Source organism: Agrobacterium sp. DKPNP3, assembly GCF_052686535.1.
In genome coordinates, this window is the sequence record NZ_JBQYSN010000030.1 from 1 (window position 1) to 48,579 (window position 48,579).

The 48,579-nt window shown below is 59.5% G+C and carries 43 protein-coding genes; 22 read left to right on the forward strand and 21 right to left on the reverse strand.

The window, feature by feature from the left end:
• The 4 genes from ACUTJJ_RS10730 to ACUTJJ_RS10745 form a co-directional block, all read left to right on the forward strand.
• Positions 1-2,112 (forward strand): glycine cleavage T C-terminal barrel domain-containing protein (locus ACUTJJ_RS10730; protein WP_445542113.1); only part of this gene is annotated, 2,112 nt, incomplete at its 5' end.
• Positions 2,113-2,126: 14 nt separating this feature from the next.
• Entirely contained in the window at positions 2,127-2,681 is a 555-nt protein-coding gene (locus ACUTJJ_RS10735) for a sarcosine oxidase subunit gamma (protein WP_209091372.1), read from the forward strand.
• 17 nt (positions 2,682-2,698) lie between these two features.
• On the forward strand, positions 2,699-3,967 hold the full coding sequence (gene glyA, locus ACUTJJ_RS10740; protein ID WP_445542114.1) for a serine hydroxymethyltransferase: 1,269 nt from the start codon (positions 2,699-2,701) through the stop codon (positions 3,965-3,967).
• 283 nt (positions 3,968-4,250) lie between these two features.
• A complete protein-coding gene (locus ACUTJJ_RS10745) occupies positions 4,251-4,625 on the forward strand; it encodes a VOC family protein (protein ID WP_209091374.1) in 375 nt (124 codons plus the stop codon).
• A 54-nt stretch (positions 4,626-4,679) separates the two neighbouring features.
• Here ACUTJJ_RS10745 and ACUTJJ_RS10750 read toward each other — a convergent pair whose 3' ends face one another.
• The 9 genes from ACUTJJ_RS10750 to ACUTJJ_RS10790 form a co-directional block, all read right to left on the reverse strand.
• Complete coding sequence (locus ACUTJJ_RS10750; protein WP_445542115.1) at positions 4,680-5,363, reverse strand: DUF296 domain-containing protein; 684 nt, start codon at positions 5,361-5,363, stop codon at positions 4,680-4,682.
• Positions 5,364-5,563: 200 nt separating this feature from the next.
• Positions 5,564-6,343, reverse strand: a complete 780-nt coding sequence (locus ACUTJJ_RS10755) for an SDR family NAD(P)-dependent oxidoreductase (RefSeq protein WP_445542116.1) — start codon at positions 6,341-6,343, stop codon at positions 5,564-5,566.
• A gap of 30 nt (positions 6,344-6,373) precedes the next feature.
• Positions 6,374-8,014 (reverse strand): acyl-CoA synthetase, encoded by a 1,641-nt coding sequence (locus tag ACUTJJ_RS10760; RefSeq protein ID WP_445542117.1) that lies wholly within the window; start codon positions 8,012-8,014, stop codon positions 6,374-6,376.
• Positions 8,011-9,180 (reverse strand): acetyl-CoA acetyltransferase, encoded by a 1,170-nt coding sequence (locus ACUTJJ_RS10765; RefSeq protein ID WP_445542118.1) that lies wholly within the window; start codon positions 9,178-9,180, stop codon positions 8,011-8,013. The genes ACUTJJ_RS10760 and ACUTJJ_RS10765 overlap by 4 nt, the downstream gene beginning before the upstream one ends.
• The gene (locus ACUTJJ_RS10770) at positions 9,177-10,037 is read right to left on the reverse strand and encodes an IclR family transcriptional regulator (RefSeq protein WP_063946922.1); all 861 of its coding nucleotides are present in this window, start codon (positions 10,035-10,037) and stop codon (positions 9,177-9,179) included. The genes ACUTJJ_RS10765 and ACUTJJ_RS10770 overlap by 4 nt, the downstream gene beginning before the upstream one ends.
• Position 10,038: 1 nt before the next feature.
• Entirely contained in the window at positions 10,039-10,842 is an 804-nt protein-coding gene (locus ACUTJJ_RS10775; RefSeq protein ID WP_445542119.1) for an SDR family NAD(P)-dependent oxidoreductase, read from the reverse strand.
• Between the two features lie 75 nt (positions 10,843-10,917).
• Positions 10,918-11,928 (reverse strand): TRAP transporter substrate-binding protein, encoded by a 1,011-nt coding sequence (locus ACUTJJ_RS10780; protein ID WP_445542120.1) that lies wholly within the window; start codon positions 11,926-11,928, stop codon positions 10,918-10,920.
• Positions 11,929-11,991: 63 nt separating this feature from the next.
• Positions 11,992-13,869, reverse strand: a complete 1,878-nt coding sequence (locus ACUTJJ_RS10785) for a TRAP transporter large permease subunit (protein WP_445542121.1) — start codon at positions 13,867-13,869, stop codon at positions 11,992-11,994.
• 502 nt (positions 13,870-14,371) lie between these two features.
• Complete coding sequence (locus ACUTJJ_RS10790; RefSeq protein ID WP_445542122.1) at positions 14,372-15,598, reverse strand: MFS transporter; 1,227 nt, start codon at positions 15,596-15,598, stop codon at positions 14,372-14,374.
• A 121-nt stretch (positions 15,599-15,719) separates the two neighbouring features.
• Here ACUTJJ_RS10790 and ACUTJJ_RS10795 point away from each other — a divergent pair, with 121 nt between their 5' ends.
• The 9 genes from ACUTJJ_RS10795 (at position 15,720) to ACUTJJ_RS10835 (ending at position 25,669) form a co-directional block, all read left to right on the forward strand.
• Positions 15,720-16,313 carry a TetR/AcrR family transcriptional regulator gene (locus tag ACUTJJ_RS10795; protein WP_404494627.1) on the forward strand — a complete coding sequence of 198 codons (594 nt, stop codon included), beginning with the start codon at positions 15,720-15,722 and terminating at the stop codon, positions 16,311-16,313.
• Between the two features lie 246 nt (positions 16,314-16,559).
• Positions 16,560-17,612 (forward strand): NAD(P)-dependent alcohol dehydrogenase, encoded by a 1,053-nt coding sequence (locus ACUTJJ_RS10800; protein WP_445542123.1) that lies wholly within the window; start codon positions 16,560-16,562, stop codon positions 17,610-17,612.
• Positions 17,613-17,981: 369 nt separating this feature from the next.
• Positions 17,982-18,866, forward strand: coding sequence for a helix-turn-helix domain-containing protein (locus ACUTJJ_RS10805; RefSeq protein WP_445542140.1), 885 nt, complete (start codon positions 17,982-17,984; stop codon positions 18,864-18,866).
• Between the two features lie 97 nt (positions 18,867-18,963).
• Positions 18,964-19,875, forward strand: a complete 912-nt coding sequence (locus ACUTJJ_RS10810) for an ABC transporter substrate-binding protein (RefSeq protein ID WP_003522008.1) — start codon at positions 18,964-18,966, stop codon at positions 19,873-19,875.
• A gap of 71 nt (positions 19,876-19,946) precedes the next feature.
• Entirely contained in the window at positions 19,947-21,449 is a 1,503-nt protein-coding gene (locus tag ACUTJJ_RS10815; protein ID WP_063946928.1) for a sugar ABC transporter ATP-binding protein, read from the forward strand.
• On the forward strand, positions 21,439-22,416 hold the full coding sequence (locus ACUTJJ_RS10820; protein ID WP_063946929.1) for an ABC transporter permease: 978 nt from the start codon (positions 21,439-21,441) through the stop codon (positions 22,414-22,416). The genes ACUTJJ_RS10815 and ACUTJJ_RS10820 overlap by 11 nt, the downstream gene beginning before the upstream one ends.
• A gap of 39 nt (positions 22,417-22,455) precedes the next feature.
• Complete coding sequence (locus tag ACUTJJ_RS10825) at positions 22,456-23,187, forward strand: SDR family oxidoreductase (protein ID WP_004438213.1); 732 nt, start codon at positions 22,456-22,458, stop codon at positions 23,185-23,187.
• 88 nt (positions 23,188-23,275) lie between these two features.
• On the forward strand, positions 23,276-24,886 hold the full coding sequence (locus ACUTJJ_RS10830; RefSeq protein WP_445542124.1) for an FGGY-family carbohydrate kinase: 1,611 nt from the start codon (positions 23,276-23,278) through the stop codon (positions 24,884-24,886).
• A 57-nt stretch (positions 24,887-24,943) separates the two neighbouring features.
• On the forward strand, positions 24,944-25,669 hold the full coding sequence (locus ACUTJJ_RS10835; RefSeq protein WP_063946931.1) for an SDR family oxidoreductase: 726 nt from the start codon (positions 24,944-24,946) through the stop codon (positions 25,667-25,669).
• A 133-nt stretch (positions 25,670-25,802) separates the two neighbouring features.
• Here the strand turns inward: ACUTJJ_RS10835 and proP are convergent, their stop codons facing one another.
• The 4 genes from proP to ACUTJJ_RS10855 all read right to left on the reverse strand — a co-directional run bounded on the left by proP (position 25,803) and on the right by ACUTJJ_RS10855 (position 30,161).
• Complete coding sequence (gene proP, locus ACUTJJ_RS10840; RefSeq protein WP_445542125.1) at positions 25,803-27,323, reverse strand: glycine betaine/L-proline transporter ProP; 1,521 nt, start codon at positions 27,321-27,323, stop codon at positions 25,803-25,805.
• Positions 27,324-27,494: 171 nt separating this feature from the next.
• On the reverse strand, positions 27,495-27,791 hold the full coding sequence (locus tag ACUTJJ_RS10845) for a PRC-barrel domain-containing protein (protein WP_445542126.1): 297 nt from the start codon (positions 27,789-27,791) through the stop codon (positions 27,495-27,497).
• 131 nt (positions 27,792-27,922) lie between these two features.
• Positions 27,923-29,884, reverse strand: a complete 1,962-nt coding sequence (locus tag ACUTJJ_RS10850) for a putative bifunctional diguanylate cyclase/phosphodiesterase (RefSeq protein ID WP_445542127.1) — start codon at positions 29,882-29,884, stop codon at positions 27,923-27,925.
• Positions 29,820-30,161, reverse strand: coding sequence for a hypothetical protein (locus ACUTJJ_RS10855; protein WP_445542128.1), 342 nt, complete (start codon positions 30,159-30,161; stop codon positions 29,820-29,822). The genes ACUTJJ_RS10850 and ACUTJJ_RS10855 overlap by 65 nt, the downstream gene beginning before the upstream one ends.
• A 46-nt stretch (positions 30,162-30,207) precedes the next feature.
• On the opposite strand from ACUTJJ_RS10855, the gene ACUTJJ_RS10860 reads away from it, so the two are divergent.
• Positions 30,208-30,879, forward strand: a complete 672-nt coding sequence (locus tag ACUTJJ_RS10860) for a transglutaminase-like cysteine peptidase (RefSeq protein WP_445542129.1) — start codon at positions 30,208-30,210, stop codon at positions 30,877-30,879.
• A gap of 58 nt (positions 30,880-30,937) precedes the next feature.
• Here the strand turns inward: ACUTJJ_RS10860 and ACUTJJ_RS10865 are convergent, their stop codons facing one another.
• The 6 genes from ACUTJJ_RS10865 to ACUTJJ_RS10890 form a co-directional block, all read right to left on the reverse strand.
• Positions 30,938-32,023 (reverse strand): ABC transporter ATP-binding protein, encoded by a 1,086-nt coding sequence (locus tag ACUTJJ_RS10865; protein WP_445542130.1) that lies wholly within the window; start codon positions 32,021-32,023, stop codon positions 30,938-30,940.
• Positions 32,020-32,847 (reverse strand): carbohydrate ABC transporter permease, encoded by an 828-nt coding sequence (locus tag ACUTJJ_RS10870; protein ID WP_445542131.1) that lies wholly within the window; start codon positions 32,845-32,847, stop codon positions 32,020-32,022. Before ACUTJJ_RS10870 ends, ACUTJJ_RS10865 begins: the two co-directional genes overlap by 4 nt.
• Positions 32,844-33,746, reverse strand: coding sequence for a carbohydrate ABC transporter permease (locus ACUTJJ_RS10875; RefSeq protein WP_209091396.1), 903 nt, complete (start codon positions 33,744-33,746; stop codon positions 32,844-32,846). The genes ACUTJJ_RS10870 and ACUTJJ_RS10875 overlap by 4 nt, the downstream gene beginning before the upstream one ends.
• Before the next feature lie 113 nt (positions 33,747-33,859).
• Complete coding sequence (locus tag ACUTJJ_RS10880) at positions 33,860-35,092, reverse strand: ABC transporter substrate-binding protein (RefSeq protein ID WP_063946939.1); 1,233 nt, start codon at positions 35,090-35,092, stop codon at positions 33,860-33,862.
• A 62-nt stretch (positions 35,093-35,154) separates the two neighbouring features.
• A complete protein-coding gene (locus ACUTJJ_RS10885) occupies positions 35,155-36,057 on the reverse strand; it encodes a sugar phosphate isomerase/epimerase family protein (RefSeq protein WP_445542132.1) in 903 nt (300 codons plus the stop codon).
• A gap of 10 nt (positions 36,058-36,067) precedes the next feature.
• Positions 36,068-37,102 carry a Gfo/Idh/MocA family protein gene (locus ACUTJJ_RS10890; RefSeq protein WP_445542133.1) on the reverse strand — a complete coding sequence of 345 codons (1,035 nt, stop codon included), beginning with the start codon at positions 37,100-37,102 and terminating at the stop codon, positions 36,068-36,070.
• A 139-nt stretch (positions 37,103-37,241) separates the two neighbouring features.
• Here ACUTJJ_RS10890 and ACUTJJ_RS10895 point away from each other — a divergent pair, with 139 nt between their 5' ends.
• A complete protein-coding gene (locus ACUTJJ_RS10895) occupies positions 37,242-38,276 on the forward strand; it encodes a LacI family DNA-binding transcriptional regulator (RefSeq protein WP_209091402.1) in 1,035 nt (344 codons plus the stop codon).
• Positions 38,277-38,488: 212 nt separating this feature from the next.
• Here ACUTJJ_RS10895 and ACUTJJ_RS10900 read toward each other — a convergent pair whose 3' ends face one another.
• Positions 38,489-40,402, reverse strand: coding sequence for a PhoX family protein (locus ACUTJJ_RS10900; protein ID WP_445542134.1), 1,914 nt, complete (start codon positions 40,400-40,402; stop codon positions 38,489-38,491).
• Between the two features lie 341 nt (positions 40,403-40,743).
• Positions 40,744-41,931: an acyl-CoA dehydrogenase gene (locus ACUTJJ_RS10905; protein ID WP_445542135.1), complete on the reverse strand. Its 1,188-nt coding sequence runs from the start codon at positions 41,929-41,931 to the stop codon at positions 40,744-40,746.
• Between the two features lie 96 nt (positions 41,932-42,027).
• On the opposite strand from ACUTJJ_RS10905, the gene ACUTJJ_RS10910 reads away from it, so the two are divergent.
• The 7 genes from ACUTJJ_RS10910 to ACUTJJ_RS10940 all read left to right on the forward strand — a co-directional run.
• Positions 42,028-42,948, forward strand: coding sequence for a LysR family transcriptional regulator (locus ACUTJJ_RS10910; protein ID WP_209091408.1), 921 nt, complete (start codon positions 42,028-42,030; stop codon positions 42,946-42,948).
• Between the two features lie 133 nt (positions 42,949-43,081).
• Complete coding sequence (locus ACUTJJ_RS10915) at positions 43,082-44,143, forward strand: LacI family DNA-binding transcriptional regulator (RefSeq protein ID WP_445542136.1); 1,062 nt, start codon at positions 43,082-43,084, stop codon at positions 44,141-44,143.
• Complete coding sequence (locus ACUTJJ_RS10920; RefSeq protein ID WP_445542137.1) at positions 44,140-45,162, forward strand: ABC transporter substrate-binding protein; 1,023 nt, start codon at positions 44,140-44,142, stop codon at positions 45,160-45,162. Before ACUTJJ_RS10915 ends, ACUTJJ_RS10920 begins: the two co-directional genes overlap by 4 nt.
• 161 nt (positions 45,163-45,323) lie before the next feature.
• Positions 45,324-46,151 carry an ABC transporter permease gene (locus ACUTJJ_RS10925; RefSeq protein ID WP_209091413.1) on the forward strand — a complete coding sequence of 276 codons (828 nt, stop codon included), beginning with the start codon at positions 45,324-45,326 and terminating at the stop codon, positions 46,149-46,151.
• A complete protein-coding gene (locus ACUTJJ_RS10930) occupies positions 46,148-46,927 on the forward strand; it encodes an ABC transporter permease (RefSeq protein WP_006315562.1) in 780 nt (259 codons plus the stop codon). Before ACUTJJ_RS10925 ends, ACUTJJ_RS10930 begins: the two co-directional genes overlap by 4 nt.
• A complete protein-coding gene (locus ACUTJJ_RS10935) occupies positions 46,920-47,945 on the forward strand; it encodes an ABC transporter ATP-binding protein (RefSeq protein WP_445542138.1) in 1,026 nt (341 codons plus the stop codon). Before ACUTJJ_RS10930 ends, ACUTJJ_RS10935 begins: the two co-directional genes overlap by 8 nt.
• Before the next feature lie 2 nt (positions 47,946-47,947).
• On the forward strand, positions 47,948-48,579 hold a 632-nt coding region (locus ACUTJJ_RS10940), incomplete at its 3' end, for a nucleoside hydrolase (protein ID WP_445542139.1).

Below are 48,579 nucleotides of genomic sequence, written 5' to 3' on the forward strand. Positions count from 1 at the left end.
CCGCTGATTTTTCACGGCAACGACCGGCCGGGCGTGATGCTGGCGGGCGCTGCCCAGACCTATCTCAACCGCTACGGCGTCAAGGCCGGCAATCGCCCGGTGGTGGTGACGAGCCATGACAGCGCTTGGTATGCGGCTTTCGATCTTCACGGTGCCGGCGCCCGCGTTCAGGCGATTGTCGATACCCGCGACAAAGTGCGCGAGGACCTGGTGAACGAGGCGCGCGCGCTCGGCATTCCGGTCAGGCTGTCGCATACCGTCACGGCGACGTCGGGACGGCTGCGCGTCAAGTCGGTCCGCGTCAATCCGGTGAATGGCTCGACAGTCGCTGCGGGACAAGAGATTGCCTGCGACGCCGTGCTGATGTCGGGCGGCTGGACGCCGTCTCTGCATCTCTTCTCCCACACGCAGGGCAAGCTCGCCTGGGATAATGAGCGGACCACTTTCCTGCCCGCCATGACGAACGAGGATTGCGTGATCGCCGGCGCCGGGCGCGGGCTGTGGGGCATCGAGGCCGCGCTAAAGGACGGCGCGGAGCGCGGTCGCGAAATCGTCGCGGCGCTTGGCAAGACCACCAATGCCTCCAGCCAGGCGGTGGAACACGATCGTCCCGGCAGCGGTGTCTCCCACACGGAACTGCCGAGCGACCGCGACGCCGGCAAGGCCAAGGCCTTCGTTGATTACCAGAACGACGTGACGGCCAAGGACTTGCGGCTTGCCGTGCGCGAGGGCATGCGCTCCATCGAGCATGTGAAACGCTATACGACCAACGGCATGGCGACCGATCAGGGCAAGATGTCCAACATCAACGGCCTGAACATCGCGGCACAGGCTCTGGGCAAGCGCCAGCCGGACGTGGGTCTCACCACCTTCCGTCCGCCCTATACGCCGACGACCTTCGGCGCTTTTGCGGGTTACCACCGTGGCGCGCATTTCGAGGTGACACGCAAGACGCAGATCGACGGTTGGGCCGAGGCCCATGGCGCGGTCTATGAGCCGGTCGGGCAATGGCGTCGCGCCTGGTATTTTCCGAAGCCCGGCGAAGACATGGACGCGGCGGTCGGCCGCGAATGCCGGGCGGTGCGCCAGAGCCTCGGTATTTTCGACGCCTCGACGCTCGGCAAGATCGAGGTGGTCGGTCCCGATGCGGTCGAGTTCATGAACCGCATGTATACCAATCCCTGGACGAAGCTCGCGCCCGGCCGCTGCCGCTACGGCCTGCTGCTCGGCGACGACGGCTTCATCCGCGACGACGGCGTCATTGGCCGCATGACCGAGGACCGTTTCCACGTCACCACCACGACAGGCGGCGCCGCCCGCGTACTGAACATGATGGAGGATTATCTCCAGACCGAATGGCCCGATCTCAAGGTCTGGCTGACCTCGACCACCGAACAATGGTCCACCATCGCTCTCAACGGTCCGAATGCGGCCAAGCTGCTTTCGCCGCTGGTGGAAGGCGTCGAGCTGACGGAAGAGACCTTCCCGCATATGTCCTGCGTGGAATGCACGGTCGCCGGCATGCCGGCGCGGCTGTTCCGCGTCAGCTTCACCGGCGAGATCGGCTTCGAGATCAACGTGCCGGCACCTCTCGGCCGCAAGCTGTGGGAAATCCTCTGGGAGGCCGGCCGGCAATATGACATCACGCCTTACGGCACGGAGACCATGCACGTTCTTCGCGCCGAAAAGGGCTATATCATCGTCGGGCAGGATACCGACGGCACGGTCACGCCCTATGACGCTGCGATGGGATGGGCGGTCGGCAAATCAAAGCCCGATTTCGTCGGCAAGCGCGGCCTTGCCCGTCCCGATCTCGTCGCCAAGGGCCGCCGCCATCTCGTCGGCCTTCTGACGGAAGATCGCTCCAAGCTGGAGGAGGGCGCGCAGATCGTCTTCGATCCCAAACAGCCGATCCCGATGAAAATGGTGGGGCATGTGACCTCGTCCTATCATTCGGACGCCGTTGGCCAGCCGATCGCGCTCGCCCTTGTCGAAGGCGGGCATGAGCGGATGGGCGAGACCGTCTATATTCCGATGCTGGACCGTACGATCGCCGCGAAAATCACCGGGATGGTCTTTGTCGATCCCGAAAACACCCGCCTGAAAATCTGAAGTTGGAGATGACAATGAACATGCGCGTTTCCTCCCCCGTTCCAGGCGTACTGGCCGAGAGCAAAGCCGCCAAGGTCAGCGTCTTGGCCGCGCCGGCGCGGTTGTCGCTCAGGGCGCGCGGCGATCTGGCCCCGCTTAACGCCGCCCTTGGCTTGACCTTGCCCGAGCGGATCGGCGCCCGCGCCGCTTCCGGCGAAACCGAAACGCTGCGGCTTGGCCCGGATGAATGGACCATCCTTGCGCCGATCACCGAAACCGGCCGGCTGATCGCCGCCTGCGCCGGCATTTACGCCAGCCATCCGCACAGTCTCGTCGATATTTCCGGGCGCGAGGTGACGCTGCTGATCGAGGGGCCGCAGGCTGCCGAACTGCTGACGCTCGGCTGCGCCCGCGACATCGAGACCATTGCCGTCGGCGAGGGCCGCCGGACGATCTTCGACGGCGTGACCGTGGTGCTGTGGCGCGATGCGGAAAATCGCTTCCGCATGGATGTCTGGAACAGCTTCGTGTCGCATCTCGGCCATTTGCTTGAAACTGGCTGCAAGGAACTTGCCGCCGATATCGCCTGATCCTGGAGGAGAAAACCATGCTCAACCGCTTGCCACACGATACCGTTTCGGACACGGTGATCGCCGAGGCCATCGCCGAGGAACTCGACCGCCAGAAGACGCAGATCGAGCTGATCGCCTCGGAGAACATCGTGTCCGCCGATGTTCTGGCCGCTCAAGGCTCGGTTCTGACCAACAAATATGCCGAGGGCTATCCCGGCAAGCGTTATTATGGCGGCTGCGAATTCGTCGACAAGGTCGAACAGGTCGCCATCGACCGGCTGAAGCAGCTCTTCGGCGCGGAATTCGCCAATGTGCAGCCGCATTCCGGCGCGCAGGCCAATCAGGCCGTGTTCCTGGCGCTGCTGCAGCCGGGCGACCGCATCATGGGGCTTTCGCTCGCCCATGGCGGCCACCTCACCCACGGCTCGCCGGTAACGATGTCCGGCAAGTGGTTCGATGTCGTTTCTTATGAGGTTAACCCCGAAACCCACCTGATCGACATGGACAAGGTGCGCGAGAAAGCGCTGGAAACGAAGCCGAAGTTGATCATAGCGGGCGCCTCCGCCTATCCGCGCCAGATCGATTTTGCAGGTTTCCGCAAGATCGCCGATGAAGTCGGCGCCTATCTGATGGTCGACATGGCCCATTATGCCGGGTTGATCGCCGGCGGCAAATATCCGAACCCGGTGCCGCACGCCCATGTCGTCACCTCGACCACCCACAAGACCCTGCGCGGCCCACGCGGCGGCGTGATCCTGACCAATGACGCCGATCTTGCCAAGAAGCTGAACTCGGCCGTTTTCCCCGGCAATCAGGGCGGCCCGTTGATGCATGTCATCGCCGCCAAGGCGGTTGCCTTCGGCGAGGCGCTGCGGCCCGAATTTTCCGACTACGCCGGTCGGGTGATCGCCAATGCGCAGGCACTGGCCAAGGTCCTGAAGGATGGCGGCCTCGGCATCGTCTCTGGCGGCACGGATAGCCACATGGTGCTGGTCGATCTGCGCCCGAAAGGCGTGACCGGCAAAGTGGCCGAGATCGCCCTGGAGCGAGCGGGGTTGACCTGCAACAAGAACGCCATTCCGAACGATCCGGAAAAGCCTTTCATCACGTCCGGCATCCGCCTCGGCAGCTCGGCCGGCACGACGCGCGGCTTCGGTGTGGCTGAATTCGAAAAAATCGGCATGATGATTCTGCGCGTCATCGATGCGCTGGCCGTGAATGCGGAAGGTGACATCGCAGTCGAGGCCGACGTGCGGGCAGAGGTTGCCGCCCTTTGCGACGCTTTTCCGATTTATGTTTCGTGATCGGGCGCACCAGTCTGCGTAGAGTCAGGCTGGTGCGTTAGTCCCAAAGTGGGATCGGCGCTTTTTGAACGATAAGGTATTTGCTCTGCCTTGCACTTTCGGGCATCTGGCAGGGCATGTCGCTTACCGGCGTTAGTTGCTGCGTGTGGGCCACGGCAAGACTTAATCGCTTCTGATTGTGAAACTGTAACAAAGTGCTTGGCACATCGCCTGTCGGCCCTTTAATTGTCAATCGCCCGTTATACGGCAGGCAACACCAGTTTCCATCCGTGAGGAGATAAACATGTTCACCCATGTTATGATTGGCAGCAACGACCTCCAGCGCTCCAAAAATTTCTACGATGCCACCTTTGTTGCCCTCGGCGGCAAGGCCGGTCAGGTGGATGCGAGAGGGCGGCTGATCTACCTCCACGAAGGCGGGCGGCTTATGATCACGACCCCGATTGATGGAAAACCGGCAACCGCAGCCAATGGAGGAACGATCGGCATCGCGGTGACAACTCCTGACCATGTGCTTGCATGGCATGCAGCCGGCGTCGCACATGGCGGCACGTCGATTGAAACCCCGCCGGCGGAACGGCCGAACGGCGCGTTTGTCGCCTATCTCCGCGATCCTGATGGAAACAAGTTGACGGCCAGGACAGCGTCAACGCGATAAGCCGGCGCGCACCGTGACCTGCGGGCGGCTGTAAACAAACCGGCTTAACGCAGATCAAACTCGCTGCCTTTCGGTCAGGAGCAGTTCAAAGGTGACGCAGACCGGATTTTTGCCGCGGACGAGCCGCCCACCACTGATGTGTTTGGTGAGGTCCACCATTGCGATATCCAGCATTGCCTGCTGTCCTCCGCCGACGGAGGGATCTATAGAGCCATTACGGATAAGTATTTCGCTGGCAAAAGCGGTCAGGCTCGTCCCGTCCTCGTAATCCGCACCGATCAGGCTGCCGATGCCGTTGATATCGACCTCGTGCAGACCGAACTGGGAAGAAGCCGCTTCAAGGGCCATGCAGATATCTGTGTTTGGCCGTACGGTACATAAGATTGCCCGCAGTCCTGACGTGGTGCGACAACGCGGTCTGGCAACGGGTGTAAAAAGTGGAAAGTTGGTTTCCTCGTCCTTTTGCACATCGAGGATTGCGCCATCGAGGGCAAGTGCCTCAAGCGCGGTTTCGTGGGCGAATTGTGCTTCCAAAGGCAATAGATGTCCCATGGAAACAATTCCCTCGGCGGATTGCCATGAACCGTGGCAGTGCAGGAACGGCGCACCGTCTCGCCGGCCCATATGCAGGCCCGCGTCATTGATTATTCCTCCGGGCATGGAAAAGGTTTCGCTGTACCAAGCGGCATGGGCACCATCGGGTGAGGCGGCGGGCATGACGTAGTTCAACTGCTTCATTGGCACGTTTTTTAGCCAGACATAACCGCCTTCGAAACCCTGTTCCTCAAAGGCTTCGGCAATTGCCTGATTGACGGATATTCCAGGCTTCGCCGTCAGAGTGACGGAATGGGCATGGCATCCAATGGCACGAAACCGCTCGGCCGTTGCGGGTCCGGGATGGACGATGCGACGGGGGAGCTCCACCGTGTCCATCCCAGTCATACGGCGAGCCCGGCCGTTATGAAGCCGCCATCGACAGCAAGCACCTGTCCGTTGACATAGCTTGCATCATCCGACACGAGGAACGCGACGGCGGAGGCAATTTCGTCCGTCCGGCCATAGCGGTGCATGGGAACGCGGCTATGCCATTGGGTGCGGACGTTTTCCGTATGAACGGCCTGGGTGAGGGGGGTGTCGACGGGTCCGGGCGCAATCGCGTTAACGCGAATGCCGGATTGGCCCAGCTCGTTTGCCATGACCATCGTCAGAAGATTGACGCCGCCTTTCGATGCGCCATAGGCGCTGCGACCGCGATTGCCGCACATGCCGGAGACGGAGCTGATATTGACGATGGAGCCGCCAAGCTCTCGTTCCAGCCAATATCGCGCCGCGGTTCGCGCCACTGCGAAGCTGCCGACGAGATTGACGTCGATAATACGTCGGAATTCCTCGACGCTGGTGTCGACGGAGAGCTTGTCGATGCCGATGCCGGCGCTATTGACGACGGCGACCAGATCGAATGACCGACTTGACATGCCTGCGGTCAAAGCAGCGAAAGCCTGTTCAATCGAAGCCTCCTCCGCTACATTGCAGACGATGCCACGCGAGGGCTCCAAACCCAGCTTTTCACAGGCCGCATCCAGAGCGTCGCGCTTGAGGTCCAGCAGCCATGGCTGCCATCCGCGCGCCATCAGAAGCTGCGCGGTAGAGAGGCCTATACCGGATGCACCGCCGGTAATTGCAACCGCCCCCTTTATCCCTGTCGTCTGCTGCGTCATACCGTCTCCTCCCGGTTGAATGTCGTGCTGTCAGCCTGTCCGCTTTTCGTCGAAGACCGGCAGTTGGCCACGCTTTTCCAGTTCTTCGCGGATCATCTTCTTGGTAATCTTGCCATAGGCGGATTTTGGCATGGCCTCCCAGAAAACCACGGTCTTTGGTAGCTTGTAACGGGCCATCTTGCCCTCGAGATAGGCCTTGAGGTCGATGCCGCCGATATCGGCACCGTCCCGCGCAACACAGACGGCAAGGCCCACCTCGCCCCACACCGCATCCGGCACGCCTAGAACTGCGGTTTCACTGATATCGGGATGCATGAGGATTTTTTCTTCGATTTCCCGTGGGTAGATGTTCGAGCCGCCGGAAATATACATGTCGGAGGCGCGACCAGTAATGTAAACGAAGCCGTTTTCATCACGGTGGCCAAGGTCGCCGGTGCGGAACCAGCCATTGCGGAAGGCCTTCGCATTCGCCTCCGGGTTTTCGTAATAACCGGCGAAGACAGCGGGACCGATAACGCAAATCTCGCCGGTTTCGCCCGCGCCAACCTCCTCGCCCGCGTCGTTCTGGATTTGCACTTCCATGCCGGTACGGTCGAATCCGCAGGTGCCGATGCGCGCTTGCGGACCGTCTTCGGCGCTATGGAAGGAAGGAGGCAGCACGGTGATGTTTCCGGTGACCTCACCCAGCCCGAAATATTGCACCAGCACCGGGCCGAGCTTGGCGAGTGCCCGTTTCTGATCAGCGCGATACATCGGGGCGCCGGCATAGATGACGTAGCGCAGCGAGGAATGATCGTATTGATCGACGGACGGGTCCTCGATCAGCATTTTGAGAATGGTCGGCACCGTGAAGGCATTGGTGACACGCCACTTCTCGATCAGTGCCCATACCGCCGCAACATCGAGTTTTTCCGACGCCGGTAGGACGGTTTTCACGCCGTGCGCCACCTGCACCAATTGATGGACACCCGCGCCGTGGGAAAGCGGGGCGACGACGATGGAGGCGTCATCCGGCCCGGTAGCGGGCATCAGATCGCAAAGGTGGTTGGTGATGACGAAAGCCATCTGGCCATGCGTCAAAACAGCGGCTTTGGGACGGCCAGTAGTGCCTGACGTGAAGAAGAACCAGCAGGGATCGTCGCGATCCACAGCCTGGCTCTTCACCCTCATCCCCTGGTGGCGATCAACGATGGCATCATAATCTTCGCCGAACTCCGCTTGTCCGATAGCGATCGTGAAGTCGATGGCCGCCGCCGCACGGCTCGCTTGTGCATGGTCAGGAAAGGCGCTGGCGCAGATCATGCCGCGTGCACCACTCGCCTTTGCCAGATAGGCGACCTCATCAGGTGACTGGCGGTAATTGGTCGGCACCCACACAGCACCCACCCGAAAGCAAGCGAACATGGATTCGAACATCTGATTGTTGTTGGAGGACTGCACCAGAATGCGGTCTCCCTTCGCGACGCCGAATTCATGGATTAGCGCATGGGCCATGGCATCAACCCGGGCTTCCATCTGAGCCCAGGTCCACGTCTTTTCGCCCCAGACGAACCCGATGTGGTGAGGGTTCCGCCGCACCGCCTGTGTCAGGAAATGCGAAAGGTTCATCACCCGGGTCGTTGAAGGCGCGACCCCGCCCGCAGGATGCTGCACGGCGTTCGGTGTCGTCATTTCACGCGCTCCATGATCGAGACATAATTGGCAACCGCAGTGCCACCCATGTTGAATACGCCGGCCAGGGAGGCGCCGGGGATCTGCATCTCGCCAGCCTCGCCCACCAACTGCATGGCTGCCATGACATGCATCGAGACGCCTGTTGCGCCGACAGGATGACCCTTGGATTTCAGACCTCCCGATGGATTGATCGGCAAGCGCCCGGTTTTCAGCGCCGTTCCCTCACGCACGACCCGATGGCCTTCGCCGGGTTTCGCCAATCCCATCGCCTCGTATTCGATAAGCTCTGCTATGGTGAAGCAGTCGTGCGTTTCGACGAAGGAAAGATCGTCGAGGGTTGCCCCTGCGAGGTCGAGCGAGCCCGCCCAGGCGCGTCGCGCACCTTCGAAAGCCAGCGGGTCTCGGCGGCTGAGCGCCATGATATCGTTGACATGTTTGCGCCCCCTGAAACCTATCGCGCGGTTCAGCGTGGCAGCCGTTTCCTCGTCGGCGAGAACGATGGCGGCGGCTCCATCTGATATTAGCGAGCAGTCGGTGCGGCGCAAAGGCGCTGCGACGTAGGGGTTTTTGTCCGACACGGTGTTGCAGAAGTCGAACCCGAAATCCTTGCGCATATGGGCGTAAGGATTGACCGCGCCGTTCGCATGGTTTTTGGCGGCGATCATCGCGAGCTCTTCCGAGCGGTCGCCGTAACGCTGGAAATACGCCTGGGCAATGCGTCCGAACTGGCCGGCGAAGCCGCCGGAAATATTGGCCTCTTCTGCACGGTAGCAGGCGGAAAGCAATATTTCGCCGACCTCGGCAGTAGGAAGCGCCGTCATCTTTTCGGCGCCGACGACAAGCGCAACGCGACCGCGCCCGGCTTCGATGAAGTCCATGGCGCTATAAAGGGCGGCCGACCCGGTCGAGCAGGCGTTTTCGAACCGCGCTGCCGGCGTATAGGCGAGCCGCTCATCACCCATCGCCACAAGCGCACCCTGAAAGTCCTGTTTTGAGAAGCCGTTATTCATGACGCCAACAAAAATGCCGTCGATATCGCCGGCATCGACGCCGGCGTGTTCGATGGCGGGCGCCACGACCGAAGCCATCAACTGTTCGGTATTTTCGAGGGCCGACTTGCCGAAAGGCGAATGCGCCCAGCCGACGATCTGTGCTTTGCTCATTTGCTCGTTCTCCGTATCTGACGTTTCGTGTCGCCTTCACCGCGCGTTCGGGCGCGGCTGGCCATCATTTCTGCGATGCGTGTTTCGATGCGGGTAACTTCATCGCGTAGCAGCGTTGCGAGTTCGGGTTGGCGCTCCGGCCGCATGCGGCTGTCAACGGCGGCGATGCTCAATGCGCCAGCCACCGCGCCATCGGGCGTGCGGATGGCGACCCCGATACCCCAGGAATTTGAGAGGATCAGGCCCGGATTAAGCGAGTAGCCATTCGCCCTCGTGGTTTCGACGTCGCGGCGAAGGCCCTCGAGGGTGATCCCGGGATAATTGGCGGCAATCAGCCCGCTATTGGCCGCGATAACGCTTTCTACCTCGGCATCGGAAAGCGCCGCCAGCATGGCGAGTGAACCGGCGCCAATGCCGAGCGGATGTTCGAAGCCGGCCTGAAGCGCATGGGTGCGCACCGGCCAGGTGCCTTCTTCCCGGTAAAGGCAAAGCGCAAATGTATCCCGACGCACGGAAAGGAAGCTCGAATCCTCCGTGCGGCGCGAGATCCGCGTCAGCCCGTCCTGCGCCATCTGCAGCAGGCCGAAACGGCGCGATGACAGGCTGCCCAGCACGTAGGCTTCCTCGCCCAGATAATAACGCCTCGTTTCTTCGTCCTGTTCGACGAGGCCGGCGCGGATCAACGCCAGCAACAGGCGGCGGGCTGTCGGCTTGTTGAGACCGCTCTCGGTAACGATGACTGAAAGTGCTGCGCCGCGTTCCGCGTGCCTGCCGACCAGGGAGAGCAGCGCCAGGGCCCGATCCACCGCGCGCGCGCCCGTCAGATCACTTTCAACCGGGATGATTGTCGTCCCCATATCAGGAAAAAGCTCCCACAGCACAACTTTGCCCGCCGTCGACCGGCAGACAGATACCTGTAATGAATTTAGCTTCGTCGGACGCCAGAAATACGGCCGCTCTGGCAATATCGAAAGCGTCTCCCATTCGTCCCACAGGCACGGCCGCATTGCGTGCTGCCACCATATCTTCGACGGAGGAATATTGGCTGCTGATCTGCTTGTAGATAAGCGGCGTATCGATCATGCCCGGAAGAATGCAATTGGCGCGGATACCCTGCCTGGCGTATTGCATCGCAAGCGCCACAGTCGCCTGGTTCACGGCGGCCTTCATGGCGTAGTAGGCGAAATAGGGATAGCCGGTCCAGCGAATGGAAGCGAGCGAGGAGATATTGACGATGGCGCCGCCACCCTGCTCAAGCATGACCGGCAACACAGCTTTGGCGGTGCGGTAAACCGAGCCGATATTTAGATCGACAGAGGCGCGAAAGCGCTCCTCGTCCAGCTCGACGGGACCGCCCATATGCGTGACGCCGACATTGTTGTGCAGAATATCAATGCCGCCAAAGGTTTCGCAGGTGCGGGAGACGCTGGCTGAGACCGACTGGAGATTTGTGACATCGGCAGAAATTGCAATCGCCTCGAAGCCCTCATTGCGGATAGTTTCAGCGGTTTCTTCGGCGGCTTCGGCGGAAAGATCGACACAGGCCACACGTGCGCCTTCATGGGCAAACTGCACGGCTGCAGCCTTGCCATTACCGAACCCTGGACCTGATGATCCTGCGCCGAATACCAGCGCGCGTTTTCCCGTCAGGCGACCTGTCAAAACAGTCTCCATTCCACTCGTCAGACATAGGAGGCTGGCCCTGCCAAGGGCAGGACCAGTTGCTTTCAAGCTGTGTCAGGTCAGGCTTGCGCCGACAGCCTTTTCAAGAATGGCCCAGGCTTCATCGCCATATTTGCCTTTCCACTCGGAATAGAAGCCCGCGTCTTTCAGGGCGGCGCGGAAGAGCGTCGCATCCGTGTCGTTGAAGGTCATCCCCTTGGAAATCAGGTCTTCCTTCACGGAAGCATTCAGCTTCGCCACGTCGGCACGCTCGTCCTTGCCTGATTGGTTGAGGTTCTTGGCAACGATGGTGCGCAGGTCATCCGGCAGACGCTCCCAGGCGCGCTTGTTGGCCAGGAACCAGAAGCCGTCCCACATATGGTTCGTGACCGAGCAGAACTTCTGTACTTCGAACAGCTTGGCTGTGGAAATGATCGCCAGCGGATTTTCCTGACCATCGACGACGCCGGTCTGCAGCGCGGTATAGACCTCCGCGAAGTTGATCGAGGCAGGGGCCGACTTGAAGGCCTTGAACATCGAGGTCCAGAGTGGGCTCACCGGCACGCGGATCTTGAAGCTTTCGAGATCGGCCGGCGTGGCGATGGGCTTGGAAGCGCTGGTGATCTGGCGGAAACCGTTATCCCAGATCGTATCCATCGCAACGAGATTCTGCTTCGCGATTTCGCCGCGGACATATCTGCCGAGATCGCCATCCATCGCCGCCCAGACGGAATCGTAGTTCGGGAAGGCAAAACCGATGCCGCTGATGGAGGCGTTCGGCACCAGCGTCGACAGGATCAGAGGCGACAGCGTGAAGAATTCAACGCCGCCCGAGCGCACCTGGCTTAGAACGTCCGTATCGGCGCCCAGCTGGCTGCTGGGGAAAATACTGATGTTGACCTGTCCGTCGGTTTCCTTGGCGATGCGGTCGGATGCCTCCTTGGCGCGGATGTTCATCGGATGCGCGGCGGGCAGGTTGTTGGCATATTTGTAGTTATACTGCGCCGCACGGGCGCGTGACACGAAGGCCGTCGCCAGAACGGCGGATCCGGCACCGGCGAGAATAGTACGTCTGTTGATATTCAATGCTTTTTCCTCCCAAAATAAAGCAGTGGTTTCGTATGGATCGCGAGCAGGCTCGCAATCAAGTCAAAGCAGAATGGTCGACAGGCCCGGAATGGCCGCGATGAGCAGCAGGCCGACAACCATCGCCGCAAGGTACGGCCAGATGGCGGCCATTGCCTCGTCCGGTGAGACGTTGCCGATCTTGCAGGCGATATAGAAGCCGATGCCGATCGGCGGCGCCATCAGGCCGATATTCATGGCAACCACCACCACCATCGAATAATGGATGTCGTTGATGCCGAGTGTACGGGCAATCGGGAACATGATCGGCGCGAGCAGGACGATTGCGGGAAGCCCTTCGAGCACACAGCCGAGGATCATGAAAATCAGGATAGACACCACCATGTAAGTCATCCAGCCGCCCGGAAGATCGGTGATCATCGCGGTCAGCTGGAACGCGAAGCCGCTCTGGGTCAGCCCCCAGGCCATGGCCGATGCGCAACCGAGGATCAGCAGGATGGCGCCGGAAAGGGCCGCCGTTTCGACCAGCATCGAATAAAGCTTCTTGAAGCTGATGCCGCCATAGAGCACTGCGCCGATAATCATGGCGTACAATACGGCAATGGTAGAGACTTCAGTGGCTGTCGCCACACCGCCGCCGACAAGGCTGCGGATAAGGAAAGGCAGAACCAGCGCCGGGGCGGCGATCAGGGCCGCCTTACCAACCAGCGGCCAGGGCGTGCGCTTTGCACCGTCCATGTTTTCATGGCGTGCCTTCCAGCGAGCCAGAACGGCCAGCACGAGGAGTAGCACCATGGCGATCATGAAGCCGGAGGTGAAGAGGCCGGCAATGGATACACCCGCCGCAGATCCGAGAACGATCAGCACGATAGAAGGCGGAACCGTATCGGCCATGGCCGCGCCGGTTGCCAGAAGTGCGATCATTTCCTTGGGCTTGTGGCCTCGACGCTTCATTTCTGGAAAGAGCGCCGGGGCTACGGTTGCCATATCGGAAACCTTGGAACCGGAAATGCCGGACACCAGAAACAGCGAGCCGAGCAGGACATAGGACATGCCGGCCCTGATATGGCCGAACATGGACGACAGCAGTTCGACGATTGCCCGGCCCATACCGGTGGCATCAAGAACGCATCCCAGCAGCACAAAAACCGGTACCGAGAGCAGGATGATACCCGACATGCCCTCATCCATCCGCCCGATCATGACAATGGTCGGAACCCATGTGGTGAATGTAAGGTAGGCGAGGGTCCCCAGGCCGAAGCAGAAGGCGATCGGCACGCCCACGACCAGAAATAGCGCGACGAACAGGCCGAGGAAGATCGCCAGATTGAGGTTGCCGAGGTTTTCCAATGCCGGGGAAGCCATGTAGAGCAGGCCAGAAACGGCGGCAACCGTTAGAAACGCAGCGACGATGTCGCGAATGGTTTCGCGCCGGAAGAGATTGTTGAGGACCAGAAGCAGCATGAGGCAGGCGCCGACCGGGAGCGCGGCTGCGCGAAACGTCATCGGAATATTCAGCGCCGCCGACGTTACTACCCATTCCTCGATGGCATATTCCATGGCAGGCTTGATGATCGCCGCAAGGAATGTCGCCACCAGCACCAGGGCGAGAGAGTTGATGTAACCCAGGATGCGCTGCGGGAACATGTTGAGGAAGAGCGTCAGGCGAAGATGCTCGCTGCGATCGATGGCGATTGCCGCACCCAGCATGGCAAACCATAAGAAGCACAGCGACGCCGCTTCATCGATCCAGACGATTGGCAGATGGAGTGCGTAGCGTGACGCCACGCCAAGCAGCAGAAGGCCGATCATCGTCGCGAGCAGTACTGCGGCGATAGCCTCGATGGGTCGCATGAACCGCGAGCCCGTCACGGGCCCGCTGTGCAACAGCTCACCATCCAGCACAAATACGTCGTCATTCGCATCTGCAGTCATGGTCATCGGGGCCTCCTCTCCCACTGAATAACCTTCGCAATGAAGATGGCCGGCAACGGAAACGAGGCCGCGGCGCGACATCAGAACTCATCGTTGCCAGACTGGCCAGACCCCTCCAAAAGTCCGATGCGACGGTTTATTGCCTCCACAATATGGACCGTCATAAAGCGACATATTGGAGATAACGAGGAAGTGTCATCAAATCAACCGTAAAATAGCCAGTTTGCCCAGCAATTTCTCTCTCAACAACGCTCCATATGGTGGATCAAGATATTTCGGGAGTGTGAGCGATCACGCTTTCGGCTACCGCCACTAGAAGCTTGGCGCGGGACGCGCCCCTATTCAATAGATCGGCAACTCGGGCGAGGCGGTTCCTGGTGTTCCCAACATATGAGCCGCTTTGCCTATCTCCAGAGGCAGGATCGCCTTGCAGGCCCGCTATCGGACCTTTACGGTTCCGACATCAGACCCGCGGGCGGTCCGGTATGAAAAAAGCCCTTTGAGGTCGTTATTCGGCCGGTTTTGGTGTGGCCTCTGACCTGCGGCTTTCGCGGTCCCCGGCGAGGCTGCGCTGACCGAGCGTGACGATCACTACCGTTGTCAGGCTTGCAGCCACCGACACCCAGAAACCGTTGTCAGGCCCAAATTTATCGATCACCCAGCCGGAGATGAAGGCGCCCAGGGCCATGCCGATGCCAATCCCGGTCATCACCCAGGTCACGCCCTCCGTCAGCATCGATTCGGGCACGCGCCGTTCAATGAGGCCAAATGACGTTATGAAGATAGGGGATATGGCAACGCCGCTGAGGAAGACGGCAAAGGCCAGAATAGCAACGGATGTGTTGGCAACGAGTAACGGCAGGGCTGTGAGCGCAAGCACGCTGACGGCGATCAGCAACTGCCGTTGCAGTGGCAGTTTGGGATTGAGCGCGCCGAGAACAAGACCAACAATGAAGGACCCGATCGCATAAACGCCGATAACGAGGCTGGCGGCTTCCGGCTTGCCCAATTCCTTGGTGATTGCAACCGCGCTTACCTCGGCGGTTGCAAATGTGGAGCCGACGAAAACAAGCGCAATTGTAATGATCTGGACCGGCCGCAGGAATATGGCTGACCGTTCCGCGCGACCGCTTTCCGCTGGCCGCACTTTTGGCTCGGTGGACCTTTGCAGCAGAAAAGCGAGACTGCCGAGCGCCAGGAAGGTTGTGCTGACCATCATGCCAGCCTCTGGAAATAGCGAAACCGCTAGGCCGACCGAGAGTGAAGCGCCTGCAATGTAGACAAGTTCATCCGCCGCAGATTCAAATGCGAAGGCGGTGTTGAGTTCCGGCCGGTCGCGAAAGAGTTCCGTCCACCGGGCACGCATCATCGCCGGAATGCTGGGCATGGCAGCTGCAAGAAAGGCGGAAAGGAAGAGCGTCCAAACCGGCCATCTCTGGTTTGTTGCGGCAAGGAGGAAGGCAAAGGCGATGACCGAGATTATAACGGCCGGGATAAGGACGGCGCTTTGTCCCTTGCGATCCACCAAACGGGAAATCTGCGGCGAGACGGCGGCGTTTGTGAGCGCAAAGGTCGCCGACACTGCGCCGGCCAGCCAATATTCACCGTGAGTTTGAGACAGCATGGCGACAATGCCGATCGGGGCCATGGCAATGGGGAGGCGCGCGAAGAAACCGGCGGCGGAAAAACTTTTTGCGCCTGGAGCCCGGAAGATTTCGCTGTATGGATTGGACATCGGGATGCACCTTGTTCTGAGGGTATCCACCACAAACATACGTGGCGTATGTGAATGAAGTAATTGCATACGCGGCGTATGTCAACTAATATACGTGCCGTATGTCGGGCATGGAGAAAAAATGCGCAAACCTCGCACTGAAATGATCGCCGAGACGCGGACAAAGCTGCTGGCTGCCGGTCGCAAGGCCTTTGGCAACTTGGGCTATGCGGAAGCATCCATGGACGATTTCACGGCGGAGGCCGGTCTGACGCGCGGTGCGCTCTATCATCATTTCGGCGACAAGAAGGGTCTCCTGTCGGCAGTCGTGGCCGAAATCGACGCGGAAATGACGAAGAGGCTCTGTGAGATTTCCTCAAAGGCCAGCTCCCGCTGGGAGGGCTTTGTCGAAGAAAATCTCGGTTATGTGCGCATGGCTCTCGAGCCGGAGATACAGCGGATCATGTTTCGCGACGGCCCTGCGGTGCTCGGTGATCCTTCGCGCTGGCCTAACGCCAATGGCTGCATTTCCGCCGTCGCCCGGAGCCTCGCAGCACTCCAAGAAGAAGGCACTATCGGCGATATCGATCCCGAGGCCTGCGCCCGCTTCATCAATGCGGCAAGCAGCAGCGCTGCGCAGTGGATCGCCAATTCCGATGCCCCCGAAGCAACGTCGAAAAGGGCGATTGAAAGTTTCAGGGCCCTTCTGGAAGGGTTGCGGCTCAGAAAAGTTTGAACGGGCCGGGCAAACTGCTCCATAGGGCACGCCTGATTTTTCCTGGCGAATCGCAGGTGCGCCGGTCGCGGCGGACAACTTCATTCGCCTGCCATTAATGAGAAATTCCGCGCCTACCGATACAGTTTTTCCGTCCAGCAAAAAAACGGGTCGATCCTGGTGATTTAAGTTTACTTTTGCCGAAGTTGCACGCCATCACGCTTACGGAATTCGCTGCCAGGCGTATCGCAAACGACGGAGGATGAGATGAAGGCACTGGTGCTGGAAGAAAAAGGCAAGCTGTCGCTCAGGGACTTTGATATTCCCGGTGGGGCCGGTTCAGGTGAGCTCGGACCGAAGGATGTGCGCATTCGCACCCATACGGTCGGTATCTGCGGCTCTGACGTCCATTATTATACCCATGGCAAAATCGGCCATTTCGTCGTCAACGCGCCCATGGTGCTCGGCCATGAAGCGTCCGGTACGGTGATCGAAACCGGTTCCGACGTCACCCATCTCAAGGCGGGTGACCGTGTCTGCATGGAGCCGGGTATTCCCGATGCCACATCGCGGGCATCGAAGCTTGGCATCTATAATGTCGATCCTGCCGTTCGCTTCTGGGCGACGCCGCCGATCCACGGTTGCCTGACACCGGAAATCGTTCACCCTGCGGCATTCACGTACAAGCTGCCGGACAACGTTTCCTTTGCCGAAGGCGCGATGGTCGAACCCTTCGCCATCGGTATGCAGGCGGCGCTGCGGGCACGCATTCAGCCAGGTGATATCGCCGCTGTCACGGGCGCAGGTCCGATCGGCATGATGGTGGCGCTGGCAGCGCTTGCCGGCGGTTGCTCCAAGGTCATCGTAGCCGACCTCGCTCAGCCGAAGCTGGATATCATCGCCGCCTATGACGGCATCGAGACCGTCAACATCCGCGAGCGAAACCTCGCCGAAGCAGTTTCGGCTGCGACGGACGGTTGGGGCTGCGACATCGTCTTTGAATGCTCCGGGGCAGCGCCAGCCATTCTTGGCGTTGCCACCCTGGCTCGACCGGGCGGCGCCGTCGTGCTCGTTGGCATGCCGGTCGATCCGGTTCCGGTCGATGTTGTCGGCCTGCAGGCCAAGGAACTGCGGGTGGAGACGGTATTCCGTTATGCCAATGTCTATGACCGCGCCGTGGCGCTCATCGCATCCGGCAAGGTTGACCTGAAGCCGCTGATTTCGGCCACCATTCCCTTCGAAGACAGCATTGCCGGTTTCGACCGCGCAGTGGAAGCGCGCGAAACCGATGTGAAACTGCAGATCGTGATGCCGCAATAAAGGACATGGCTTGCCGCTGATGAATGAGCGGCAGAGACGTTACGGAAAAGTATGAGTGTGGCCTGCCGGCATCCGGTGGGCCACACGTGAAAATTTCACCAGAAATCCTATTCGGTTGCGCATTGTTTGAGCGCATCACGGCAAATTGAGCGAAAAAATCGCTGCCGCCGCCACATCCGTAATCAGTCCTGTCAGGCGACTCTTCATTTCTCGACAAAAATGAGTCAAAAAAGTATCAGCAATTTCTTCGGCGTGATGTGGATGTAGAGATGCCGCACGCCATATGCTCCCATCAACGCCTGGGACGAGCCATAAAGAGGAATGGCCCGCTCCGTGAATGCGGCGGACGTATGAGTGGGAGGGACTATGATGCAGCCCGATCTGGAACTGGTGCACATCCGCAAGGGCGAATCTTTCGCTGCCTGGCGGCATGGCTATCCGTTCCGTACCGTCCGCTGGCATTATCATCCCGAATATGAAATTCATCTGGTCGTCGCGACGTCAGGCACCTTCTATATCGGTGATTTCGTCGGCCGTTTCGGCCCCGGTCAGCTCATCATGACCGGCCCCAATCTCCCCCAGAACTGGATCAGCGAGATCGAGCCGGACGAAATCGTTCCGACACGTTCCCTCGTGATCCAGTTTCCGGAGAGCTTTATCGAGGATGCCTGCGCCTCCATGTCCGAGATGGCAGTGGTGCGCGGCCTGCTGGACCGTAGCCGCCGCGGTATTCTGTTTGATGATGAGACCAGCGATCGCGTTCGTCCGCTGATCCTTCGGCTTATCGAGGCGCAGGGGCTGACGCGTCTGGCGCTTTTCTGGGAAATTCTCGATCTCTTGGTCAATGCGCCGACATCCGAGGTGCTGGCAAGCCTTAGCTACGAGCTTGATCTGACGGGCATCGGCGATAGCGGTATCAACCGCGCTTTGTCGCATCTGCGCGAACATCTGACCGAGCAGGTTGAAGAGATCGATCTGGCTGACATGGTCGGCCAAAGCCCGAGCGCCTTTTCCCGCGCCTTCAAGCGCCATACGGGTACGACGCTGGTGCGGTATCGCAATCAGTTACGCATTGATCTCGCCTGTCAGATGCTTTTGGCGGATCAGGACGTGAAGGTGGCGGAGGTCTGCTACGATGTTGGCTTCTCCAACCTTTCCAATTTCAACCGGCATTTCCTCAAACTCAAGGGAATGTCACCGTCGAGGTTCCGAACCATTTTTGCGGCCCAGAAGGCAGCTGTGATGGCGGAGTAAACCAGCGACACATCGCCAATTTCTAAGAATTCGGGCAGAGGTCTGTCCGGAAACGGGCACTTGTTGCCCCAACTTTCCTAATGGGAGGAAGAGTGAGATGAAAATGAAATCCAAGTTTCTGATGGCGACAGCCGCAATTGCAATGATGGCCGCTCCGGCGCTAGCGCAGGAAAAGCTGAAGATCGGCATGACCTTCCAGGAGCTGAACAACCCCTATTTCGTGTCGATGCAGGAAGCGCTGAAGGAAGCCGCAGCAAGCATTGGCGCTGACGTTGTCGTGACCGATGCCGGCCACGATGTGGCCAAGCAGATTTCTGACGTTGAAGACATGCTGCAGCAGAAGATCGACATTCTGCTTCTCAACCCGACTGACAGCGCCGGCATCGAAGCCGCCGTTCACGCTGCCAAGGCTGCCGGCGTAATCGTCGTTGCTGTTGACGCCAACGCCAACGGCCCGGTCGATACCTTCGTCGGCTCGAAGAACCGTGACGCGGGCTACAAATCGTGCAAGCATCTCGGTGACGCGCTCGGCGGCAAGGGTGAAGTCGCGATCCTCGACGGTATCCCGGTCGTGCCGATCCTTCAGCGCGTCGAAGGTTGCAAGGCCGCACTCGCCGAATTCCCCGAGATCAAGCTGGTCGATACGCAGAACGGCCGTCAGGACCGCTCCGTTGCTCTCGGCGTCGTTGAAAACATGATCCAGTCGCGTCCGAACCTCGCCGGTATCTTCTCGGTGAATGACGGCGGTGCGATGGGCGCTCTGGCTGCGATCCAGGGTTCCGGCAAGGACATCAAGCTGACCTCGGTAGACGGTGCTCCGGAAGCTGTGAAGGCGATTGCCGAGGGTGGTCCTTTCATCGAAACCACCGCGCAGTTCCCGCGTGACCAGGTTCGTGTCGGCCTTGCCATGGCGCTCGCCCAGAAGTGGGGCGCTCGCGTCGTGCCGAAGGAAGTCCCGATCGACGTTATGGTCGTCGACAGCAAGAACGCCGGCGAGTTCAGCTGGTAAGAACTCCTCCCAGACCCCGTCCCCATCTCGTATGGGGGCGGGGTTAAATCCCGACCATTGAGGAGGGTGAAATGCTGGAACTGAATGGAATAAGAAAAAGCTTTGGCAAGATCGAAGTCCTGCGTGGCGTCGACCTTGAGGCGCGCGCCGGTGAGGTGCATGCGCTTCTGGGCGAAAACGGCGCCGGCAAATCGACGCTGATGAAAATCCTGTGCGGCATTTTGCAGCCATCCGAAGGAACGATCCGCATTGACGGCAAGGATCGCCGCTTCGCCAATTATGATGAGGCGATTGCCGCCGGTGTCGGCATCGTGTTTCAGGAATTCAGCCTGATCCCCTATCTCAACGCCGTCGAAAACATGTTCCTTGCTCGCGAAATCCGCGGGCCGCTGCGCCTTCTGAACAAGGGCGCGATGCGCAAGCGCGCAGCAGAAATCATGAGCCGGCTGGCTGTGGATGTGCCGCTCGACGTGCCGGTGCATCGGCTATCTGTCGCCCAGCAGCAGTTCGTGGAAATCGCCAAGGCGCTGTCGCTTGATGCCCGCATTCTCGTGCTCGACGAGCCGACCGCCACGCTGACGCCTTCCGAGACCGAACATCTGTTCAAGGTCATGCGTGAGTTGCGCCGTCAGGGCGTGGCAATCATCTTCATTTCGCACCACCTCGAAGAAATATTCGAGATTTGCGACCGCATCACCGTCCTGCGCGATGGCGAGCTGATCGGCTCGTGCCTGACCTCGGAGGTCGATAATGACCGGCTGGTGGAGATGATGGTCGGCCGGCGCATCGAGGCCAGCTTCCCGCCCAAGCCGCAGCTCGATCCTTCTGCCGCAAAGGTGATTGAAGTCGAAGAGCTGCAATTGAAAAAGGGCGGCCCTGTCTCGCGCTTTGAGCTGCGCAAGGGCGAAATTCTTGGTTTTGCCGGGCTTGTCGGCTCGGGCCGTACGGAAACTGTTCTCGCCATGCTCGGGGCGCATTCAGCCTCGCGTCGCAAGATCAAGCTCGATGGTGTGGAGACGCGTTTTTCCGGCCCCGATGATGCGCTGATGCGCGGCATTGGCCTGCTGCCTGAGAGCCGCAAGGAGGAGGGACTGATCACCAGCTTCTCCATCCTGCAGAATATCTCGCTGAACAACTACGGCAAATACCGCAAGGCGCACTGGTTCCTCGATCTCAAGAAGGAACTGGAGTACACGACGAAAGCAATGGCGCAAGTGCAGGTGAAGGCCCAAGGGCCTTATGCCCGTGTCGATACCCTGTCCGGCGGTAACCAGCAAAAGATCGTCATTGCCCGCTGGCTGAACCACGATATGCGCGTGCTGATCTTCGATGAGCCGACACGCGGCATCGATGTGGGTGCTAAGGCGGAAATCTATTCGCTAATGCGCGAATTCGCCGCCAAGGGTTACTCGATCATCATGATCTCCTCGGAGCTGCCGGAAGTGATCGGCATGTCCGACAGGGTCTGCGTCTTCCGCTCCGGCGGCATCGTCGCCACGGTCGAGGGAGACGACATCAATTCAGAAACAATAATGACAAACGCCACCACCGGGAGAGTTGAACATGTCGCTTGATGCAAACACCGGCACTGCCGCGAAAACGGGCGGTTTCAGTCTCAGTGCCATGCTGCGCTCACCGCTTGCCCTGCCGCTGGCGGGTCTGATTGTTGTATCCATCCTCATGGGGCTTGCGAGCGACAACTTCTTCAGCGTCAACAACATCATGAACGTCCTGCGGCAGGTTTCCGTCGTCGGCATTCTCGCCGTTGGCATGACCTTCGTCATCCTCACCGGCGGCATTGACCTGTCGGTCGGGGCTGTCATGGCGCTTATCGGCACGCTGTCTGCCGGCCTCATGGTGAACACTGGCCTCTCGCCCGCAATTGCGCTGCCGGCCGGCCTGTTCATCGGTCTGGGCATCGGCATTTTTAACGGGGCGCTTGTCGCCTGGGGCAAGATGCCGGCGATCATTGTCACGCTCGCCACCATGGGCATGGCGCGTGGCCTCGGCCTCATCTATTCCGGCGGCTACCCCGTCAGCGGCATTCCGAGCTGGATTTCCTGGTTCGGTGTCGGCCGTATCGGTGTGGTTCCCGTCCCTGTCGTCATCATGGTGGTGATCTACGGCATTGCCTGGGTACTGTTGCAGCGCACGGCGTTTGGTCGCCACGTTTATGCGCTCGGCGGAAACGAGTTGGCGGCCCGTCTTTCTGGCGTGAAGACCCAGCGCGTCAAGCTTGCCGTCTATGGCATCTCCGGCGTCACGGCAGCTTTCGCCGCGCTGATCCTCACCGGTCGCCTTATGAGTGGCCAGCCCAATGCAGGCGTCGGCTTCGAACTGGATGCAATCGCGGCCGTCGTTCTTGGCGGCACGGCGATTGCCGGCGGCAGAGGTCTCATTCTCGGCACGCTCATCGGCGCGGTGCTGCTGGGCATTTTGAACAACGGCCTCAACCTGATGGGCATCAACCCCTATCTGCAGGATGTCATCAAGGGCGGCATCATCCTGCTGGCCATCTATATCGGGCGCGAATGGCGTTGAGCCGGCCCGGAAACATCTTCATAAACGCAGGAGAATTACATGTCTGAATCGCTGCAAGGCAAGATTGCGGTCATCACTGGCGCCGCATCCGGCATCGGGCTTGCCACCACAGAAGCGCTCTTGGAACAGGGTGCGACCGTGGTCATGGTCGACTGGAACGAGAAGGCCCTGAATGATCTGGTCGCCAAGCTCGGCGACCGCGCCATCCCGCAGGTCACCAATCTGCTCGATGCCGACAGCTGCAACGCGATGATCCCTGAGATCCTCAAGAAGGTCGATCATATCGACATTCTCTATTGCAACGCCGGCACCTATATTGGCGGCGATCTCACCGAAACGACCCCTGAAGCCATCGATAAGATGCTCAATCTCAACGTCAACGCCGTCATGAAGAATGTTCATGCCGTCGTGCCGCATATGTCCGAGCGCAAGACCGGCGATATCATCGTCACCTGCTCGATTGCCGGCCACTTCCCGACCTATTGGGAGCCGGTTTACTCCGGCTCGAAATGGGCGATCACCAGCTTCGTACAGGGCATGCGTCGCCAGATGATCCCCCACGGCGTGCGCGTTGCGCAGGTGTCCCCCGGCCCGGTCGTTTCCGCACTTCTTGCCGACTGGCCGGAGGAAAACCTCCGCAAGGCCAAGGAATCGGGCAGCCTCATCGATGCGAGCGAAGTGGCCGATGCCGTCGTCTACATGCTGACGCGCAAGCGCACCGTCACCATTCGCGACATGCTGGTCTTGCCGACCAACTTCGACCGCGTCTAAGACTTCAGGAGCGGCGGGGAAATCGGAACCGGTCCCGCCGCTTCAACCTAGTTAAGCACCGGATGAACCGCTCCGAGGAGTATCGTTAATGGCTTCCTATCTTGTTGGCGTCGATGTCGGGACCGGTTCGGCGCGGGCCGGTGTCTTTGATGTCGCGGGCAAGCTTCTCGCCACCGCCAAGCGCCCGATCAGCATGCACCGCGAGGATGGCGGCATTGCCGAGCAATCGAGCGGCGAGGTCTGGCAGGCGGTTTGCGATAGCGTACGCGAAAGCGTTTCGCGCGCTGGTATTAATCCGGCGGAGGTCGCCGGCATCGGTTTTGATGCCACCTGCTCGCTCGTTGTCCGCGGGCCTGACGATGAGACGTTGCCGGTTGGCGATGCCGGTCATCCGGAGCGCGATATCATCGTCTGGATGGACCACCGCGCCGTGGAACAGGCCGAGCGCATCAACGCCGGTGAACACGCGGTCCTTCAATATGTCGGTGGACGCATCTCTCCCGAAATGCAGACGCCGAAGCTTTTGTGGCTTCGGGAAAATCGGCCGGATATTTATTCCCGGGCTGAGCACTTCTTCGATCTTACGGATTTTCTGACATGGAAGGCGTCCGGCGCGCTTGATCGCTCTGCCTGCACTGTTACCTGCAAGTGGACCTATCTCGCCCATGAAAACCGCTGGGATTCGGAATATTTCGCCAAGATCGGTCTTGGAGATCTGGCCGAGCAGGGCTTTCGCCGCATCGGCGAAAGCGTCGTCCATCCGGGCACGGCGCTGGGCGCTGGGCTAACCGAAGATGCCGCACAGGCGATGGGGCTTAGAGCAGGCACCGCCGTTGCCGCGGGCCTCATCGATGCCCATGCTGGCGGTGTCGGCACAGTCGCTGCCGGCGGCGACGCTTCGAAATGCCTCGGTTATGTCTTCGGTACTTCCTCCTGCACCATGACCACCACTGCCGAACCCGCTTTTGTGCCGGGTGTCTGGGGTCCTTATTATTCCGCGATGGTTCCCGGCGCGTGGCTCAATGAAGGTGGCCAGTCCGCGGCCGGTGCGGCCATCGATTATCTGGTGCAATTGCACCCGGCCTTTGCCGAGGCGAAGGCGCTTGCCGACAAGGAAGGCAAAGCCTTGCCGGTATGGCTCGCGGACCGTGCCATCAGCCTTGCCGCATCGGCTTCTGCCGCCGCTGATATCGCTGAAGATTTTCATGTGGTGCCGGAATTTCTCGGCAACCGCGCGCCCTTCGCCGATCCGCATGCCCGCGCCGTCATCGCCGGTTATGGCATGGAAACGGGTGTGGATTCTCTCGTCGCGCTTTATGTGGCCGGACTTCTCGGCCTCGGCTACGGTCTTCGCCAGATCATCGAAACGCAGGCCCGCGATGGAGCGCCGGTGGAAACCATCAGTGTTAGCGGCGGCGCAGGTGCCCACCCGCTTGCCCGGCAGTTGCTGGCCGATGCGACGGGTTTCCCGGTCGAACTCACCGAATGCGAGGAGCCCGTACTTCTCGGCTCGGCCATGTTGGGTGCCGTCGCCGCCGGAACCTATCCGGACCTGATGGCAGCGATGCCCGCAATGTCGCGGATCGCCAGCTGTGCGGCTCCCGATCCCGCTTTCCAGAAGGTTCATCAGGCACGCTACGACGCATTTCTATCGCTTCAGAATGCGGCGCGCGCCATTCGCGCCGCCAGCCATGCCTGAACCGCGTCACACGCTTAGATCATCCGGCCGTGTAGGTCGCCAAACAACGAGGATTTCATGCAGTTTTCCGGAAAGTCCGTGATCATTACCGGTGCAGGCAAAGGCATCGGCCGCGCCTGCGCACAGCTGATGGCCGCTCGCGGCGCAGAGGTCGTGGCGATCAGCCGCACGCAGTCCGATCTCGATAGCCTGAGAAGCGAAATCGGAGGACGTTCGATCCGCGCCGATCTTGCCGACGTTAAGGCTACCCGCGCTGCCATGGCCGAAGCCGGCACCTGCGATTTTCTGATCAACAGCGCCGGCATCAACGTGCTGGAGAGCGTGCTGGATATGAGCGATGCAGGTTACGAGGCTGTGCTTGGCATCAATCTGCGTGCTGCCATCATCACATGCCAGGAATTTGCCCGCGCCCGCGTCGCGAAAGGCGGGGGCGGTGCTATCGTCAACATCACCTCGATTGCCGGCCATCGCGGTTTTCAGGATCACCTTTGCTATGCGGCCTCAAAGGCCGGGCTTGAGGGTGCGACCCGCGTGCTTGCCAAGGAACTCGGCCCGCATGGCATCCGTGTCAACGCTGTCGCCCCGACCATCACGCTTACCGAACTCGCCGCCGAAGCGTGGAACGATCCCGTCAAGAGCCAGCCGATGATGGTGCGTCATCCTCTCAACCGCTTTGCGGAGGCGGAAGAGGTGGCGGAAAGCATCGCGATGCTGCTCTCCGATGACAGCAAGATGGTTACGGGCGCCGTGCTGCCAATAGATGGCGGCTTTCTCGCCGTCTGATCTGCGGTCCGGTCGCTTAACCATTCTTGCTTATTTCGACACTTCGGTGCGCGGCGTGCGGAAGCACCGCCGCGCATTTCGCTTGTGAAACATAGAGACATCTGGTCTGAAATCAGGCCAGTAGGTGCGCGGCTCATGTCAGATCCGGGTGCCGGCCGACGAGTTGATCTCGTTTGGCCTGCAAGATCGACTTCTGCTCCTCCAGCCTCTCAAGTTCTTCATCAATCTCTTCAACACTTTTTTCAATGTGCAGATATTGCTCCGCCAGAAGCGATTTCGCTTCCTTGCGATTGGAGGCATTGGGCGTATCACCGTAGAGAGGCCGGTTGGCCGTTTCCTTGAGGAAGAAGGTCGTTGCGATACCGAAGACGGCGGCGACCATCAGGTAATAAGCCGGCATATAGATGTTCTCGGTCGCTTCCACCAGCCACGCCGTGATGGTGGGGGTGAGGCCTGCCACGATGATCGAGATGTTGAACGAGATTGCCAGTGCGCTGTACCGGATACGGGCCGGGAAGAGGGCAGGCAAGGTGGAAGCCATGATGCCGATCAGGCAGTTTAGCGCAACGGCAAGGATAAGCAGGCCGAAGAAGATCCGGACCACTTGTCCGCTGGCGATCAGATGGAAGGCCGGCAGGGAGAGGAACAGGATTGCTGTGCTGCCGACAGCGAGAAACGGCTTTCGTCCAATCCGGTCACTTAAAAGACCAATGGCAGGCTGCACGAAAAGCATCCCGACCATGACAGCGATGATGATGAGGACGCCGTGATCTTCGCTGTAGTTCAGCGTCTTCGACAGATAAGTCGGCATATAGGTAAGCAGCATGTAATAGGTCACGTTGGTCACGAGAACCATTCCGATGCAGATGGCGAGGGACCGCGTATGCTTGCTGGCGATTTCCCTGATTGGAACCATCGGCCGCTCTTTCAGCGCCTGGCGATCCTCTTCTTCAGCGCGTTGAAGGCGCTCGGTGAAGGCAGGCGTTTCTTCCGCCGCGTGGCGCAGGTAAAGGCCGATTAATCCGAGTGGTGCGGCCAGGAAGAAGGGAATACGCCAACCCCAGTCGAGGAACGTTGCCTCTCCCAACGAGGCACTCAGCAAAACGACAAAGCCCGCGCCCAGGACGAAACCGGCGATAGACCCGAAATCCAGCCAGCTGCCAAGGAAACCTCGTTTACGGTCGGGTGCATATTCTGCAACGAAAATGGCGGCACCGGTATATTCGCCGCCGACCGAAAAGCCCTGTGCGAGCTTGCAAAGCAGAAGCAGGATGGGCGCCCATATGCCAATCGTTGCATAGCCGGGAATGAGGCCAATGCAAAAGGTGCTGGCCGCCATGATGATGATGGTGAGGGAGAGTACCTTTTGACGCCCGAACTTGTCGCCCATCGCGCCAAAGAAAACGCCACCAAGCGGACGAATGAGAAATGGAACCGAAAAAGTAGCCAGTGCCGCAACGGTTTGTACAGCTGGAGCTGCCTCGGGAAAAAAGACTTTGCCCACGGCATAGGCGACGAAGCCATAGACGCCGAAATCAAACCATTCCATGGCGTTGCCGAGCGCCGCCGCCGTCACGGCCTTCTTGACCCTCTGGTCGTCGATCACAGTCACGTCATCGATGCTGAGCGGTGTCGCCTGTATTTCATCGTTCAATTGTCGTCCCCTTCAATTGCCCGCGACCAAATATCGCGCGTCTTAAAAATGCCTGATCGGCCCAACGGTTCCATTTGGTGAGCGCCGCGCGCTCTTTGGACAAAGGGGAAAATCTCCCAACGTAAAAACGCCCGGCTTGGCCGGGCGCTTAAGGATGGGGTTAAATCGAACTCAGTGATGATGCTCTGGCATCTCTTTCAGCTGATCCTTCGTCCAGGATGTGACGGCGTGTACATCACCGTCTTCATCGCGCATGAAGTCGAGATCGCTGAGGGGAACGGCAACTGGCTTTGCGCCGATCCCAAGGAATCCGCCGACGTCGATGATTGCGGTGCTGCTCGCACCAGCGCCGTGGACGTGGTCGACTTTACCGACCTTATGGTCATCTGCGCCATAAACGGTCGCGCCCTCGAGCACGGAAGGCGTCAGTTCGGTTTCCGCAAGGCGGATATGATTGCTGTGGTCCATGGTTCTTCCTCCTGTCTTGGTTCACGAAAAATAAACTCATGCGCGGAAAAACCGTTCCATCGTTTTTGCGATGCTGCACAGGTGCACGTCGCAACTTACTGCTGGCGTGAGAAAGGCGGCTTACACGGGATTCACTGCCCGGTTTGGCTGAGGCCACGTTGCGTGGCAGCCTGTACCGACAGAAATTCCACTACATCCCGCTCTTTAAGTGGCCGCGCGAAAATGTAGCCCTGTACCAGCGTGGCGCCGAGGCTTTCGAGTGTTGCCAGTTCGGCGGGTGTTTCCACCCCTTCGACCACGCATTCCAGCTCCATGTCCCGGCTGAGGGCGAGAAGCGATTTCACGATTTTGTAGCTGGCTGGTTTTTCATGCAGGTCGGTTACGAAGCTCCGGTCAATCTTGATTTTGGTGAGCGGTAACGCGTGCAGCCGGGTGAGGCTCGAGTAGCCGGTGCCGAAATCATCGAGTGAGATACCGCAGCCGAGCCGCCGCAGCATTTCGACCGACTGTTTGACCTGTTCGAAATCATGGGCAAAAGCTGTCTCGGTAATTTCGAGATCAAGACGGCGAGCATCGAATCCGCTGTTTTCGATGATGCCGATCAGAGACAGCACGCCTTCGCAGGCATTGAGGTCCTGGGCCGAAAGGTTGAACGAAAGCCGCACCGACGGCGGCCATTGTGACGCCGAAGCGAGCGCCCTCTTCAAAAGCGGCCGCGTCAGCGAACTGACGATACCCGCGCGTTCCGCTATGGCGAAGAATTGGGAAGGTGGCACCTGTCCAAGAACGGGACTACTCCATCGTGCCAGCGCTTCAAAACACGCCGTTGTTCCGTCGCGTATGTCGACCACAGGCTGGAAGACAACCGATAGCTCTTTTTCAATCTCCGTCTGTTTGAGCAGGTGTACTATGCGGGCTTCGATGTTGATCTGCTTCTCGTGTTCGGCGTCGAACAGAACGGCGTCCCCACGCCGGGTCCTCTTGGCATGATAAAGCGCGTAATCCGCCCGGTCGAAAAGCTCCTCGAGTGTCGAGGCGAGATGTGGAAACACGGCAATGCCCATGGATGCGGAAACATGAACCGTGCCCTCCGCCATATGGTAGGGCGCCCTTAATCGCTCGGAGATCGCATTGGCGTTGGCCACGAGCTGCGCGTCGTCAGGAATGACCGGAGCGATGATGGCAAATTCGTCGCCGCCCAGTCGAAAAGCCTTGCTTGCTTTCAGGCTCTCGCTGAGGCGCTTGCTGACATTTATCAATAACCTGTCGCCCACCGAGTGGCCGTAGAGGTCGTTCACCGGCTTGAAACCGTCCAGATCGATAACGCCCAAAGCCAGCCGTGTGCCATTGGCTTTCGCCTTGTCAAGCTCCGCTTCCAGATGCGCAAAAAAAGCGCGACGGTTGGGCAGTTCGGTCAGGCTGTCCCTGTTGGCAAGCAGCAGGTTCTCGTTGCTAAGTGCCTCGGTGCGCTTCTGCGAAATGACCATGTTTTCGAAATTGCGGTAATTTGTGAGCAGGATCGACATCATGCCGGTGCATACCAGCAACATATTGATGGCAATGGCGACGAAGGTCGGCTGCCGCGAGGCCAGGAAGAAGGCGATGAAGGCACCGTTGACGATGACTGTCACCATAAATGCGGCCGAGCGGACATACATCAGACAGAAGATGCACGATATGACGGTGATCGCCATGTAAAAGGCAACATGGGAACGCGTATAGGCATCGCCATAGGGCACCAGCAAAAAGGACCAGATCGTAAATGCGATGGCGATACCGCCGGCCAGTCGATTTGTCCGCCTTAATATGGCGTGAGCAACCTCAGCCGATGGCTCTATGCTCCGCGTTCTCCACCAGAAGGCTATCCTGAGCGTGCAGCCAAGCGTGAATAGAGCCGGAACGCCAACGGTCAGCCAAAGCGGTGCAAACCGAATATGTGTCGCGGCCAGCGCCCATGTGCTGGAAAGCAGGATGAAATACATCATCGGCATCTGTCGTGTGAAAGCTTGATGTTGTGCTTTCAGCAGATCATGGTTGTCGGACCGCACGGACATGAAGTCCCGCAGTTTTTGTAAGGCAGTGAGTATCGTCATTCATGCGCTCTTCAAGTACATGCGCAATTTTTAACATGCCCATCATTACATCATCGGTAAGATGCAAGGTTAACTGAGAAGAAAGGCTGGCAACCGAAAGATGTAATAGCCGTTTGTCGCAACGTTTAAACTTCTGCCCGGCCGGCGTTCCTGCGAGCGCGACGACGAGACCGTCACTTCGGCTCGTCAGGTTGGCGATCTCGTCGGTCTGAATTCCGTTCCGAAACTTCTGCACCTCAATTTTTGCGGTCGTTAAAAGTCGAACGTTTTGTTTCATGTGACCTCAAGCGGCCACGGATAGCTCATGTCGTCAGGAGACGAACATGACCTATCTTATCAAATCGCTTCAAGCATGTTTCATTCTGACTGTCGTCGCTCTGGCCGCGCCGGCGCAGGCGTCTCCATCGATGCAGACGGGCAGGATCACATCTCAGCCGATCGGACATTACGAGTTTTGTCAGAGGCATTCCGCAGAATGCCAGCCAGTCAAGTCAATGCCACCGCTTAATCTGACGCCTGATCTCTGGGCGACTATCGTGTCGGTCAACAATGCCGTCAATGTTGAGATCGACCAGAGAAGCGATATGGAAGTCTGGGGTTACGAGGACTATTGGGAATATCCCGATAACGGCGCGGGAGATTGCGAAGACCTGGCGCTGGAGAAGCGTAGGCGCCTGATGCAGGCTGGTCTCGATGTTTCGGACCTGTTGATAACGGTCGTGCGGGATGAACGCGGGGCGGGCCATGCCATCCTGACAGTGAGAACGGACCGGGGGGACTTTATCCTCGACAATATGCAGGCGAAGGTTCTGCGCTGGGATGAAACGCCCTACACCTACTTGAAACGCCAATCCACGGACCATGCCGGTCGCTGGGTGGATATTGATGGACCTGCTGCTCCGGCGATTGCAGCACGCGAGGTTGGCGAGGCGACAGCCACCTCAACCTCTGCAGCCACCCGCCGTAGCTTGTTTGACATCTTCAAATCGCGTTGATGCGACGAGAGCGGACCGTTTGACGCGACCCGCAACGCATACGTCCCGGGATCACGGCCTACCGCTGTGCGAGGCCAACACCTGTTTCCTCATCGAAGAGGTGCATGTCGGCCGGGTTGATGTCGAGGCCGATGACCTCGCCGGCCTTGACTGCGCTGCGCCCCTGCACCGCGATGACCAGCTCCGTTGTGGTGCCAAGGGTGAGGAAGGTGGCCGAGCCGGTTGTTTCGACGGCAGACACAGGCTGCGTCAACGCCGCGTCCTGCGCTCCCGTCGGCCGGATATGCTCAGGTCGAATGCCAACGATGACCCGCTTGCCCGGCGGCAGGGAAGCCAGAGTCCCGATCGACTGCTGCGGTTCGTTTTCGCCGAACTGCAACAGAAGCGAAGCGCCATCCGCGCTGACCACGGCCGGAATGAAATTCATCGCCGGTGAGCCGATGAAACCTGCGACGAAACGATTGACGGGGCGGTCGTAGAGTTCAAGCGGCGTGCCCTGCTGTTCGATCACGCCATCGCGCATCACGACGACATGGTCGGCCATCGTCATCGCCTCAATCTGATCGTGGGTGACATAAACGGAGGTGGCGTGCAGGCGATCATGCAGGGCGCGGATTTCCTTACGCATATGGACGCGCAACGCCGCATCAAGGTTGGAGAGCGGCTCGTCGAACAAGAAGGCCTGCGGATTGCGGATGATCGCCCGGCTCATCGCCACGCGCTGGCGTTGGCCGCCGGAGAGTTCGCGCGGATAACGCTTCATCAGTTTTGAAAGTCCGGTCGTGGCGGCAACGTCCTCTGCAGCCTTGCGGGCCTCCGCCTTGGCAACGCCGCGCATGCGCAGCGAATAGGTGAGGTTTTCCTCCACCGTCATATGCGGGTAGAGCGCATAAGACTGGAACACCATGGCCACGTCGCGCTTGCGTGGCGGCACACCGTTCATGAGCGTGCCGGCAATACGCATATCGCCTGCCGAAATGGTTTCCAGCCCCGCCAGCGAACGCAGAAGCGTGGACTTGCCACAGCCGGAGGGACCGACAAGCGCGACGAAGGTGCCCTTCTTGATGGAGAGATTGATGTTTTTCAGCGCATGGAAAGCACCATAATATTTGTTGACGCCGGATAGTTCGATCTGAAGGGTCATTTAAGCGCTCCTGATGTCAGGCCGGACACAATGCGGCGCTGCAAGAGAATGAAGAGGGCGAGAATGGGCGTTACATACATGGTCGCATAGGCCATGATGTTGTTCCATTCGCTGGTATTGGGGCCCATGAAGGAATTGAGGCCGACGCTGGCAGGCTGCAGTTCCGCCGCCTGGATCATCGATTTCGAATAAACGAACTCGCCGAAAGCCTGCATGAAGATGAGAATGGCGCTGACGAGGATGCCATTTCTGGCAAGCGGCAGCACGATGTTGAAAAACGCGCCGACGCGGGAGTTGCCATCCACAAGTGCGGCTTCTTCCAGCTCCTGCGGAACGGCCATGAATGTGGCGCGGACAAGCACGACGAAGAAGGGCATGCTTTTGGCGGCGATGGCGAGGACGACCGACAGGCGTGGATAATCCAGAAGTCCGAATTGCGAGAAACCGACGAAGATCGGCGTGATCATCAGCGACGCCGGCAGCACCTGCAGCATTAGGATGAGGAACAGGCCGATATCCACCCAGACATTTCGATACCGAGCCAGAACATAGGCGCAACCGACACCGAGAATGGTGATCAGCAGCACCGCACTGGAGGCGATCAGCACCGAATTCCACAGATAACGCCCCATGTTGCGGCTTTCCCACACATAGGCATAGGTCTGCCATTGCGGATCACCCGGCCAGAAGGAAGGCGGGTTGGCAAACATTTCCGAGCCGCTTTTAAGCGACGTCAGATACATCCAGTAAAGCGGGAAGAGGTAGATGATGGCGAGCACAATGGCGATAACCAGCATCAGGCGGTTGCGGTTGGTGATGCTCATCCGCGCACCTCATGCCGTGTAGAGCGCACGTAAACGACGGAGGCCAGCATGACGAATACGATCATGATGACCGATATCGTTGCGCCTTTGCCGAAATCATATTGCCGGAATGAGAGGTCCCAGGCCCAATATTGCGCCACGTTGGAACTGTTATTCGGCCCGCCATCGGTAATGGCGGCAAAAAGATCGAATTGCTGCAGCGTGAAGATCAGACCGAGCGAGACGATCGCGCCGATGGTAGAACGCATCATCGGCAGGGTGATGGTGTAAAAGCGCTGCCAGGCATTGGCGCCGTCCAGCTCCGCAGCCTCATAAAGGTCGCTCGGAATGGAGGCGAGGCCGACGGAAAGCAGGATCATGTTAAAGGAGGTGCCGAGCCAGATATTGGCGATGACGACCGCCCAGAGCGAAAAATTCGCATCCGAACGCCAGAAGATATTGCCTGATATCAGGCCGCTTTCGCGCAGGAAGAAGTTTAGCACACCGAAATCGCCTGAGAGGATCCAGTTCCAGATGGCCCCCACGACAAGGCCGGGCATGACCCACGAGACGAGGAATAGGCCGCGCAACCAGGTTGCGCCGGGAAAGTTCACCCAGAAAAACAGTGCGAGGCCAAAGCCGATAGCGAACTGCCCGGCGATCGAGGCCACGACGAAGATGACGGTATTCATCAGGATCGGCAGGGTTTCTGGCTGCCGGAACAGGTCGACATAGTTCTTGAAGCCGACGAATGGGCGCACGAAGGTGCCCAGGCTGAACATGTCGACTTCCTGAAAGCTCATGACGATGTTGTAGATGAGCGGCAGCCCGGCCATGACGAACAGGAAGCCCAAAGGAAACGCGACAAGGACGATGTCGAAACCGCGACCGTCACTGACGCTGGAAAACAGTTTTTTCATGAAACATCCTCACACGCTCCAGTCGGGGCCGCCGCCGCTTCTCGCGACAGGCAGCCCCACCGGGAGGAACCCTTGGGTGGGGGCAGGATGAACCAGCCGCCCGCCCCGATAGATCAGCCTTCGATCAGCTTTATCTTTTCAGCGGCCTGATCAAGGGCCGCCTTCGGTGTCATCTGACCCGAGAGGGCACCCTGAATGGCATCCTGAATGGCCTTGGAAATCTTTGGCCATTCTGGCGAAGGGCCACGCGGCTGGGCGTATTTCAGCTGCTCGACGAAGGTCTTCAATGCTTCGTCCTTCAGCGCATTGCCGGTCGGCGGAACCGGAATATCGGAACGCGCCGGCAATTGGCCGAAATTCTTGAACATGTCCTTGTCCTTGGAGGCGAAGAATTCGATTGCCTTGAAAGCCTCTTCCGGATGCTTCGTCTTCGAGAAGATCGCCCAGTTATAGTCGCCCATGGCCGAAGAGCGTGGTGCGTCGGGCGTTGGCACAGGCAGGAGCGCCACGCCCCAATCGAACTTGGCGTCCTTGAGCATGCGGTCGATTTCCCACGGACCTGATATCGCCATGGCAGCGTTGCCGGCATTGAACGTGGCGGTGGAGTCCCACTGGCTGCGCGTCAGCGTATCAGGCGATGCCAGCTTTTCATCCAGCATCAGTTTCCACGTCTCAAGCGCCTTCACCGCGCCGTCCGTATTGATGTTCTTGTATGTCGCTCCCGCCATCTGAGCCCAGGGCAGGAACTGGAAGGTGCCTTCTTCGTTCGCCTTGGCGCTGAAGCTGATGCCGTAGACATTCTTGGCGGGGTTGGTGAGCTTGCGGGCAGCGTCCACCAGTTCGTCCCAGGTCTGCGGCGGTTTTGCCGCATCGAGACCGGCGGCCTTGAACAGATCCTTGTTGTAATAAAGCGCGATCGTATTCGTGGCTTTCGGAACCCCGTAATATTTGCCGTCCCACGTCACGGATTTCAGCGGACCCGGAAAGTAGTTCTCCGTCTTGATGACATCCGATTTGGCGATCATGTCCGTTACGTCGAGAAACGCGCCGCGTGAGGCGAACATGGCGTGGTTGGGGTTGTCGATGGCGATGATGTCGGGCGCATTCCCGGTAGAATAGGCGCGCATGGATTCGCTGACCACATCGTCGAACTGCAATTGGCGGTATTCGATTTTGATGCCGTTATTGAGCGCGTTGAATTCCTTGATAAGATTCGGTGCGGGCTGGATATCGCGATCCAGCGACCACAGCGTCAACGTCACATCTTCCGCCTGTGCTGCAATGGCGCCAGCCGATACGCCCGCGAGCAAGAAAGCGCCGGCCATAATGCATTTCGCGATACCCATAATCTCCTCCTTTTGGTTATCGTCTTTGCAATCTCTGGAAACCTTCTCCCAAAAGGTTTCGGTTATGTCGGGTCGACGACGAAATCGCCGCCGCGGCATTTTTTCAGATAGTTCAGGCCGTGAACCTGCCCCGTCATCTCAAGCGCATCGCGATAGACGGGGTCATGCCAGCCTTCGATGTCGATCGAGCCAGACCAGCCGGCAAGGCGCAGTTCAGAAATAATGTCCGTCCAGTTGCTGTCACCGAAGCCCGGCGTGCGCATGAAGACGAACTTCTCCTTGCCGAAAATGCCGTGTTCGCGGATGACGTCCCAGCGGATGGTCGCGTCCTTGCCGTGGACGTGGAAAATCTTGTCTGCCCATTTGCGGATCTGCGGCAGCGGGTCGATGAGATAGACCATCTGGTGGCAGGGTTCCCATTCGATGCCGATGTTGTCGTCCGGCGTTTCGTTGAACATCATCTCCCAGGCATCGGGGTTATGGGCGATGTTCCAGTCTCCGGTCTGCCAGTTACCGTCCATGGCGCAGTTTTCGAAGGCAATCTTTATGCCCTTGTCGGCGGCGCGCTTGGCAAGCTCGCTCCAGATCTCCTTGTATCGAGGCAGGCTTTCCGGCAGCGGTTTGCCCCGCAGGCGGCCGGTGAAACCCGCAACGCAGGTGGCGCCGAAATGATGGGCGTTGTCGATGCAGTCTTTCCAGCCCTGCAATGTCTCAAGGTCGATATCGGTCTCTTCCAGCGGATTGCCGAACATGCCGAGCGTACCGATGGTGATGTCGCGCTCGCCGATGGCGTCAAGGCAGCGCTTGCCGAGCTCGGCAAGGTCCTGACCGTTGGTCGTCTGCCAGAAGAACGGCTCGAAACTTTCAAAGCCGAGATCGGCGATCTGGCCGATGCGTTCGGCCGCCTGGCCTTTGCTGGCGCTGACCATGGTGCCGATGCGGATGGATGTTGCCGGATTGCTCACGTTTCAGTCCTTATGCTGCAATTAACACAGGCTGGCCGAGGCGGGCGCTTTCGATCGCGCCCATTACCATGGCAAGGCTGTTGATGTTGTCGAAGGAGGCCGTTTCCGGCATCTCACCCGTGCGAATGGAGGCGAGGAACGAGAGAATGACGCTGGCATGGCCTCGCGTATCCTTCTCGGAAACATTATCGGAAACGTTTACGGTCTTGTATCCGCGCAGAAGCCCTCGGTCTTCGCCGGCCACGGAGGCGGAGAAATTGTCTTCCCCGTCCCAGACGATCATGCCCTTGGAACCGATCAGCCGCCAGCGTGCTTCCCAGCTGGTCCGCTCGCCTTCGGCGCACCAGGAACCGCGATAGGTGAAGACGACGTCATTCGAGAACTCGAATATGGCGTTGGCGCTCGCGCCATGGGCATACCAGGAGCCGGTCGGGTTCTTTTCCACGCAAAAGACGGAGAGGGGCCTTTCATTGGCGACAAAACGGGCCGCATCAAAGGTGTGGATCGCCATGTCGAGAAGCAGGACGTTCTTCATTTCTTCACGGAAGCCGCCGAAATGGGGCCCGAGGAAGAAATCACAATGGATGGCTGTCAGATCACCGATGATGCCGTCTTCCAGTGCGCGGCGGAGCCGCCGGATACCGGCTACGAACCGCCGGTTTTGCACCACAGCATGAATTTTGCCGGCTTTTTTCGCCAGTTCCACCAGAGTCGCGGCTTCTTCCATCGAGGCGGCAAGCGGCTTTTCGCTCAGCACATGGCACCCGGCCTCAAGACCGGCTTCAACCACGGCGAAGCGCGCCTGCGGGATGACGATATCGAAAAGGATGTCGGCTTTCGTTTCAGCAAGAACCGCGCGAAGATCGGTGCCGATGACCGCATCGGTAAGAGCGAATTCTTCGGCAAGCGCGCGGGCCGTGTTCTCGTTCAGATCCACCAGACCGACGATCTTGATCGCGCCGGCAATGTCTGGCGTCGATTGAATGGCGCGCAACCAGCCTCTGGCCATGGCTCCGCACCCGCATAAAACGGCATTAAAGGTCATCTCATCTCCCCGGGCTCTTGCGCAAACTCCTATTTGCGCAGAGCGTCGTAAACGTTTACGAGACTATGACGATGATGTTAGATATGTCAATACCGTTGAGGGGCGCGTTGTTTGCGCGCCGGGCCAGGGAGGGGAGTGCATGAAAGGAATTCGCCAGCTTGCCGATTATCTGGAGATATCGATAGGCACCGTTTCCCGCGCTCTGAACGGCAAGCCGGATGTGAACGAAGAGACGCGGCGGCGTGTTCTGGAAGCGGCCGAAAAACTGGGTTATGTCGCAAACCAGTCCGGCCGCAGCCTGCGGCAGGGAACCACGAATGTCATCGGCCTGATGACCGGTAGCGACGCGCAGACGGTTGAAAACTCCGACAACTTCTTCCTGGGCGTGACGGATGGTCTGCAAAGCGTGTTTTCAGCACATAATCTCGATCTCATCGTTCTGCCTTGCCCAGGTGAAGAGGACCCGGATGAATATCTGAAGCGCATGGTCGCGCGGCGCATGGTGGATGCTATGATCATTTCCGCCACCCGGCGTACCGACAAACGCGTGGATTTCCTGAAGCAGAACCGGCTGCCTTTCGTGTCGCTCGGCCGCACGGCCTCCAGCGACAATCACGCCTGGATCGATCTCGATTTCGAGGGGGTAGCAAAATGTGCCGTCGATCGTCTTGTCGCTGCCGGGCATCGTTCGATCGCGGTTGCCGCACCGGACAGCGATATCAATCTCGGTTACGTTTTCCTCGAAGGATACAGGCGGGCGCTCGAAGACAACGGCATTGCCTATGACTCCTCTCTGGTCATCCGGGCGAAATCCAGCGAGCAAGGCGGTTATCACGCCGCCAGCGAATGGCTGCAGATGCGGCCCCGGCCAACCGCGATCGTGCTGATCTACGAGCTGATGGCTGTTGGTCTCTATCGCCGCCTTGCCGAAGCTGGTCTGAAACCGGGGCGGGATCTTGCCGTGGTCGGCTTCCGCGACGGGCCGCGCGGCCAGTTTCTGGAACCGCGCCTCACCAGTTTTCGCATGTCCCTGCACGATCTCGGTGTGACTGTAGCACAGACATTGTTATCGACCATGCCGGCTTACGCGCCCTTTTATCCCGATCAGCCCAGGCATTGCATTTGGCCGATGCTGCTCGTCCCGGGAGAGAGCGATCAGGCTCCGGGCTCTTAGAGCTGCTGCAAGCAGAAACGTCATGGGTAAGGCGGACTGTGCAATGGCTGGAGGATGAGCAGGCCCGACGGCTGACACAGACTTGCCGTGCTTTAGCATTTCCAAGCGGCCTATTTACCGCACATGAGGAACACTGCGCACTTTGAAGATGCGCGGTGTTCTGAAGTGTTGCGACGAGACAGCAAAGAGGCTGAGCCTCCATGCTGTGCTGATCAGCCGATTTTCACGTTGTCGTCGCGCTTGATGGCGATGATGGTAGAGCGTGGCAGCTTTCCCTCGCCGTCGGGGAAGGGCGCGTCGGGATGCTGGATGCCAACGAAGTGAGTGCGTTTGTCCGCCGACCAGGTCTGGCCGGTGACTTCGGAACCCTTCGGTGCAGTCAGGAAGCGCTCGATACGACCGGTTGCCGGGTCGCCTGCCAGCATCTGGTTGTTGCCCTGGCCGGCGAAATTGCCTTCGTTGGTGTCCTCGCCATCGGTCTGGATCCAGAGCAGGCCGGTGCTATCGAACATCATACCGTCAGGCGAATTGAACATGTTGCCTTCGTTGATGTTCGAGGACCCTGCATAGGCATCCTTGTGAACGGAAGGGTTGCCGGCCATGCAGAACAGGTCCCACTTGAACTTTGTGTCCGCGTGGTCGTCATTTTCGGGGTACCAGCGCACGATCTGGCCGTATTCGTTCTTTTCGCGCGGGTTGGCGGCATTGATTGCCATGGCGTCGCCGCCCGCATTGCTGCGCAGCTTGCCGTCCTTCATTTCACCGCGACGGCTGTTGTTGGTCAGCGCGCAATAGGCTTCGATGGCGACCGGGTTGATGGCAACCCATTCCGGGCGGTCCATTGTCGTCGCACCGACCTTGGAAGCGGCCTGACGGGTGAGGACGCAGATTTCGTCGATCTTCATGCCTGTCGTTTCCGGCGTCAGGGCGAGCCATTCGCCGGCCCCGTCATCGGAGAACTTGGCGACGAAGAGAGTGCCTTCGTCGAGCAGCTTAGAGGTGTCGCCGCCGGGCACGTAAATGCCGTTGGAGACGAATTTATAGAGGAATTCACCGCGTTCATCATCGCCCATGTAAACGACTACACGGCCGTCACGGGCAACCACCACGGCGGCGTTTTCATGCTTGATGCGGCCAAGCGCAGTGCGCTTGATGGGGGTGGATTTGGCGTCCGAAGGATCGATCTCGACCACGTAACCGGCGCGGCGCGGTTCGTTGGGGTTCTTGGCGACGTCGAAGCGCTTGTCGAACTTCTCATAGGCGTAGCGCGTCTCGGCGACGATGCCGTAACGCTTGTAATCGTCAGGCAATTTGAAGGCGGCGTCGGTGGTGCCGAAATAGCCATTGAAGTTTTCTTCGCAGGTGAGATAGGTGCCCCAGGGCGTGCGGCCGGCGCCGCAATTGTTGAAGGTTCCGAGACAGTCGACACCATCAGGGTCGGCGGCGGTCTTGACGAGGTCGGAGCCTGCGGCCGGGCCGGAAAGCTTCATCGGCGTATTGTGGTGGATGCGGCGATTGAAGGGGCTGTCGAGAACGATCTTCCAGCCATCCTTGTCTTCCGCCACTTCCATGACGGTGACACCCTGCATGTTCTGCAGGATCTTCACGTCGTCAGCCGTCTTCGGATTGCCCTTGTCAGTGTGCGGCAGGTTGGTTTCCGGGTTTACATATTCATGATTGACGGCAATCAGTTGATGGTTGCCGACGACAAAAAGCTCCATGCCATCGGTGTTTTCACCGAAGACCTTGTCCGAGTTTTCAACGCTGACGCCCTTGGCGGGGTCGAGATCGGGAATGTTGGAGAACAGCGGCTGGCCCCATTTCGCCAGCGGCTTCCAGTTATAGCCTTCCGGAACATGGATGGTGTGGTCGGTGGCGGCGGCAACCGGCTTGAAGGGGAAACGGCCGACGGCGGCTTCCTGCGCCTCAGCCGAGGTGCTGCTCATCAGATTGCCGAGCGTGCCCATGGCGGCTGCGGCCGAACCGAAGGCGAGTACGCCGCCGAGAAAACCGCGGCGGGAAAGTGCGGTCTCAACGACTCGGTCGAAGTCGGTTTCGGCCGGCGGAGGGTTCTGAAGTTCGTCCCACTCGTCCCAGGACAGTTTGCTTTTATCGATGTTGGTCATATCCGTGTCTCCACCGTTCAATCTGGAATCGTTCCAGATAGGTGCGTACCGGTCGATTGTTTCACTCGGATGACGGGAATGGAGCTTTTTAATATGGAGTCTACGGGCGACTAGAACGCCATTTTGCCCGCATTGCGCGAAGTCGGCCGGAACTGGAGCGCAAGTGAAGGCCTGAGGGCCGGTGTGAACCGCCACTCCTTCGGGTTGCGCTTAGAGATTATCGGAAGCGCGGAGGGGTGCCGATAACGCGGAATCACCCGACTTGGTATGAAACTGTGCCGCGCGGGCTGGCGTGCCCGGGCGGTTTCGCGTTTCAGCAAAAGATATGTTCGCGATGGATCTCAGAAAAACGCCTGAATTCCCGTCTGCGCCCGGCCGAGGATCAGCGCATGGACGTCATGCGTTCCCTCATAGGTGTTGACCGTTTCGAGGTTCTGGGCGTGACGCATGACGTGATATTCGATCTGGATGCCGTTGCCGCCATGCATGTCGCGGGCTTGGCGGGCAATGTCCAGCGCCTTGCCGCAATTGTTGCGCTTGACGATGGAAATCATCTCCGGCGCCATTTTATGCTCGTCCATCATTCGGCCAACGCGCAGCGATGCCTGAAGGCCAAGCGCGATTTCCGTCTGCATGTCGGCGAGCTTCTTCTGGTAAAGCTGGGTACCGGCGAGCGGCTTGCCGAACTGCTTGCGGTCCAAACCATATTGGCGGGCGCGCAGCCAGCAATCTTCGGCAGCGCCCATCACGCCCCAGGAAATGCCGTAGCGGGCGCGGTTGAGGCAGCCGAACGGGCCCTTCAGGCCGGAGACGTTGGGCAACAGTGCGTCTTCGCCGACTTCCACGCCATCCATGACGATCTCGCCCGTTATAGAGGCGCGCAGCGAAAGCTTGCCGCCGATCTTGGGAGCGGAAAGGCCCTTCATGCCCTTTTCCAGCACGAAGCCGCGGATCTCGTTGCCATGCGCTTCGGATTTGGCCCAGACCACGAAGACATCGGCGATCGGGGCGTTGGAAATCCACATCTTCGAACCGCGCAGGCGATAACCGCCCTCGATCTTCTCGGCGCGGGTCTTCATGCCGCCGGGATCGGAACCGGCATCCGGCTCGGTGAGGCCGAAACAGCCGATCAGTTCGCCGGAAACGAGGCCCGGCAGGTATTTCTTCTTCTGTTCGTCCGAGCCGTAAGCGAAAATCGGGTGAATGACGAGCGAGGACTGAACGCTCATCATTGAGCGGTAACCGCTATCGATCCGCTCCACCTCGCGGGCGACGAGACCATAGGCCACATAGCTTGCATTGGCCGCGCCATATTCCTCCGGCAGGGTAACGCCAAGCAGGCCGGTGCGGCCCATCAGGCGAAAGAGTTCCGGCTCCGTGGTTTCGGAAAGATAGGCCTCGGACACACGCGGCATAAGTTCCGATTTGCCGAAGGCTGCGGCGGCGTCGCGGATCATCCGCTCATCATCGGTCAGTTGGTCTTCCAGCAGAAAAGGGTCCTGCCAATTGAATGCTGCGCGTTCGCTCACGTGATGCCTCCGGATTTGCTGGCCGGATTATTCTTATCCCACCCCCTGCACGCAAGCCATGTTTACTCATTTTTGCATTACCTATAGTAATAGCTCATGACATCACTCAGCCGTAAACTCCTGCCATCCACCAGCGCGCTCGCCGCTTTCGATTCCGTGGCGCGGCTGGGCAGTTTCTCCGCCGCCGCCGATGAGCTGGCGCTGACGCAGGGGGCGATCAGCCGGCAGGTTATGTCACTCGAAGAACAGCTTGGTGTGCGCCTGTTCGAGCGCGGTGCCCGAGGCGTCGCGCTGACCGCCGAAGGACGGGTCTACGCAAAATCGATCGCGGCGGCGCTTGGCGAGATACGCTCCGCTTCGCTTCAGATCATGACCAAAACGCATGGCAATACGCTGAACCTCGCCATGCTGCCCACCTTCGGCACCCGCTGGCTCTTGCCGCGCATCCCGGACTTCGTGGCGAACCATCCGGAAATCACCATCAATTTCGCCACTCGCATCGGCCAGTTCGACTTTGAGCGCGAGCAGCTGGACATGGCGATCCATATCGGTCAGGCCGACTGGCCGGGAGCGGAGAGCACCTTTCTCATGCATGAAATGGTGGCCCCGGTGTGCAGCCCGCAATTCCTCAGCGCCCACCCGGTGGAAAGCGGCGACGATATCGCCGCCCTGCCGTTGCTGCACATGGCCTCGCGGCCGGGGGCATGGGGGCACTGGTTCGAAAGCCTCGGCCTGTCACTCGCCCTGCCGCAGGGCATGCGGTTTGAGCAGTTCTCAAGCGTCGCGCAGGCCTGCATCGCCGGGCTTGGCGTGGCGCTCATGCCGCTGTTCCTGATCGATAACGAGCTGAAATCCAAACAGCTGGTCAAAGCCTTCGACCATCAGGCAAAAAGTCCCAGTTCCTATTATGCGGTGGCGCCGCTTTCGCGCGCCAATCACGTTCCGGTCGTTCTGTTTCGGGATTGGCTGGTGCGCCAGGTAGAGGCTTATCGCGCCGCCAGCACACCGACCCTGTAAAAATAATCGCTCTTTTTTCGGGCATTTAACCGGTGTGCCCAGCTTTTCGCCTTATTTTGACGGGGCAGGACTCGACAGCGGGGCACGCCTCGCTTATTCTGATTAAACGTTTAATCTACTCTCCGGACCATTCATGGCATCGTCACGGCCTGCCACCAATCTGAGCGCGATAGCAGCGGCACTCGGCGTGTCGGTGGCAACCGTTTCCAATGCGCTTTCCGGCAAGGGCCGTGTTTCACCGGAGCTGGTGGAGCGTATCCGCAGGACGGCAAGCGAACTGGGTTACGTGCCGAGTTCTGCGGGCAGGGCGCTACGCACCGGCAAATCGGGCGTCTTGGGGTTGGTACTGCCCGATATCGCCAACCCTCTTTTCCCCCAAATCGCCCAGGCCATCGAAAAGGCGGCGGTCAATGCCGGTTACGGCGTGCTGATTGCCGATGCGCGCGGCGAAATCGCCATGCAGACGGATGCCATCAACCGTCTGATCGAGCGCGGGGTGGATGGCATGGTCATCGTTCCCCGCCGCGGCACGCGTATCTCCAATGTCGATTGTCCGGTTGCGGTCATCGACAGCCCATCAACGCCCGGAAACACCGTCGCCGCCGACCATTGGGATGGCGGGCGGCAGGTGGGCGATTATCTGGCAAGCCTTGGGCACCGCAAGGTGGTGCTTGTCGGCAAGAACCGCGAATCCAACGTGCAGAACGACCGTCTCGGCGGCATTCGTGATGGTCTCGGCAAGACCTGTGTGACCCGGACGCTCTGGATCGACGGCCTCGAAGAGGTTGATGGTGCCGGCTGCCGGCTGGGACTTGCCGATCTGGTTGCGGAAGGTTTCACCGCCTTTGCCGCCATATCCGACCTGCATGCGTTGCGGGCGCTAACCGAATTGCAGCGCGAGGGTATCGAGGTGCCGGAGAAGGCAAGCGTCACCGGATTTGACGACCTCATCTTTTCCGCCGTCGTCACCCCGCCGCTCACGACCATGCGCATGGATATGGGCCGCATCGCCGATCTGGCGGTTGGAGCCTTGCTGCGCGCCATCGACAGCGCGGGCGAAAACGGCATCGCGGGCGAAGTGACCGCTGATATTTCGAAAGTACCGATGGCGCTGATCATGCGCGGCTCCACCGGCAAGACAAAGCATGATGCGATTGAAGCCAAAAAAACGACAGCAGGAGAACTCACACCATGAAAAAGTTCATTTTTGCATCGGGCACCGCCCTGATGCTGACGATGGGAGCGGCGCAGGCGCAGGACAAGACTCTGACGATTTCCGTCTATGCCTTCGCGCAGGATGAATTCAAGGAACTGGTCTATACGCCGTTCGAAAAGCAATGCGGCTGCAAGCTGGTCGTCGAGACCGGCAACAGCGTCGAGCGTCTGGCCAAGATGGAAGCCAACAAGGCCAATCCGGTTGTCGATCTCGCTATCGTTTCCATGGCCGATGCATTGTCGGCCACCCGCAAGGACCTGATCCAGAAGATCGATGCTTCCAAGGTTCCGAATATTGGAAAGCTCTATGACATCGCCAAGGATCCGAATGGCGACGGCATGAGCGTCGGTGTCAATTTCTACGCCACCTCAATCGTTTACCGCACCGACAAGATGAAGATCGACAGCTGGGCCGACCTTTTGAAGGACGGCATCGTCGATCACGTCGCCTTCCCGAACGTTACCACCAATCAGGGCCCGCCGGCGCTTTACATGCTGGGCAAGGCCATCGGCAAGGATACGCCTGATCTTGCCGGCGCAATCGAAGCCGTGGGTGAGAAGAAGGACGAGATCGTCACTTTCTACGTCAAGTCCTCGCAGCTGGTGCAGCTCATGCAGCAGGAAGAAATCTGGGCAGCCCCGATCGGCCGCTTCTCCTGGGCGCCGTTCACCAAGCTCGACCTGCCGCTTGCCTGGGCAACGCCCAAGGAAGGCCAGACCGGCGGCATGAACGTGCTCGTCGTAGCGAAGGGTACGAAGAACGAAGATCTCGCGCTGCAGTTCATGGATTTCTGGCTTTCGACCGACGTTCAGAAGGCTCTCGCCGAAAAGCTGGTGGACAGCCCGACCAACAGGGAAGTCAAGGTTTCCGACGAGGTGGCGAACAACATCACCTATGGCGACGAGACCGCGAAGAGCCTGCAGCTCATTCCTTCCGACGTGACGCTCGATAACCGCGACATGTGGCTGTCGGAGTGGAATGCGAAGGTCGGCCAGTAAGTCATTTCACCGTTTGGAATGGGGCATCGTCCGGAAGGGCGGCTCCATTCCCGGAAAAGCGGTTCGGTCGTCCCCTGACCGCTTTTCCGCCTCTTTTGATCATAGGCCGGTCCGTCCGGCTGCCGTAACAACCGGCCTCATGGCCGTTCAGGAAATAACCCATGTTTCAAAACCGGGCCGAAGCGCTGGCGCTTGCCTTGCCCGCTGCGATTTTCGCGGCGGCGGTCTTTCTTGTGCCGGTCTTCATGCTTCTGTCGGAGGGCTTTCGCACCGCTGACGGCTGGACGCTGTCGGCCTATGCCGCTTTCTTTTCCGATCCGCTGAACCAGACGGTTTTCCTGCGTACGCTGAAGCTCGGCGCGCTCGTCACTGTCGTTTCGGCGGTGGTGGGCTATGCGGCGGCTTTCGCCATCGTTAACCTGTCGCCGGGCACGAAGGGCCATGTCGTCAATCTCGTCGTGCTGCCGCTGATGATCTCGCCGGTTGCCCGCACCTATGCCTGGATCGTCATTCTTGGAAGGACCGGCATCGTTAACCAGGCGCTGCAGGCGGTGGGCCTGAGTGACGGGCCGATCCGCATCCTGTTTTCCGAAACGGCCGTCTTCATCGGCCTTCTGCAACTCTTCCTGCCATTGATGATCATCTCGCTCATCAGCGCCTTGGAAAACATGCCGAAGGATACGATCGCGGCCGCCCGCGTGCTCGGCGCAAACTGGTTTCAGGTATTCTGGAAGGTTATCTTGCCGCTTACCAAGGAAGGGCTTGTCGTCGGCGGCACGCTGGTCTTTACCGGTTCGCTGACGGCCTACATCACGCCTGCCATTCTCGGCGGTTCGAAGGTGTTGATGCTGGAAACCCTGCTTTACCAGCAGGTCACGGTTTCCAACAATTTCGTCGCCGCCAGCGTCATCGCCTTCATCCTGATCGTCATGAGCTTTGCCGCCAATATCCTGCTGAAGCGCATCGCCACCGCGAGGAACAAGAAATGACCCGGCAGCTCTTCATTCCGCTCACGCTTCTGCTTGTCGTCGGTTTCCTGATCGGGCCGTTCCTCATCATCGTCGCGGCCTCGTTTTCGGCCGGCGATACGCTCGCCTTTCCGCCGCAGGGCTTTTCACTGAAGTGGATCGCAAAGGTCTTCACGGTGGAAAGTTTTCGCGAGAGCTTCGCAATGTCGATGTTCCTTGCCATCGGCGGCACGTTTACGGCGCTCATCCTCGGCATTCCCGCTTCCTACGCCATGTCGCGCTACAAGCTGCCCTTCGCAGAAACCGTGCGCACCATCGTTTCCGCGCCGATAATCGTGCCCGGCATCATCGTGGGTCTCGCGCTGCTGCGTTATTTCGTCGTGCCTTTCGGCATCGGCATCACGCTCGCTTTGTTTCTCGCCCACACCGCGCTCATCCTGCCCTATGCGGTGCGCGTGGTTTCAGCCAGCCTCAACAATCTGCGCTCCGATATCGAGGAGGCGGCGGTGCTGCTCGGCTCGTCGCGGCTTGGCGCATTTTTCCGCGTGGTGCTGCCGAATATCCGCGGCGGCATCCTTTCGGCTTTCATTCTCGGTTTCGTGACGAGTTTCAACCAGGTGCCGGTATCGCTGTTCCTGTCCGGTCCCGGTGTGCGCACGCTGCCCATCGATATGTTAGGATACATGGAAATCGTATTCGATCCTTCCGTGGCTGCCCTTTCTTCGCTGCTCGCCTTCCTTTCCATCGGCATCGTCTTCATGGCCGAACGTTTCCTGGGGTTCTCCCGTTATGTCTGACGCAAACTATCTTTCGCTCCAAAAAATCTCGCTTGCTTACGGCGGCAATGTCGCCGTCAAGGATCTCGATCTCGATATCCGCAAGGGCGAATTGCTCGCGCTTCTCGGACCATCAGGCTGCGGCAAGACCACGACGATGCGCGCCATTGCCGGGCTGATGCCGGTGGCGGGCGGCCGTATCGATCTCGATGGCGCCGATATTACCCGCGTCGCCGCCAACAAGCGCGCCGTTGGGCTGGTGTTCCAGTCCTATGCGCTCTTCCCACATCTGACGGTCTATGAAAACGTCGCCTTCGGCCTGAAACTCAAGGGCATGAGCGGCAAGGCGCTGGAGGACAAAGTCGCCTCCGGCCTGAAATCGGTCGGCCTTTCCAATTTCGCCTCGCGCAAGCCGGCGGAACTGTCAGGCGGCCAGCAGCAGCGTGTGGCGCTGGCGCGCTCCATGGTCATGGAGCCGAAAGTGTTGCTTCTCGATGAGCCGCTCTCCAATCTCGATGCCCGCCTGCGCCTTGAAATGCGGACCGAACTGCAGCGCGTGCAGAAGGAGACGGGTGTGACGATGATTTTCGTCACCCATGACCAGATCGAGGCGCTCGCGCTTGCCGACCGCATTGTCGTCATGAAGGGCGGCAAGATTGAGCAGATCGGCACGCCCGAAGAGATTTATAACGCGCCGGTTTCCTCTTTCGTGGCTGACTTTGTCGGCTTTGAAAACATCTTCGCGCTGGAAGGCGGCGCTTTGAAAACCGCCACAGGCACAACACAGCTTCCCGGACCAGTCCGTTCAGCATCTGGACTGGCTTGGCGGCCGCGCATGGTTACCCTCGGTTCAGGTCCTTACCAGGGAACCGTGCGCGGTACATCCTTTGCCGGAAACAGCCGCGAATATCTGCTCGATACGCCGCTTGGCTCCATCAAGGCGGAAACCGATGCGGCGCTTGGCGCTCACGCCATTGGTGATACGCTTGCTTTCGACCTGCCGGTCGAGAAAGCGGCGGCCCTAAAGGTGTTCAACTGACCATGGGTGTGTGGATCGATACCGATATGGGCTTCGACGATATTGCCGCCATCATGGTGGTGCAGTCGGCAGGCCTTGCCATTGACGGAATCTCGCTGGTCTTCGGCAATGCGACGCTGGAGGCGGTCTGCCGCAACGCCGCCGGTGCCGCAGCAAGCTTCGGCTGGTCCATGCCAATCCATCAGGGCCGCGCCATGCCTGTGCTCGGCGCGCTCGAAACCGCGCAGTCGATCCTCGGGGATAGCGGCATTCCGACCGTCGGCCAAAGCCTGCCGGATGCGCCGGCTCTGCCGAAAAGCGATGCCTTTGCCGCACTTTGCAATTGGCTGGAAGAAGAGGGCGAAAAGCGCATTCTCGCGCTCGGCCCGCTCACCAATATCGCCGCCCTGTGTCTCGCGCGACCCGATCTTGCTGCCAGAATTTCCGACCTGACCTGGATGGGTGGCGGGCTCACCAGCGGTAACCACACGGCATCGGCCGAATTCAACGCCTTTGCCGATCCCGAGGCGCTGGCGATCGTGCTTTCCCACGGCCTGCCGCTGCGCATGGTCGATCTCGATGCCTGCCGCAAGGTCACGGCCTCGCCCGCCGATGTGCTGCCGATCCGCGCTGCCGGCGGCAGGAATGCCGGGCT

Bases quoted from the DNA above. Each gene is read 5' to 3' on its own strand.
- ACUTJJ_RS10830 (WP_445542124.1), top strand. From the start codon at position 23,276: ATGGCTTCCTATCTTGTTGGCGTCGATGTCGGGACCGGTTCGGCGCGG.
- ACUTJJ_RS10825 (WP_004438213.1), top strand. From the start codon at position 22,456: ATGTCTGAATCGCTGCAAGGCAAGATTGCGGTCATCACTGGCGCCGCA.
- ACUTJJ_RS10795 (WP_404494627.1), top strand. From the start codon at position 15,720: ATGCGCAAACCTCGCACTGAAATGATCGCCGAGACGCGGACAAAGCTG.
- ACUTJJ_RS10735 (WP_209091372.1), top strand. From the start codon at position 2,127: ATGAACATGCGCGTTTCCTCCCCCGTTCCAGGCGTACTGGCCGAGAGC.
- ACUTJJ_RS10915 (WP_445542136.1), top strand. From the start codon at position 43,082: ATGGCATCGTCACGGCCTGCCACCAATCTGAGCGCGATAGCAGCGGCA.
- ACUTJJ_RS10855 (WP_445542128.1), bottom strand. From the start codon at position 30,161: ATGAAACAAAACGTTCGACTTTTAACGACCGCAAAAATTGAGGTGCAG.
- ACUTJJ_RS10925 (WP_209091413.1), top strand. From the start codon at position 45,324: ATGTTTCAAAACCGGGCCGAAGCGCTGGCGCTTGCCTTGCCCGCTGCG.
- ACUTJJ_RS10760 (WP_445542117.1), bottom strand. From the start codon at position 8,014: ATGACGACACCGAACGCCGTGCAGCATCCTGCGGGCGGGGTCGCGCCT.
- ACUTJJ_RS10900 (WP_445542134.1), bottom strand. From the start codon at position 40,402: ATGACCAACATCGATAAAAGCAAACTGTCCTGGGACGAGTGGGACGAA.
- ACUTJJ_RS10930 (WP_006315562.1), top strand. From the start codon at position 46,148: ATGACCCGGCAGCTCTTCATTCCGCTCACGCTTCTGCTTGTCGTCGGT.
- ACUTJJ_RS10870 (WP_445542131.1), bottom strand. From the start codon at position 32,847: ATGAGCATCACCAACCGCAACCGCCTGATGCTGGTTATCGCCATTGTG.
- ACUTJJ_RS10750 (WP_445542115.1), bottom strand. From the start codon at position 5,363: ATGAAGCAGTTGAACTACGTCATGCCCGCCGCCTCACCCGATGGTGCC.
- ACUTJJ_RS10935 (WP_445542138.1), top strand. From the start codon at position 46,920: ATGTCTGACGCAAACTATCTTTCGCTCCAAAAAATCTCGCTTGCTTAC.
- glyA (WP_445542114.1), top strand. From the start codon at position 2,699: ATGCTCAACCGCTTGCCACACGATACCGTTTCGGACACGGTGATCGCC.
- ACUTJJ_RS10890 (WP_445542133.1), bottom strand. From the start codon at position 37,102: ATGACCTTTAATGCCGTTTTATGCGGGTGCGGAGCCATGGCCAGAGGC.
- ACUTJJ_RS10875 (WP_209091396.1), bottom strand. From the start codon at position 33,746: ATGAAAAAACTGTTTTCCAGCGTCAGTGACGGTCGCGGTTTCGACATC.
- ACUTJJ_RS10850 (WP_445542127.1), bottom strand. From the start codon at position 29,884: ATGACGATACTCACTGCCTTACAAAAACTGCGGGACTTCATGTCCGTG.
- ACUTJJ_RS10895 (WP_209091402.1), top strand. From the start codon at position 37,242: ATGAAAGGAATTCGCCAGCTTGCCGATTATCTGGAGATATCGATAGGC.
- ACUTJJ_RS10765 (WP_445542118.1), bottom strand. From the start codon at position 9,180: ATGAGCAAAGCACAGATCGTCGGCTGGGCGCATTCGCCTTTCGGCAAG.
- ACUTJJ_RS10880 (WP_063946939.1), bottom strand. From the start codon at position 35,092: ATGGGTATCGCGAAATGCATTATGGCCGGCGCTTTCTTGCTCGCGGGC.
- ACUTJJ_RS10910 (WP_209091408.1), top strand. From the start codon at position 42,028: ATGACATCACTCAGCCGTAAACTCCTGCCATCCACCAGCGCGCTCGCC.
- ACUTJJ_RS10800 (WP_445542123.1), top strand. From the start codon at position 16,560: ATGAAGGCACTGGTGCTGGAAGAAAAAGGCAAGCTGTCGCTCAGGGAC.
- ACUTJJ_RS10835 (WP_063946931.1), top strand. From the start codon at position 24,944: ATGCAGTTTTCCGGAAAGTCCGTGATCATTACCGGTGCAGGCAAAGGC.
- ACUTJJ_RS10805 (WP_445542140.1), top strand. From the start codon at position 17,982: ATGCAGCCCGATCTGGAACTGGTGCACATCCGCAAGGGCGAATCTTTC.
- ACUTJJ_RS10820 (WP_063946929.1), top strand. From the start codon at position 21,439: ATGTCGCTTGATGCAAACACCGGCACTGCCGCGAAAACGGGCGGTTTC.
- ACUTJJ_RS10755 (WP_445542116.1), bottom strand. From the start codon at position 6,343: ATGACGCAGCAGACGACAGGGATAAAGGGGGCGGTTGCAATTACCGGC.
- ACUTJJ_RS10865 (WP_445542130.1), bottom strand. From the start codon at position 32,023: ATGACCCTTCAGATCGAACTATCCGGCGTCAACAAATATTATGGTGCT.
- ACUTJJ_RS10860 (WP_445542129.1), top strand. From the start codon at position 30,208: ATGACCTATCTTATCAAATCGCTTCAAGCATGTTTCATTCTGACTGTC.
- ACUTJJ_RS10785 (WP_445542121.1), bottom strand. From the start codon at position 13,869: ATGACCATGACTGCAGATGCGAATGACGACGTATTTGTGCTGGATGGT.
- ACUTJJ_RS10790 (WP_445542122.1), bottom strand. From the start codon at position 15,598: ATGTCCAATCCATACAGCGAAATCTTCCGGGCTCCAGGCGCAAAAAGT.
- ACUTJJ_RS10745 (WP_209091374.1), top strand. From the start codon at position 4,251: ATGTTCACCCATGTTATGATTGGCAGCAACGACCTCCAGCGCTCCAAA.
- ACUTJJ_RS10845 (WP_445542126.1), bottom strand. From the start codon at position 27,791: ATGGACCACAGCAATCATATCCGCCTTGCGGAAACCGAACTGACGCCT.
- ACUTJJ_RS10810 (WP_003522008.1), top strand. From the start codon at position 18,964: ATGAAAATGAAATCCAAGTTTCTGATGGCGACAGCCGCAATTGCAATG.
- ACUTJJ_RS10815 (WP_063946928.1), top strand. From the start codon at position 19,947: ATGCTGGAACTGAATGGAATAAGAAAAAGCTTTGGCAAGATCGAAGTC.
- ACUTJJ_RS10920 (WP_445542137.1), top strand. From the start codon at position 44,140: ATGAAAAAGTTCATTTTTGCATCGGGCACCGCCCTGATGCTGACGATG.
- ACUTJJ_RS10770 (WP_063946922.1), bottom strand. From the start codon at position 10,037: ATGGGGACGACAATCATCCCGGTTGAAAGTGATCTGACGGGCGCGCGC.